This is a genomic window from Rhodovibrio salinarum DSM 9154 (genome assembly GCF_000515255.1).
GTDB classification, from domain to species: domain Bacteria; phylum Pseudomonadota; class Alphaproteobacteria; order Kiloniellales; family Rhodovibrionaceae; genus Rhodovibrio; species Rhodovibrio salinarum.
Genome location: NZ_KI911559.1, coordinates 2,980,284 through 3,036,329 on the forward strand (window position 1 = coordinate 2,980,284; position 56,046 = coordinate 3,036,329).

Annotated in this window: 51 protein-coding genes and 1 tRNA gene (2 of these 52 running past the window's edge); 20 read left to right on the forward strand and 32 right to left on the reverse strand. The window is 67.6% G+C overall.

Translation table 11 applies throughout. The annotated features are described in order from the left end of the window. The 3 genes from RHOSA_RS0113805 to purU all read left to right on the forward strand — a co-directional run. Positions 1-955: the 3' portion of an alcohol dehydrogenase family protein gene (locus RHOSA_RS0113805; protein WP_037256364.1), read on the forward strand. It extends 191 nt beyond the left edge of the window; the window shows 955 of its 1,146 coding nt (coding positions 192-1,146); its start codon lies beyond the left edge, outside the window; its stop codon occupies positions 953-955. Further along, a complete protein-coding gene (locus RHOSA_RS0113810) occupies positions 945-2,078 on the forward strand; it encodes a proline racemase family protein (protein ID WP_027289129.1) in 1,134 nt (377 codons plus the stop codon). The genes RHOSA_RS0113805 and RHOSA_RS0113810 overlap by 11 nt, the downstream gene beginning before the upstream one ends. 213 nt (positions 2,079-2,291) lie before the next feature. Then, positions 2,292-3,146 carry a formyltetrahydrofolate deformylase gene (gene purU, locus RHOSA_RS0113815; RefSeq protein WP_027289130.1) on the forward strand — a complete coding sequence of 285 codons (855 nt, stop codon included), beginning with the start codon at positions 2,292-2,294 and terminating at the stop codon, positions 3,144-3,146. A 77-nt stretch (positions 3,147-3,223) separates the two neighbouring features. On the opposite strand, the gene fghA is transcribed toward purU, so the two are convergent. The 7 genes from fghA to RHOSA_RS0113850 form a co-directional block, all read right to left on the reverse strand. After that, positions 3,224-4,072, reverse strand: a complete 849-nt coding sequence (fghA, locus tag RHOSA_RS0113820; protein ID WP_027289131.1) for an S-formylglutathione hydrolase — start codon at positions 4,070-4,072, stop codon at positions 3,224-3,226. A 95-nt stretch (positions 4,073-4,167) separates the two neighbouring features. Beyond that, on the reverse strand, positions 4,168-5,277 hold the full coding sequence (locus RHOSA_RS0113825) for an S-(hydroxymethyl)glutathione dehydrogenase/class III alcohol dehydrogenase (RefSeq protein ID WP_027289132.1): 1,110 nt from the start codon (positions 5,275-5,277) through the stop codon (positions 4,168-4,170). A 196-nt stretch (positions 5,278-5,473) separates the two neighbouring features. Then, complete coding sequence (locus RHOSA_RS0113830; protein WP_027289133.1) at positions 5,474-6,277, reverse strand: UDP-2,3-diacylglucosamine diphosphatase; 804 nt, start codon at positions 6,275-6,277, stop codon at positions 5,474-5,476. 125 nt (positions 6,278-6,402) lie between these two features. Continuing rightward, a complete protein-coding gene (locus tag RHOSA_RS0113835; RefSeq protein ID WP_027289134.1) occupies positions 6,403-7,818 on the reverse strand; it encodes a phospholipase D-like domain-containing protein in 1,416 nt (471 codons plus the stop codon). Positions 7,819-8,018: 200 nt separating this feature from the next. Beyond that, positions 8,019-8,303 carry a hypothetical protein gene (locus RHOSA_RS0113840; protein WP_027289135.1) on the reverse strand — a complete coding sequence of 95 codons (285 nt, stop codon included), beginning with the start codon at positions 8,301-8,303 and terminating at the stop codon, positions 8,019-8,021. Between the two features lie 156 nt (positions 8,304-8,459). Continuing rightward, positions 8,460-8,804 carry a hypothetical protein gene (locus RHOSA_RS0113845; protein WP_027289136.1) on the reverse strand — a complete coding sequence of 115 codons (345 nt, stop codon included), beginning with the start codon at positions 8,802-8,804 and terminating at the stop codon, positions 8,460-8,462. A gap of 96 nt (positions 8,805-8,900) precedes the next feature. Then, on the reverse strand, positions 8,901-10,310 hold the full coding sequence (locus tag RHOSA_RS0113850; RefSeq protein WP_156092740.1) for an aq_1923 C-terminal domain: 1,410 nt from the start codon (positions 10,308-10,310) through the stop codon (positions 8,901-8,903). A 387-nt stretch (positions 10,311-10,697) separates the two neighbouring features. Between RHOSA_RS0113850 and RHOSA_RS0113855 the strand changes: the two genes are divergently transcribed. Then, the gene (locus RHOSA_RS0113855) at positions 10,698-11,066 is read left to right on the forward strand and encodes a hypothetical protein (protein WP_207140266.1); all 369 of its coding nucleotides are present in this window, start codon (positions 10,698-10,700) and stop codon (positions 11,064-11,066) included. Between the two features lie 181 nt (positions 11,067-11,247). On the opposite strand, the gene RHOSA_RS0113860 is transcribed toward RHOSA_RS0113855, so the two are convergent. The 9 genes from RHOSA_RS0113860 to epsC form a co-directional block, all read right to left on the reverse strand. Beyond that, positions 11,248-11,324: transfer RNA gene (locus RHOSA_RS0113860), tRNA-Met, on the reverse strand. Positions 11,325-11,472: 148 nt separating this feature from the next. Continuing rightward, positions 11,473-12,636 carry a tRNA 2-thiouridine(34) synthase MnmA gene (gene mnmA, locus RHOSA_RS0113865; protein ID WP_027289139.1) on the reverse strand — a complete coding sequence of 388 codons (1,164 nt, stop codon included), beginning with the start codon at positions 12,634-12,636 and terminating at the stop codon, positions 11,473-11,475. Positions 12,637-12,722: 86 nt separating this feature from the next. Continuing rightward, entirely contained in the window at positions 12,723-14,153 is a 1,431-nt protein-coding gene (locus tag RHOSA_RS0113870) for a hypothetical protein (RefSeq protein ID WP_027289140.1), read from the reverse strand. A 160-nt stretch (positions 14,154-14,313) separates the two neighbouring features. Further along, positions 14,314-15,036, reverse strand: a complete 723-nt coding sequence (locus RHOSA_RS0113875; protein ID WP_037256368.1) for a TenA family protein — start codon at positions 15,034-15,036, stop codon at positions 14,314-14,316. A 28-nt stretch (positions 15,037-15,064) separates the two neighbouring features. Next, on the reverse strand, positions 15,065-15,394 hold the full coding sequence (locus RHOSA_RS0113880; protein WP_027289142.1) for a ferredoxin family 2Fe-2S iron-sulfur cluster binding protein: 330 nt from the start codon (positions 15,392-15,394) through the stop codon (positions 15,065-15,067). A gap of 191 nt (positions 15,395-15,585) precedes the next feature. Beyond that, positions 15,586-16,785 (reverse strand): aminotransferase class V-fold PLP-dependent enzyme, encoded by a 1,200-nt coding sequence (locus tag RHOSA_RS22595; RefSeq protein WP_051432149.1) that lies wholly within the window; start codon positions 16,783-16,785, stop codon positions 15,586-15,588. A gap of 95 nt (positions 16,786-16,880) precedes the next feature. Then, on the reverse strand, positions 16,881-17,993 hold the full coding sequence (locus RHOSA_RS0113890; protein WP_027289143.1) for a cysteine desulfurase family protein: 1,113 nt from the start codon (positions 17,991-17,993) through the stop codon (positions 16,881-16,883). A gap of 20 nt (positions 17,994-18,013) precedes the next feature. Beyond that, the gene (locus RHOSA_RS22600; RefSeq protein WP_051432150.1) at positions 18,014-18,487 is read right to left on the reverse strand and encodes an Rrf2 family transcriptional regulator; all 474 of its coding nucleotides are present in this window, start codon (positions 18,485-18,487) and stop codon (positions 18,014-18,016) included. Between the two features lie 116 nt (positions 18,488-18,603). After that, positions 18,604-19,368, reverse strand: a complete 765-nt coding sequence (epsC, locus tag RHOSA_RS22605; protein WP_051432151.1) for a serine O-acetyltransferase EpsC — start codon at positions 19,366-19,368, stop codon at positions 18,604-18,606. 224 nt (positions 19,369-19,592) lie between these two features. Between epsC and RHOSA_RS0113905 the strand changes: the two genes are divergently transcribed. Continuing rightward, positions 19,593-20,264, forward strand: a complete 672-nt coding sequence (locus tag RHOSA_RS0113905; RefSeq protein WP_027289144.1) for an alpha/beta hydrolase — start codon at positions 19,593-19,595, stop codon at positions 20,262-20,264. Here RHOSA_RS0113905 and RHOSA_RS0113910 read toward each other — a convergent pair. After that, on the reverse strand, positions 20,261-21,355 hold the full coding sequence (locus RHOSA_RS0113910) for an anhydro-N-acetylmuramic acid kinase (RefSeq protein ID WP_027289145.1): 1,095 nt from the start codon (positions 21,353-21,355) through the stop codon (positions 20,261-20,263). The genes RHOSA_RS0113905 and RHOSA_RS0113910 overlap by 4 nt on opposite strands. Before the next feature lie 157 nt (positions 21,356-21,512). Here RHOSA_RS0113910 and tyrS point away from each other — a divergent pair, with 157 nt between their 5' ends. Continuing rightward, positions 21,513-22,772, forward strand: a complete 1,260-nt coding sequence (tyrS, locus tag RHOSA_RS0113915; protein WP_027289146.1) for a tyrosine--tRNA ligase — start codon at positions 21,513-21,515, stop codon at positions 22,770-22,772. A 183-nt stretch (positions 22,773-22,955) separates the two neighbouring features. Here tyrS and RHOSA_RS0113920 read toward each other — a convergent pair whose 3' ends face one another. Then, on the reverse strand, positions 22,956-24,641 hold the full coding sequence (locus RHOSA_RS0113920; RefSeq protein ID WP_027289147.1) for a methyl-accepting chemotaxis protein: 1,686 nt from the start codon (positions 24,639-24,641) through the stop codon (positions 22,956-22,958). A gap of 68 nt (positions 24,642-24,709) precedes the next feature. Beyond that, on the reverse strand, positions 24,710-25,318 hold the full coding sequence (locus RHOSA_RS0113925; protein ID WP_051432152.1) for a hypothetical protein: 609 nt from the start codon (positions 25,316-25,318) through the stop codon (positions 24,710-24,712). A 188-nt stretch (positions 25,319-25,506) separates the two neighbouring features. Between RHOSA_RS0113925 and RHOSA_RS22610 the strand changes: the two genes are divergently transcribed. After that, positions 25,507-26,697 carry an MFS transporter gene (locus RHOSA_RS22610; protein WP_200372015.1) on the forward strand — a complete coding sequence of 397 codons (1,191 nt, stop codon included), beginning with the start codon at positions 25,507-25,509 and terminating at the stop codon, positions 26,695-26,697. Between the two features lie 4 nt (positions 26,698-26,701). On the opposite strand, the gene upp is transcribed toward RHOSA_RS22610, so the two are convergent. Next, positions 26,702-27,349 carry a uracil phosphoribosyltransferase gene (gene upp / locus RHOSA_RS0113935; protein ID WP_027289149.1) on the reverse strand — a complete coding sequence of 216 codons (648 nt, stop codon included), beginning with the start codon at positions 27,347-27,349 and terminating at the stop codon, positions 26,702-26,704. Positions 27,350-27,654: 305 nt separating this feature from the next. Here upp and RHOSA_RS22615 point away from each other — a divergent pair, with 305 nt between their 5' ends. The 10 genes from RHOSA_RS22615 to RHOSA_RS22625 all read left to right on the forward strand — a co-directional run bounded on the left by RHOSA_RS22615 (position 27,655) and on the right by RHOSA_RS22625 (position 37,293). Then, positions 27,655-28,983 carry a uracil-xanthine permease family protein gene (locus RHOSA_RS22615; RefSeq protein ID WP_051432153.1) on the forward strand — a complete coding sequence of 443 codons (1,329 nt, stop codon included), beginning with the start codon at positions 27,655-27,657 and terminating at the stop codon, positions 28,981-28,983. Positions 28,984-29,137: 154 nt separating this feature from the next. Continuing rightward, entirely contained in the window at positions 29,138-29,596 is a 459-nt protein-coding gene (locus RHOSA_RS0113945; protein ID WP_027289150.1) for an SUF system Fe-S cluster assembly regulator, read from the forward strand. A gap of 175 nt (positions 29,597-29,771) precedes the next feature. Next, positions 29,772-31,229: a Fe-S cluster assembly protein SufB gene (gene sufB / locus RHOSA_RS0113950; protein WP_027289151.1), complete on the forward strand. Its 1,458-nt coding sequence runs from the start codon at positions 29,772-29,774 to the stop codon at positions 31,227-31,229. Between the two features lie 127 nt (positions 31,230-31,356). Beyond that, on the forward strand, positions 31,357-32,109 hold the full coding sequence (sufC, locus tag RHOSA_RS0113955; RefSeq protein ID WP_027289152.1) for a Fe-S cluster assembly ATPase SufC: 753 nt from the start codon (positions 31,357-31,359) through the stop codon (positions 32,107-32,109). Between the two features lie 65 nt (positions 32,110-32,174). After that, on the forward strand, positions 32,175-33,503 hold the full coding sequence (sufD, locus tag RHOSA_RS22620; protein WP_051432154.1) for a Fe-S cluster assembly protein SufD: 1,329 nt from the start codon (positions 32,175-32,177) through the stop codon (positions 33,501-33,503). Between the two features lie 117 nt (positions 33,504-33,620). After that, the gene (locus RHOSA_RS0113965; RefSeq protein ID WP_437123670.1) at positions 33,621-34,931 is read left to right on the forward strand and encodes an aminotransferase class V-fold PLP-dependent enzyme; all 1,311 of its coding nucleotides are present in this window, start codon (positions 33,621-33,623) and stop codon (positions 34,929-34,931) included. Continuing rightward, complete coding sequence (sufU, locus tag RHOSA_RS0113970) at positions 34,931-35,395, forward strand: Fe-S cluster assembly sulfur transfer protein SufU (protein WP_027289154.1); 465 nt, start codon at positions 34,931-34,933, stop codon at positions 35,393-35,395. The genes RHOSA_RS0113965 and sufU overlap by 1 nt, the downstream gene beginning before the upstream one ends. A 104-nt stretch (positions 35,396-35,499) precedes the next feature. Further along, positions 35,500-35,901 carry an iron-sulfur cluster assembly protein gene (locus RHOSA_RS0113975; RefSeq protein ID WP_215905009.1) on the forward strand — a complete coding sequence of 134 codons (402 nt, stop codon included), beginning with the start codon at positions 35,500-35,502 and terminating at the stop codon, positions 35,899-35,901. A gap of 88 nt (positions 35,902-35,989) precedes the next feature. Then, the gene (locus tag RHOSA_RS0113980) at positions 35,990-36,328 is read left to right on the forward strand and encodes a HesB/IscA family protein (RefSeq protein WP_027289156.1); all 339 of its coding nucleotides are present in this window, start codon (positions 35,990-35,992) and stop codon (positions 36,326-36,328) included. A gap of 173 nt (positions 36,329-36,501) precedes the next feature. Next, positions 36,502-37,293 carry an FAD-binding oxidoreductase gene (locus RHOSA_RS22625; RefSeq protein WP_051432155.1) on the forward strand — a complete coding sequence of 264 codons (792 nt, stop codon included), beginning with the start codon at positions 36,502-36,504 and terminating at the stop codon, positions 37,291-37,293. Between the two features lie 58 nt (positions 37,294-37,351). On the opposite strand, the gene RHOSA_RS22630 is transcribed toward RHOSA_RS22625, so the two are convergent. Both RHOSA_RS22630 and cobA read right to left on the reverse strand, forming a co-directional pair. Continuing rightward, complete coding sequence (locus RHOSA_RS22630) at positions 37,352-38,779, reverse strand: cobyrinic acid a,c-diamide synthase CobB (RefSeq protein WP_244880645.1); 1,428 nt, start codon at positions 38,777-38,779, stop codon at positions 37,352-37,354. An 8-nt stretch (positions 38,780-38,787) separates the two neighbouring features. After that, on the reverse strand, positions 38,788-39,627 hold the full coding sequence (gene cobA / locus RHOSA_RS0113995; protein ID WP_027289157.1) for a uroporphyrinogen-III C-methyltransferase: 840 nt from the start codon (positions 39,625-39,627) through the stop codon (positions 38,788-38,790). Between the two features lie 101 nt (positions 39,628-39,728). Here cobA and RHOSA_RS0114000 point away from each other — a divergent pair, with 101 nt between their 5' ends. Beyond that, positions 39,729-40,829, forward strand: a complete 1,101-nt coding sequence (locus RHOSA_RS0114000; RefSeq protein WP_027289158.1) for a cobalt-precorrin-5B (C(1))-methyltransferase — start codon at positions 39,729-39,731, stop codon at positions 40,827-40,829. Then, on the forward strand, positions 40,819-41,586 hold the full coding sequence (locus RHOSA_RS0114005; protein ID WP_027289159.1) for a cobalt-precorrin-6A reductase: 768 nt from the start codon (positions 40,819-40,821) through the stop codon (positions 41,584-41,586). Before RHOSA_RS0114000 ends, RHOSA_RS0114005 begins: the two co-directional genes overlap by 11 nt. A 52-nt stretch (positions 41,587-41,638) precedes the next feature. On the opposite strand, the gene cobM is transcribed toward RHOSA_RS0114005, so the two are convergent. The 6 genes from cobM to RHOSA_RS22635 form a co-directional block, all read right to left on the reverse strand. Next, a complete protein-coding gene (cobM, locus tag RHOSA_RS0114010; RefSeq protein ID WP_027289160.1) occupies positions 41,639-42,406 on the reverse strand; it encodes a precorrin-4 C(11)-methyltransferase in 768 nt (255 codons plus the stop codon). Continuing rightward, the gene (cobJ, locus tag RHOSA_RS0114015) at positions 42,403-44,232 is read right to left on the reverse strand and encodes a precorrin-3B C(17)-methyltransferase (protein ID WP_244880647.1); all 1,830 of its coding nucleotides are present in this window, start codon (positions 44,230-44,232) and stop codon (positions 42,403-42,405) included. Before cobJ ends, cobM begins: the two co-directional genes overlap by 4 nt. Further along, on the reverse strand, positions 44,225-44,932 hold the full coding sequence (locus RHOSA_RS0114020) for a precorrin-2 C(20)-methyltransferase (RefSeq protein ID WP_027289162.1): 708 nt from the start codon (positions 44,930-44,932) through the stop codon (positions 44,225-44,227). Before RHOSA_RS0114020 ends, cobJ begins: the two co-directional genes overlap by 8 nt. Before the next feature lie 64 nt (positions 44,933-44,996). Continuing rightward, positions 44,997-46,214, reverse strand: coding sequence for a bifunctional cobalt-precorrin-7 (C(5))-methyltransferase/cobalt-precorrin-6B (C(15))-methyltransferase (locus RHOSA_RS0114025; protein WP_027289163.1), 1,218 nt, complete (start codon positions 46,212-46,214; stop codon positions 44,997-44,999). Then, positions 46,211-46,837, reverse strand: coding sequence for a precorrin-8X methylmutase (locus RHOSA_RS0114030; RefSeq protein ID WP_027289164.1), 627 nt, complete (start codon positions 46,835-46,837; stop codon positions 46,211-46,213). The genes RHOSA_RS0114025 and RHOSA_RS0114030 overlap by 4 nt, the downstream gene beginning before the upstream one ends. Before the next feature lie 43 nt (positions 46,838-46,880). Further along, on the reverse strand, positions 46,881-48,131 hold the full coding sequence (locus RHOSA_RS22635) for a sirohydrochlorin chelatase (RefSeq protein ID WP_081728733.1): 1,251 nt from the start codon (positions 48,129-48,131) through the stop codon (positions 46,881-46,883). A 101-nt stretch (positions 48,132-48,232) separates the two neighbouring features. Between RHOSA_RS22635 and cbiB the strand changes: the two genes are divergently transcribed. Further along, the gene (gene cbiB / locus RHOSA_RS0114040; protein WP_027289165.1) at positions 48,233-49,222 is read left to right on the forward strand and encodes an adenosylcobinamide-phosphate synthase CbiB; all 990 of its coding nucleotides are present in this window, start codon (positions 48,233-48,235) and stop codon (positions 49,220-49,222) included. Between the two features lie 58 nt (positions 49,223-49,280). Here cbiB and RHOSA_RS0114045 read toward each other — a convergent pair whose 3' ends face one another. The 4 genes in view from RHOSA_RS0114045 to cobW are tightly spaced (at most 37 nt apart) and all read right to left on the reverse strand, a layout consistent with a single transcriptional unit that may run on beyond the window. After that, on the reverse strand, positions 49,281-50,756 hold the full coding sequence (locus tag RHOSA_RS0114045; RefSeq protein ID WP_027289166.1) for a cobyric acid synthase: 1,476 nt from the start codon (positions 50,754-50,756) through the stop codon (positions 49,281-49,283). Positions 50,757-50,789: 33 nt separating this feature from the next. Further along, positions 50,790-51,425 carry a cob(I)yrinic acid a,c-diamide adenosyltransferase gene (gene cobO, locus RHOSA_RS0114050; RefSeq protein WP_037256384.1) on the reverse strand — a complete coding sequence of 212 codons (636 nt, stop codon included), beginning with the start codon at positions 51,423-51,425 and terminating at the stop codon, positions 50,790-50,792. Beyond that, positions 51,422-55,186, reverse strand: coding sequence for a cobaltochelatase subunit CobN (gene cobN / locus RHOSA_RS0114055; RefSeq protein ID WP_027289168.1), 3,765 nt, complete (start codon positions 55,184-55,186; stop codon positions 51,422-51,424). Before cobN ends, cobO begins: the two co-directional genes overlap by 4 nt. Positions 55,187-55,223: 37 nt before the next feature. Continuing rightward, a protein-coding gene (cobW, locus tag RHOSA_RS0114060; RefSeq protein WP_051432156.1) for a cobalamin biosynthesis protein CobW crosses the window boundary here: on the reverse strand, positions 55,224-56,046 show its 3' portion. 260 nt of this gene lie beyond the right edge of the window; the window shows 823 of its 1,083 coding nt (coding positions 261-1,083); the start codon falls outside the window, past its right edge; it ends in the stop codon at positions 55,224-55,226.

Consider the following 56,046-nt stretch of genomic DNA (forward strand, 5'->3'; position numbering starts at 1 on the left):
CAACGCCGTGTCAACCTGGCGAGCGCGTGCAGGCGAAGAGTCGACGCTGCAGTTCCCGCGCATCCAGGGCGCAGACACGGTCGGCACCATCGTCGCGGTCGGCGACGGCGTGCCGGAAAGCCGGATCGGCGAACGGATCATGGTCGACTTCTGCATCTACAACCGCCCGGAAGGCGACGACTCCCTACGCGACATCGACTACTATGGTCATGGCCGCGACGGTGGTTTCGCCGAATACATGACGGTGGAAAGCGGCAACGCGATTAAGGTCGAGTCCGAAATGGACGACGCCGAACTCGCCACCTTTTCCTGCGCGTACCAGACCGGCGAGCATATGCTGGAGCGTGCCGGCCTTGCCGCCGGCGAGACGGTGCTGGTCACCGGCGCGGCCGGCGGCGTCGGCTCCGGCATCATCCAACTCGCCCGCGCACGCGGGGCGATCCCCTACGCCATCACCTCCAAGGGCAAGGAGGACGTGCTCAAGGACCTGGGCGCGGAGGCAACGATCCCGCGCCAGGACTTCCAGGGCCCCAATGGCACCGACGAGCAGGCGTTTATCGACCGGGTCGAACAGGCGATGGACGGCCGCGAGATCGACGTCGTAGCGGACCTGGTCGGTGGCGATATGTTCAACGGCCTGTTGCGCCTGCTGCGCCCGGAAGGCCGCTACACCACCGCCGGCACGATCGGCGGTGCGGTGGTCCCGCTCGACACCCGTACGCTCTACCTTAAGCACCTGCAGCTGCACGGCTCCTCCCAGGGGCGCCGACAGGACTTCCGCCGGGTCGTGCGCTACATCGAGGCGGGCAAGATCAAGTCAATCCTGCACAAGACCTGGAAGCTCTCCGAGCTACGCGAGGCGCAGCACGACTTCGTCTCCAAGAACTACGTCGGCAAGATGGCCGTGGTGCCGGATTCCAAGTGGGAGCAGGTGGGCGCCAAGCATGGTGGATAAGCCAGCCCCCACAAATCCGGCTGGCGCCAACCCGGCAGGCACCAGCCGTCTGCGTGAGATCGAGGTGATCGATGTCTCGGTCGGCGGCGACGTGCACCGTGTGGTCCTGGACGGCGTGCTGCCCGTGCCAGGGGCCAGCGTCCACGACCAGATGCGCCATCTGGAGAAGAAGGCCGACGGCCTGCGCCGGCTGCTGATCTCCGAACCCTACGGCGCCGCGCACATGTGCGTCGATCTGCTTGTGCCGGCCAAGCGGTCGGACTGTTCGCTCGGCTTCGTGATCATGGAGGTCATGGGCTACCCGGTCTATTCCGGGTCCAACTCGCTCGCCACCGGCGCAGCGGTGGTCGAAGCCGGCCTGATCCCCCCGCCCGAGGGGGAGCGCCCCGACGCGGACGGCGTGATCCGCCGACCGGTACGCCTGGAGGCGCCCGGCGGCCCGGTCGACCTGACGGCGGAGATCGTCGACGGGCGCGTAAGGCGGATGCGCACCGGCGGCGACGACGCCTTCGCCGTCGCACTCGACCGCCACGTTCAGGTCCCCGGTCTGGGCGAGATCAGCTACGACCTGATGTACACCGGCGGCTTCTACGTGCTGGTGGACGCGCAGGACCTCGGCCTGGAGCTAACCTGGGCCAACGAACCGACGCTCAGCGACACCGCATTTCGGATCATGGAGGCGGTGCGCGACGGCTTCACCGACGTCCACCCCACCCTAGGCGACCTGGGGCCGCCGCCCTTCCTGCATTTCATGGGTCCGTCGGAGACGCGCGACGATGGCGTGATCGCGGCGCGCTGCGCGGCCTACGGCCACCCACGGGTGATCTGGCGCTGCCCGACCGGCACCGGCACGTCCGCGCGCCTAGCCCGGCTGTACGCTCGGAGAGAGGCGGAGGTAGGCACCCGCCTCGCCTCGATCGCGCCGACCGGCAACGTCTTCGACGGGACCATCACCGGTACCTCCAAGGTCGGCAACACCCCAGCGATCCGAACCGAGATCGCCGCAAGACCGAGCATCCTCGCCCGGCTGCGGGTTCAGGTCGACCTGGACGACCCGCTGGTCGCCGATTACCGGCTGGACGACATCCTGGGCGCGGGCCCACAGCTCACACGCAGGTCGTGAACGCCCACCACTTGACCAACGGGCATCCGGCCATGAACGCGGCAGCGAAAGTGAGTTAAGGCGCCTGTGCGCCAGAAGACGTCGCGGTTACAATGTCGCACCCAGACAGGACACTGCACGTTTGACACACGATCCGGGGGCGTCTTTTCGCGCCGGCGTGCCCCGGGCCTCGCCCTAAGCTGTCCCGACCCGCGCGACTGGGAATAAGATCCGATGCCGTCCGATTACATCCTCACCCTGTCCTGCGAAGATCGTCCCGGTATCGTCTCGGCGGTGACGACCGAACTGGCCGGGATCGGCGCCAACATCGCCGAAAGCAACCAGTTCTGGGACCACGCGACCAACCGCTTCTTCATGCGCATCGCGATGCAGACCCAGAAGGGGACTCAGCGCGACGACGTCGAACGGGCGCTGAAGCCGGCGATCGAGCGCTTCGACATGCGCACCAGCATCACGACGACCGCGCAGAAACCGCGTGTGATCGTCATGGTCTCCAAGTTCGACCACGCGATGCGCTACCTGCTCTACCAGATCCAGGTCGGCTGGCTGGAAGCCGAGGTTGTGGCGATCGTCTCCAACCACGAGGACAGCCGCCGCTTCGCCGAGCAGGAGGGGATTCCCTACTACTACTGGCCGGTGAACAAGGAAAATAAGGCCGAGCAGGAAGAGAAGCTGCTGGGTCTGGTGCAGGAAAGCGGCGCCGATCTGGTGGTGCTCGCGCGCTACATGCAGGTGCTGTCGGACAAACTGTCCCGCCGGCTGTACGGCAAGGTGATCAACATCCACCACTCCTTCCTGCCCGCCTTCAAGGGCGCGAAGCCCTATCACCAGGCGCACGAGCGCGGGGTCAAGCTGATCGGCGCAACCGCCCATTACGTCACCCCCGACCTGGATGAAGGGCCGATCATCGATCAGGAGACCGAGCGCGTCAGCCACGCCATGAGCGTCGACGACTTCGTCGCCACCGGCCGGGACATCGAAAGCCGCGTTCTGGGGCGCGCGGTACGCCTGCACCTGGAACGCCGGGTCATGCTGAACGCCCACAAAACGGTGGTGTTCCAGCAATAGCGGTCTTGTTTTCGCGATAGATCGAAGGGCCCGGAGCTTCGGCTCCGGGCCCTTTTCTTGTGCAGCTCCGCCGCCGTCTATGCGCCCAACGCAGCCGCGTGGTGACGCAAGTGGTCTTCGACGAAGGTCTGGATGAAGTAGTAGCTGTGGTCGTAGCCGGGCTGCCGGCGCAGGCGGTAGGGCTGGCCGGCGGCGTCGGCCGCCTGCTCGAAGCGCTCGGGCTGCAGTTCGCGGGTCAGGAACTGGTCCGCCTCGCCCTGGTCGATCAGGATCTCGGCGCCACTCGCCCCCTGCTTCAGGAGCTCGCAGGCGTCGTGTCGCGCCCAGGCGTCCCGGTCGTCGCCCAGATAGCCCGCGAACGCCTTCTCGCCCCAGGGCACTTGCATCGGCGCCACGATCGGCGCGAACGCGCTGCAGGAGCGGTACAGGCGGGGGTGCTTCAGATGCAGCGTGAGCGCGCCATGCCCGCCCATCGAATGGCCCATCACGCCCCGGCGGTTCTCGTCGACCGGGAAATGCGCGGCCACGAGATTGGGAAGCTCTCGCGTGACGTAGCTTTCCATCTGGTAGTGGTGGGCCCACGGCTCCTGCGTGGCGTCCAGATAGAAGCCGGCCCCGCTGCCGAAGTCGTAAGCCTCGTCCTCGCCCGGCAGGTCAACGCCGCGCGGGCTGGTGTCCGGCATCACCAGGATCAGACCAAGCTCCGCCGCGACACGCTGCGCGCCCGCCTTAATGGTGAAGGTCTCCGGGGTACAGGTCAGGCCGGCCAGGTAGGTCACCGCCGGCAGCCGTGCGCCCGCCTTGGCCTGCGGCGGGCTGTAGACCGCGAAGGTCATGTCGCAGCCGCACACGTCCGAGCGGTGGCGGTAAAAGCCCTGCACGCCGCCGAAACACGCCTGCTCGCTCACCGTCTCGATGGCGGTCATCCGCTTTTTCCCTTTCGGGTGTTGTTAGGAGAACGGGGCGCAGGCGGGCGATCGTTCGCGGCCGTCCGCCTGCGCCCTGAGGTCACGTCACGTCGCTAGTAGACCACGACCGAGCGGATCGACTTGCCTTCGTGCATCAGCTCGAAGCCGTGGTTGATCTCGTCCAGCGACAGCGTATGGGTGATCATCGGGTCGATCTCGATCTTCCCGTCCATGTACCAGTCGACGATCTTGGGCACATCGGTACGTCCGCGCGCGCCGCCGAAAGCCGTGCCCTTCCAGGTGCGCCCGGTGACCAACTGGACCGGCCGGGTGGCGATCTCCTCGCCGGCCGCGGCGACGCCGACGATGATGCTCTCGCCCCAGCCCTTGTGGGCGCATTCCAGGGCCTGACGCATCAGCTTGACGTTGCCGACGCACTCGAAGCTGTAGTCCGCGCCGCCACCGGTCATTTCGATCAGGTGCTGCACCAGATCGCCGCCGACCTCCTTCGGGTTGACGAAGTGGGTCATCCCGAAGCGCTCGCCCCAGGCCTTCTTCTCGTCGTTCATGTCAACGCCGATGATCTTGTTGGCGCCGACCATGCGCGCGCCCTGGATCACATTGAGGCCGATGCCGCCCAGGCCGAACACCACGATGTTCGACCCCGGCTCGACCTGCGCGGTATTGACCACCGCGCCGATTCCGGTGGTGACGCCGCAGCCGATGTAGCAGACCTTGTCGAACGGCGCGTCCTTGCGGATCGGGGCTAACGCGATCTCCGGCAGCACGGTGTAGTTGGAGAAGGTCGAGCAGCCCATGAAGTGATGCAGCTTCTTGCCACCGATCGAGAAGCGCGAGGTCCCGTCCGGCATCACCCCCTGACCCTGCGTCGTGCGGATCGACTGGCACAGGTTGGTCTTGGGGTTCAGGCAGTATTCGCACTCCCGGCATTCGGGGGTGTAGAGCGGGATGACGTGATCGCCCTTCTGCAGATGCTTCACCTCGGGGCCGACATCGACCACCACGCCAGCACCTTCGTGGCCCAGAATCGACGGGAACTGCCCTTCCGGGTCGGCACCGGACAGGGTGTAGGCGTCGGTGTGGCACAGGCCGGTCGCCTTGATCTCGACCAGCACCTCGCTAGCTTTCGGGCCTTCCAGGTCGACCTCGGTGACCTCCAGCGGCTTGCCCGCCTCGTACGCGACTGCGGCGCGGGTTTTCATCGTGATCTCAAGCTCCCCTATCGAACGGAATCCGGGCTGCGAGCCTACAGACTCTCAGCCACGCGTACACCCCAGTCCTGCCAGAAGCGCCGGCCCCTCGACAGGGAACGTCAGAGCGTTCCCGGCCGACGCCTTCCCCACCTCAGCTGGGTCCACTATCCGCCTGAAAGCAGAGATCCGACAGGCGGCGAACGGATCACCAGGCCGGCAGCGGCTCCGGACGGAAGGTGCGCCGGGGCGCCGGCGCGGTGTCGGGTACCCCCGCCCAGCGAATCAGTGACAGCTCGCCAGACGGGTCTTCGACCACGGCCGTACAGCTATCCACCCAGTCGCCGCAATTGACATACAGCAGCCCGTCGACAACCTCCGCGCCGGCGTGGTGGATGTGGCCGCAGACCACCCCGTCGCAGCCATGCGCCCGGGCCGCCTGCAGCAGGTTCGCGCGGTAGCGTGCGATCAGGCCGACGTGGGGCAGCAACCGGTCCTTCAGCGCCGCCGACAGCGACCAGTAGCCGAGCCCGACGGTCTGCCGCCCGCGCCCGACCAGTTCGCTCGCGCCGACCCCCAGGATATAGGCGGTGCAGCCGGCGACGTACTTCGCGCTGGCCCGCGGCAGATGCGGCTCCTGCTGGTCGCCGTGGATCACCAGGAGCTTGCGGCCCTGCGCGGTCTCGTGAACCGTATGCGGGACAACCTCAATGCCCGGCAAATAGCGGCGCACGCCAAGGCGCGCGTGCAGTTCTGGATCGTGGTTGCCCGGCAGATAGACCAAGCGCGCGCCGTCCCGCGCCTTCTGCCGCAGCGCCCGGATCACCCGGGCATGACTGCGCGGCCAATAGTACCGACGGCGCAAGCGCTTTAGATCAAAGATATCGCCAACCAGGTACCAGGTGTCGGCGTCGTGGGCGGCAATGAAGCTCAGCAGTTCGTCTGCCTTCGCCAAACGGGAGCCGAGGTGGAAATCGGATAGAAAGATCGTGCGATAATACTGACGCTGCATCGGGCCTCCAAGCCACCGGGGCCACGGCGCTCCGCCTGGCCGACGGAGACACTATAGCGAAGAGGTTTTACGACTGCTAAATGGCCCGCATCGCCTCCAAGACAAATCGTACGACATGGCGTCCCCTAGAGATAGGGGAGGAACAGGCGGGCGCCGGCATCGCGCAGCTGCTGCCATTTCGGCCGGTTGGCCAGATCGGACATGTTGAGCCGACGGGCGCGCGCGATCTTGTCATCGATCAGCGCGTCGATCTCGGCCGTTAACTTGGTGTCATAGGTTTCAAGGTCCAGTTCGAAATTCAGACGGTGACTGCGCACATCCCAATTCGAGCTGCCGATCAAGCACAGCGCGCCATCCACCGTCATCAGCTTGCTGTGGTCGAACGGCTCGGGCGCCAGGAAGACGGTGTAGGAGGCGCCTGCAAGCATCCCGAGGTTGGCGCGCACCGCCCAGTCGACCAGACGCTTGTTGGTATGTTCCGGGATTACGATCTCGACATCGACCTGCCGCAGCACGGCCAGTGATAGCGCCATCTGCAGATGACGGTCAGGCAGGAAATAGGGGGTCACGATCCGGATACGCCGGCGGGCCTCCACGACCGCCGTACCAAGCAGCGTCTCCAGGCTGCCCATGTCCTCGTCCGGGCCGCTGGTGACTCCCCGAACCGCGGCGGTGCCGGCCGTCTCCGTATCCAGATCCGGCCACCACCGCGCGTCCGAGAGGCTTTCGCCGGTGGTAAAGCGCCAGTCGTCGGCGAATGACTCCATCAGGTGACGCACGGCTGGACCGGTCAACTCCGCGTGGACGTCGCGGATCGAGGGGGGCCTGCCCATCGTGTCGTCGGAGATGTTCATCCCTCCGGTGAACGCGCGCCGGCCATCTACGATCAGCACCTTCTTGTGGTTGCGCAGATTCAGGAAAGACATCTGCCAGGGCAGCCAGAAGTGCAGGAAACTGGCCACCGGCACGCCCATCTTCCGCAGGCGCTTGACCATCGGGTATTTCAGATAGCCGCCGCCGACCCCATCGATCAGCACGCGCACCTGCACGCCACGGTCCCGCGCCGCGGCAAGCGCGTTGGCGAAGGCCCGGCCCGTGCGGTCCTCCTCGAAGATATAGGAAGCAAGTGCGACGCTCTCGCGCGCTCCGTTGAGCGCCTCCAACATAGCCTGGGCCGCCTGATCGCCGGTGACGAGCGGGCGAATCCGGTTGCCGGCGGTCAATCGCCGGCCGGTCACCCGCCGGCCAACCTCCGCGATCCAGCCCACGTTGATCGGGACTTCCAGCTCCGGCCCCGCGCCCGGTTCAGGCGCAGGCCGGCCGGGGCGGTACAGGTAGGACAGCTGCCCCGCCTTGCGCGCGATCCGGTTGATTCCGAAAGCGCCATAGAGGGCCGAGCCGATCAGCGGCGACAGCCAGGCAATGCCGATCCAGGCGACCGCGCCGCGGCTGTCTTCCTTGGTCAGCAAGGCATGGCTGGTCACACGCGCGGCGGCGATGACATGCGTGATCCCCAGCAGGATCCAGAACAGATCGCTCATCCGGCCCGCCGCGGGCGTGTCTCAAAAGACGCGTTCATCGCTTTGTGAGGTGGGCATGCGCGTCTGCCAGTACAATCGGGCTGAACTCTGGGCGCGAGGTCTTCGGAGGACCGCCTTCCCCTCCACCGAACAGCGGGCTGCGCGGGGAGACAGGTCCAATCGCCGTAGGCTCGAAACAACCGTGGCCTCGCAGGCGCCCGCTACAGCTCCAGTTCCTGGTCCAGGTCCAGCTCGGTTTCGGTGTCGTCGATCACCTCGCCCTGCCCGCTCAGGCCCTGCGTGTGCGCTTGGCGGACATCGTCGCTCACCACCTTCAGCAGCTTGACCCGTTCCAGGCGCACCGGCTCCCCCTTGTAGCGCGCCGTGCGCTCGGCCAGACAAGCTCCTTCCAGACGGTAGTAATAGCTGTAGGCGTGATCCGGCTCGTCGAACACACGGGCATCCATGCGCCCATCATCCAGCTCGAAGCGCACCACGTACTTCACGACCCCATCCTCCCAGCGTTATTGACCTTGTCTGCCACCCGCGGCTGCTTTTACGGCCCAGCATCCATCGTCCCGCCAACACCGGCACACGTCAAACCTCTCCCATGCACCGGCGTTGGAAAAGAAGCCACCTAATCGGCCAAGCCCGTGGTCGGATCAACGCGAAGCACCGGCGATCTCGACCAGGCGGTCGTAGAGCGCCTGCTTGTCCGCCGCATACCCCAGATGCAGGCCGATCGCGTGCAACAGATCGCGCTTCCTGCCGCCGGCAGCGTCTGCCCCGGCCGTCGCCCTGAGCGCCGCCAGCCCACTGGCGTCGCCCCGGTAGAGATACTCGCCGCGCGCCAGATTCTGATCGGCTGTGAACGCCATGAAACCGGCGTCGCTGAGCTTCCAGTTCTTGGTGAACCAGAGCGTCACCAATAATTCGTCCTGCAGCCTGAAATCGACGGAGGTGCGCAGCATCCCCGCCTGCACGGCCACAACCTCGCCCGGGTGCATATCCCCTCCTTGCGCGATCCGTTCGCTGGCAGCGCTCAGGCCGCTCGCGTCACATGCGCGCTTATCACCCCTGTGCCCAGCCCGTCGAGGTAGCGGTCAGTCGCTCTGGACGGCCTGCAGATTGAGGCTCTGGCTGAGCAGCTTCGGGTCGTCCATCGCCATCTGTGTGATCTGCTCGAAGGTGACAGGCTCACTCGGCTCGGCCGTGAGCGTGAGCGTGCCGTCCTGCTCGACGAAACGGGCAATTGCCTCGCCCAGCGCGTCGGGGAGCTGCATCTCCTGTAAGCTTTGACGGATACTCTGCGCCTGCTGTTGACGCACCGCCTCCGGGGACTGGTCGGTCTGCTGCGCGCGCAGCTCGGCGAGCCGGCGCGCCAACCCCTTGTTCTCCAACCGGACGGTTAAGGCCTGCAACGCGGCCTCGCCCTGCAGCGCTTGCGGGTCCTGCTCCAGCCGCGCGCCCAGATCGCCGTCCAGCGGGATGCCGACGACCTGTGCGGTCACGTTCAACTGCGCCACATCGCGCAGGTCCATTTCCCACCGGTCGATCGCGAAGGTCCCCGCTTCGGGATGGTAGGACAGGGTGAAGCCGCCATCGCCCCGCACCTCCTGGTAGCCAAGCGCGGCCAGCGTCATCATCGACAGGCCGGCGTCGGGGTGCGTCACGTCGGAATAGCCATCGCGATAGTCCACCTTGAACGTGATCGGCCCCTCCGCCGGCGTCTCCACCGACAGGTCCATCGACTCCAGGGCGGCGATCCGCCGGCCCTGCTCGATCATCTCCAGCCCGTCGAACTGCAAGGCGCGCAGACCATCGCCGCGTACGGCCGTCACCAACGCCTCCAGACCCGGGTCGTCGGTCTTGGCATGCAGGCGCTGCAGGTCGTCGATGTCGGCATCGCGCACGCGGATGCGGTCGACCAGCACGCGGCGTACCGCCCCATCCCGATCCGCGCCCCGGGCGCGCTGCGCGACCCCCAGCGCCTGCACCTCCAGCCGCTCCAGTCGACCCTCGCCCAGCCCCCGCAGCGTCACCTTCTGGGCGCTGGAGGTGCCACGGGCATCCTCGACGTCGAGGTCGTTCAGGCGCGCCCGGCCGACGGATCGCACCCGATAGTCCTCGGCGAGCGTTACATCCCGGCCCCTGCCGGTCGCGATCGTCATGCGGCTGCCGCCGCTGACGACGGTCGCTTCTGTAAAGTCGAACCGCCCAACCGACTGCAGCATGTCCCCCTCGAACGCGGCGTCGTCGATCTCCAGCCGCTTGGCGCGCACGGTGACAGGCTCGGGCGTCTGATCGGTCTGGAAGCGCACGGCGTGCAATACCGCACCATCGCGTCCCTCGGCCTCGATCCGGCCATAGGACAGTTCCGTACCTTCGGGCAGTTGCGCCCGCCACGCGTCGAGCGCCTGCTCGAGCTGACGGTCGGCATAGGCCTGAACGCTGAACATCCCGACGGTAACCGCCAGCCCCAGCACTCCGGCAGCAGCGATCGCTTTACGCATTTCGGCGCTCTCCCTGACATCCGCTTCGATCGCCGCCAAGGTTACCGATCGCTGCCACACTGACCAGCGGCGACCTATGACCGTTGCAGGGCATTGGGCTTCGACAGACACGAAAAGGTTTGTCGAACATCCAAAACGACTCGACCGAACTGCACGCCCGGGTCGCTCAGGCCACGCGCGGCAGATTGACGCGAACCGGCGACCACCCGCCACGCGAGAGATCGGGGGCGCCACCAACGTTTTGGCAGAACACGGCCATTCATCGATGGATCAGACGTATGCTAACGAACGTTACTACCAAAAAGGTACCTCTCGGTTTTAGTAGCGCACGCCAGGATTGTGGCCAACTGTCCCCGCCGGACCAACGGAGAGGCGGGGATGGTACCGATGACAGACGGCATACGACGATCGACTCGCGGGGCGATTACACTGGCAATGCTTCTTTTTCTCTCACCACCAGCAAGCGCGGGGGAGGTGCATCGACACCTGGCCGCGTTTATCGACAACATGGCCGGCTACACCGCCGCATTGCAGGCTTGCGAGCACCGGATTGAAGCCAGGAGTGTCCAGAAGGCAATGCAGGGACGGCTGAGGTCCATTTTCGGACTCAGGGGCGAACCGCTCCACTACCAGCTGCAGCGCTACCAGATTCAAGTTTCCAAGTACCGCCACAGCTACGGCCGCTGCCCACTCGACCGAGGCGCCAGAAATCTCAACGCCGCAGCCAATGCCGCGGAAGCGTGGATGGCGCGCTGACTCCTAGGCGCGCATGCCCTGGCGCCGGATCGGCTGTGGTCGTGGGGTCGTCCCACACTTTAACGCCCACACCGCGCGTTGCCGTTTTCCGGGGTTTTGGGCCCTTTTTTCTAGCCCTCAGGGAAACAGTCATCTGGACAAACGAAACCCCCGTAAGCACCTAGCTTACGGGGGTTTTTGTTGGTAGCGGGGGAGGGACTTGAACCCCCGACACCGGGATTATGATTCCCGTGCTCTAACCAGCTGAGCTACCCCGCCCCAAGGGGCTGATTCGCCTTGCGGGATGGCCCCGCAAGCGCGTGCATGGGCGTATAGGGCGGCGGGCTTTGCCCTGTCAAGCATCGCCCGACACCGATCCGCCGCGCGCACGGATCGGCAAGGCGGAGAGCGCTGTCGCCGCCGCCGCTCAGGCGGGCGCGGCCACCCGGTCGGGGGTGACGTCGGCGGGCGCGTTCTCGGCGGTGAGTTCCGCCGAATCGATCCAGCCGCCACCCAACACCCGGGTCCCGTCGTAGCAAACCGCCGCTTGGCCCGGAGAAACGCCATGCTGCGGCTCGTCCAGGCGCAGGGTCAAACCGCCCTGCCCCACCTCGGCGACAGTGGCCGGTTGCGCCGGCATGGCGGAGCGCAGCTTGACCGTGACCGTGCGCCCGACTTCCGGCGCGTCGCCGTCCAGCCAGTTGAGCTCGCGCACGTGCACCAGATCGCGGGCAAGCGCGCGCTTCGGCCCGGCGACGACACGGTTCGTCTCCGGCTGGATCGCGAGGACGTACATCGCCTCGCCCATGTTGCCGAGCTTGAGGCCACGACGCTGTCCCACGGTGAAGTGGATGATGCCATCGTGGTGGCCCAGCACGTTACCGCTGCGATCGACGATCTCGCCCGGATCGCAGGCGCCGGGGCGCAGCTTCTCGACCACGCTGGCGTAGTCGCCGTTGGGGACGAAGCAGATGTCCTGGCTGTCCGGCTTGTCCGCGATTGCGAGACCCAGTTCCTCGGCCAGCCGGCGCGTCTCGTCCTTCGGCTGGCCGCCCAACGGGAAACGCAGGAAGTCGAGCTGCTCCTGGGTGGTGGCGAACAGGAAATAGCTCTGGTCCCGGCTGGCATCGACGGCGCTGTGCAGCTCCGCGCACTCGGCTCCCATGACGCGGCGGACGTAGTGGCCGGTTGCGAGCGCGTCGGCGTCCAGTTCCTTGGCTGTCGACAGCAGGTCGCGGAACTTGACCGTCTGGTTGCAGCGCACGCACGGAATCGGCGTCTCGCCGTTCAGGTAGCTGTCGGCGAACTCGTCGATCACGCTTTCGCGGAAGCGGTCCTCGTAGCCCAGCGTGTAGTGCGGCACGCCTAGCTTGTCGGCCACGCGCTTGGCGTCGTAGATGTCCTGGCCGGCGCAGCAGGCGCCCTTTTTGCCCACGGCCGAGCCGTGGTCGTAGAGCTGCAGGGTAACGCCCACGACCTCGTAGCCCGCGCGCGCCAGCAACGCGGCGGTCACCGAGCTGTCCACCCCACCGCTCATCGCCACGACCACGCGGGTCTGGCTCGCCGGCTTGTCGAAGCCGAGATCGGTCATGCCTCGATCACTCGTCTCAATCTGGTCGGTATCGCTTGGCCGGCGATATAACACCACTGAGCCGGTTCGGCCACGTCCCCCGCCGCCTACAGACGGTTCAGGATCATCGCGAGGCGGTCCAGCGGGCCGGGGTCGATGTGCAAGGCGAGCGGCGCGGTGAAATGGCCGCGCCAGGGCTCGAACAGGTTACGTTCCGGAACGCCCCAGCGCCGGGCGAGCGCACGGCCGCCATCGACCGGCATCACCGCGTCCAGCCGGCCCAGATGCATCACGATCCGCGAGGCCGGCATCACGGGCGCCTCCTGCGGCTCCAGCAGCGGGCGGAAGCGCGTCAGGGCGTCGTGATCCCACCCGGCCGCACGCACGGCCTGGAGCGCGCCCAGCCCCTTCGCCATCGCGCCCTCGAAGCCGATCTGCAGCATGTCGCCACTGGTCATGCAAAGAAACAGCGCGTCCGGCTGCATCTCCGCCGGCCAGGCGCGCGCCGCCGTCGCGGCGACCTGGGCGTTGAGGGCCCCCAGCGACAGCCCCCCGATCGCCACCGGTCCGTTGGAGGTGGCCCGGGCCCAGGCGATCAGTTGCGCCACCTCGCCCACCCAGGCCTGCACAAGATCGAGCCAGCCGAGCGGCGCATGCGCGAGCGCGGGCTCGCCACCCCAGAAGCCGGGGGCCATCCGGCTGCCATGCCACGGCCCCTCCGGCCGAACGACGCGGATGCCATGCCGACGTGCCAGTTCCAGCACCGGCTCACGCTGGGCGACCAGCATCTCCGGTTCCATGCCGATGCCGTGCAGGTGGATCAAGGTCGGCGCATCCGGCCGGTCTTCCGGCTCGACCACCCGGGCGCGCACCCGATCGTCCACGGGGAAGTCGCGCACGCCAGCCATCGGCGCCGGCCAGTCGACCCAACTCACCGCGCCGTCCGGGCCCGGCACGGCATGCGTCCGCCGCGCCTCGGGACGGGCCGGTGCCGGGAAAGCGGGGACGCGGCCTTCGGCCCGCCCCCCGTGCGCGGCCTCGACCGCCGCCGCGTCGCGGATGTCGAAGGCCGCCGCCGGCAACCGGGTGCGGCGGTGGACCGGCACGACCCGGGCCCGCTGCGCCATCAGCCGCTGCGCCGCGCGCTCGCGCTGGCGCTCGCTCGCAACCAGATGCGCGTCGGCCGGCCGGTGCTGGGCGTGGAAGTCTGCGTACCAGCCGCGCATCGCCGCCTGATAGGCGCGCTCCGCCTTGGGCAAGGCGCTGGCCAGACGCGCCAAACGGGCGCCCGAAACCTTGTGCACGCCGCAACGCGCCAGTTCCGCGCGCAAGGCATCGACGTCGCCGTCGGCCCAGCGCGCTGCGGCCCAACCGCGCGACAGCGGGAAGTAGGTCTTGCACACCCACCGCAGCAGCACGCGGTCGAACCAGGGACGCAGGGCATAGGGCGCGAGCGCCCCGTCCAGCCAAAGCTTGCGCTTCGGCTCGGGCAGACGCGCACGAAAGTCGGGCGGAGGCGTTGGCTCAGAACGGGGCATCGGTCGCGGCAGACTCGCTCACAGCGAAGGAGAGGAAGGTTTGGGAGATAATGAGATCGCGCCGCGCACGCCAGAACACGCTTGCCGTTCGCGCCGGATTCATCCCGGCCCGCCCCCACCGACAGACACCAGGAAGCCGCAGTCTCGGATAAGGTGCCGATCAGTCTTCGCGGTTCAGGCCCATATCCCAGAAGCCGATTTCCAGACGGGTCGCCTGACCGAAGATACGGCAGAGCTCGGACCAACGTGGGCTGCCGGTCACGTCGCTTCCGATCCGCGCCCGCGCGACCCGATCAATCTGGGCGCAGGCGCCGCGGCCGACCTCCTGAAACTCTTCGTCGGAATAGAGATCCAGCCATTCACGGAACGGGTTGCCGTCCCATACCGTCGCCGGGTCGGCGGCCAAGCGCGCGCCGATTTCCCCATATCCGACCACGCACGGCGCCAATGCGACCAGCAAATCGAGCAAGTCGCCCGAATGCCCGGTCTCCAGAACGAACCGCGTGTAGGCCAAGTTGGCGCGGGCCTCGGGCGTCGCAGCCATCTCCGCCTCGGAGATGCCCCAGCCCGCGCAGGTCTCGACATGCAGCTGAAGTTCCTGGTTGATCAGCGCATCGACCGTTTGCGAGGCGGCGCGCATCTCGTTCAGGTCGGGGGCTTTGTAAGCGACCAGCATCCAGGCGCGGGCGAAATGGCGCAGGAACAGATAATCCTGGATCAGGAAATGCTTGTAACTGGCCGTCTCCAGCGTTCCGGCCGCCAACTGCCGTACAAACGGGTGATTGACGTAGGCGTCCCAATTGCTTGCACAGGCCTTGCGCAGCTCGGCAGCCAGACTGCCAGCGGCGATCGGCCCCGGGGCGTCGGCATGCAGGTCGGTCATCGGCGCAGTCCCCCCATCGAACGGACGTTCAACCCATCCAGTTGGTCACCTGCTCTGGCAACTGGACGACCAAGCCGTCGAGTTCCTCGCTCATCACGATCTGGCAACCAAGACGCGAGGTCTTGGTCAAGCCAAAGGCGAGGTCGAGCATGTCTTCTTCGTCCTCGGTCGGTTCATCGAGCTTCTTGAACCACTTCTTATGCACGATGACGTGGCAGGTCGAACAGGCAAGCGCTCCCTCGCAGGCGCCTTCCATGTCGATGCCGTTGCGGTGCGCGATCTCCAGCACCGACAGGCCCACGGGCGCATCGACCTCCTTGTGGTTCCCGTCCTTCTCGATGAAGGTCATCTTCGGCATGGCTGTATTCGACCTCGTTCTCTCGTCGTCGGGGTGTGCGGTTGTAAGTGCCTGGCACACGCGAACTGCCCAGCGCCACGGTTACCGTCATCGCGCTGTCTAGCCGACCAGCCCATCCGTCTGCTAGGGGCGATTTCGCATGTGCGATACCCCCGTCTTAATCTCTCGGACAAGCCGCAGCCCCCGGGCGGTTACCCGGCGCCTGCCCCGGCCAGCCGCCCGGCACCTTCAGCACGCAGGCGGGCAGCCGTGCAGCCGATCGTCTCGACGGCCTGATCGATCTCGGCCTCGGTCGTCATACGGCCGAGGCCGAGGCGAATCGACGCGGCCGCATCCTGGTCACTGAGGCCTAGCGCGCTCAGCACATAGGACGGCTCGACCGACGTGCTGGAGCAGGCGGACGCCGTCGAGTACGCAACCTCCGGCGTCTCGGCGATCAGCGTTTCCGCATCCAACCCAGGCACGGTGACGTTCAGGTTGCCGGGCAGCCGCGCCGCCCAGCTTCCATTGACGTAGGCATCCGGCAGGTGGGCCTGCAACCCGTCCCAAAGACGCTGGCGCAGGGTCGTCAGATACGCCTCCTCCTCCGCCATCTCGGCCCGCGCGATCCGGCAGGCGGCGCCCAAGCCGACGGCCAGCGGCGCTGGCACCGTGCCGGAGCGCAACGTGCGTTCCTGTCCGCCACCGTCCATTAGCGCCGATATTCGCGCCCGCGGGCGCCGGCGCACGTAGAGGGCCCCAATGCCCTTCGGCCCGTACAGCTTGTGCCCCGACAGGCTGAGCAGATCGATGTTCATATCGTTGACGTCGACCGGGACCTTGCCGGCCGCCTGGGCCGCGTCGGTGTGGAACAGGACCCGCTTAGCGCGGCAAAGCTTCCCGATCTCGGAGATCGGCTGCAGCACGCCGATCTCGTTGTTCGCCGCCATGACGGAAACCACGGCGGTGTCTTCCCGGATCGCCGCGGCCAGCCGGTCCAGGTCCACCCGGCCATCGGGCGCAACCGGCAGAATCTCCACCTCGAACCCGTCGCGTCCCAAGGCCTTAGCACTTTCCAGCACGCATTTGTGCTCGGTCGCGACGGTGACGACGTGGCGCTTGCCCATCGGACCGTGGAAGCGCGCCGCCCCCTTGACCGCCGTGTTGTTGCTCTCGGTCGCGCCGGAGGTGAAGATGATTTCGCGTGCCTCCGCGCCGATCAGCGCCGCAACCTCGCCGCGGGCCCGCTCGACGGCGGCTTCCGCTTCGGTCCCGTAGCTGTGATGGACGCTATGTGGGTTGCCGAACGCCTGCGTGAAAAAGGGCCACATCGCCTCCGCCACACGCGGATCGACGGGCGTGGTCGCCTGATAGTCCAGGTAGATCGGCCGGGCCTGCTCCGCCTCCGCCATGCTGCTGCACGCTCCTTCCCTCGGCCAAGCGCTTGTGTGCGCCCTCTGCCTTACAGCTAAGACCTTTGATGGGAATTCCAACCGAACCGATAAGGCTAAGCCGCGTCCGCCGCCAACCCGTGCCTGCGTACAAGCTTACCCCAGGCGTCGAGGAACACGTCGATGTCATCCGCCGTACTGGTCCAACCAAGCGATACGCGGACCGCGCTGTCAGCGTCGTCTTCCGAGACGCCCATCGCCCGCAATACGTGACTGGCGTGCACCTTCCCCGACGAGCAGGCCGAGCCCGACGACACCGCCACGCCGGCGAGGTCGAGGGCCATCACCTGCGTCTCCGCGCGCACCCCGGGCAGTCCCAGGCAACTGGTGTTGGGCAGGCGCGCCGCCCCGGCGCCGTGGACCTGCAGCCGTGGACACAGCGCGCGCGCCTCCGCCTCCAGCCGGTCGCGCCAAGCAGCACACTCCGTCATCCGGACCAGATCCGCTAAGGCGGCTTCCGCCGCCGCGCCGAAGCCCGCAATCGCCGGAACGTTTTCGGTGCCGGCGCGCTGCTTGCGCTCCTGACCACCGCCTGCCAGCAAGGGCGCGACCGACTGACCGTCCAGCACCGCGAGTGCGCCCGCGCCCTGCGGGCCGCCCAACTTGTGCGACGACACGGTGATCAGGTCGACGCCAAGGGCCCGGGCATCGACGGCGATCTTACCGGGCGCCTGCACGGCGTCGCAGTGGACCCGGGCCCCGTGGCGCCGGGCGATCTCGACCACCTGTTGCACCGGATTGATCGCGCCGGTCTCGTTGTTGGCGAGCATGACGGAAACGAGCGCCGGGCGGTCGTCCGCGGCAAGCGCGACATCCAGCGCATCCAGGTCGACCGTGCCATCTGATCTAAGCGGAACCGTCTCGGCGTCCGGGCGAGCCTGCAACACGGCCTCGTGCTCCCCGGCGGAGACCAGGGTGCGCGTCCGACCGTGGCCACGCAAAGCGGTGTTGTTGGCTTCCGTACCGCCGCTGGTGAATACCAGGTCGCCCGGTTGAACGCCGATCAGGGCGGCGACGGTTTCCCGCGCATCTTCAACCCGGCGGCGGGCGTCGCGGCCGAAGCGATGCACGGAGGACGCATTGCCGACGTGGTTCAAGGCATCGGTCATCGCCCGAACCGCCTCCGGCCGCACCGGCGCGGTGGCGTTATGGTCTAGATAGACCGGCATGGGACCAGCGCCTTAGCGCGCTATTGTTGCTGAGCCGCCACCAGGGGTTCGGCATCTTCCGGCTGGGCAAGCTGATTGGCGGCGATCCGTCCCTCGATGACGTCGCCCAGCGAAACGGAGGCCAGGAACAGATAAATCTGGTTGCCCAACGCCTCCCACAGCTGGTGGGTCACGCAGCGCTCGTTGTTCGAGCGGCACCCGAACGGCTGCCCTGGAGTGCAGCGGGTGGTCTGGATCGGCTCGTCGACCGCCATCACAATGTCGGCGATTTTGGTATCGTCGGCACCCTGGGCCAACATGTACCCCCCGCCGGGGCCGCGCACGCTGCGCACCAAGCCGGCCCGGCGCAGCTTGGCGAACAGCTGCTCCAGGTAAGACAGTGAGATTTCCTGACGTTCGGCGACGTCGGCCAAGGCGATCGGCTTGCCGTCGCTCTGCCCGGCGAGGTCGCACATCGCCATCACGGCATAACGACCCTTGGCACTCAGCTTCATCTTTCTTGCACTCCGTCTCGCGCGCCCGCGCTCCACCCATCGCGTAAGAGCTTCGCGGCCTGTCGCGTCATGACACCGCTTACAGCCCTAGATAACACCTACGTCGCCTGGGGTCTCTAGCACTTCCCGGTGACTTGGTCGTGCGGCCCGCTCGTCTCCTCGCCCTGATTCTCGACACTGGACAGGCGCTGCTGCTGCGCCTCTGTCTGGCTTTCCAGTTCGTTCACCCGGGCACGTAGACCATGCACCTCCTGCAGCAGCCCGTCGATCGCCCGGGCGACCGGATCCGGCAACTCGCCCGTGGGCGTGCCATAGGCGACGAACTTCTCTTCCGCCGCCGGGGCGCCGCGCACCTGCACCGCCTTGGCTGGAATGCCGACCATCGTCTGGCAGGCGCCAACGTCCTTGGCAACCACCGCATTAGCGCCGATCCGGGCGTTCGCGCCGATCCGGACGGGACCCAGCACCTGGGCACCGGAGCCAACGATCACGCCGTCACACAAGGTGGGGTGACGCTTTTGCTCGCGCTGAGAATCACTATCTTCGCTGGGCGAAACGCCGCCGAGGGTGACGCCATGGTACAGCGTCACATTGTCGCCGATCTCCGACGTCTCCCCGATCACCACGCCCATGCCGTGGTCGATGAAGAGGTTATGACCGATCTTGGCACCGGGATGAATCTCGATCCCGGTAAGCACCCGACCGACGTGCGAGACGAACCGTGCAGGCAGCCGAAAGCCGTGCCGCCACAACCAATTCGCCAAACGGTAGGTCACCAGGACCTGGAATCCGGGATAGCACAGCACCACTTCCAGCCGGGAACGCGCGGCTGGGTCGCGCGCCATCATCCCGTCGACTTCGTCGCGCAGAGACTTGAACATGACTTCGACCGTCGTGCTAGTTTTCCCGCCCTTGCGCCGGAGTCGCCGTCTGCACGCGGGCTCGGCGGCACGGTCCGCCGGAATCGACGGGTTTCGCGGGATATAATACGCCCTAGCAGGGCGATCAAGCGCGCCCCCTGCGCGGGCTTGCCGGCCACCCGGCCGCCTGCCGCGCGATGGTCCGCAACCGAACGGGCCTGTTTTGGCACAGGATTGGGAGCTCGATGCCTGACGTTATCTTTCCCGGCCCCGAAGGCCGCCTGGAGGGTCGCTACCAGCACGGCCGTGGAGAAAAGCCGCCGATCGCGCTGATGATGCATCCGCATCCCCAGCATGGCGGCACGATGAACAACAAGCTCATCTATCACGTCTATCAGACCTTCGCCCGCCAGGGTTTCTCCGTCCTGCGCTTCAACTTCCGAGGCGTCGGCCGGAGCCAGGGCGAGTTCGACCGCGGCGAGGGCGAGCTATCGGACGCGGCCAGCGCCCTCGACTGGCTACAGACCTACAACCCCGGCTCGTCGAGCTGCTGGATCGCGGGCTTCTCGTTCGGCGCCTGGATCGGCATGCAGCTCCTGATGCGCCGACCGGAGATCAGCGGCTTCATCTCCGTCGCACCGCCAGCCAACATGTTCGACTTCACCTTCCTGGCGCCCTGCCCGTCCTCCGGTCTCATCCTGCAAGGCGATTCCGATGACGTGGTGCCGGAGGCATCGGTACAGAAGCTGGTCAACAAGCTAAGCCAGCAGCGCGATATCACGGTCGACTACCGGATCATCGAGCAGGCGAACCACTTCTTCACCAACCGGCTCGATATCCTCAACGAGCATATCGCGGACTATCTGCAGAAGAACGTCCCCGAACTCGCCGGCACGGCCACCGACCCGGCGGATTAGCCGGTCGGCGGGGCCGTGTAGAGCTTGCCGCCGGGCATCTCCCGGGGCGCGCCGGTGGTGGTCGGCCCGGACAGTGGCAGACCTTGCAGCGCACGCAAGGCGAGATAGGCGAAAGCCTGCGCTTCCAAAGCGTCGCCATCCCAGCCGACGCGTTCCACCGGCGCGACCGGTGCGCCCAGACGTTCGGCAAGCATGCGCATCAGGGTCGGGTTATGCCGACCGCCGCCGGTGACCAACCACTGCACCGGCGCTTCCGGCAGATGATCCCGGGCCCGCACCACACTCTCCGCGGTGAAGGCCGCGAGCGTCGCCGCCGCATCCGCGTCAGCCAGACCAGCGACGGACTCGCCCGTGAAGTCATCGCGGTCGAGCGATTTCGGCGGCCGTTTATCGAAGAAGGGATGCGCCAGCATCGCCGCCAGCGCGGAGTCGTTAACCCGGCCGGCAGCGGACAGCGCCCCGTCATGATCGTAGCCACGGCCCGTGCGCTGAGCCACCAGATCGTCCAGCAGCGCGTTACCCGGGCCGGTATCGAACGCCAGGATGTCGGCAAACTGCCGGCCCAGCCAGGTAACGTTACCGACCCCGCCCAAATTCAGCACCGCCACGGGACGATCCAGTTCCATGGCACGGGCACGGTGATAGTACGGTGCGAACGGCGCGCCCTCACCGCCCGCAGCGACGTCGGCCTGGCGGAAGTCGCCGACCACGTCGATCCCGGTCAGCCGGGCCAGACGGCCGCAATCGCCGATCTGCCGGGTGTACCTGCGGGCCGGGTCGTGGCCGATCGTGTGGCCATGAAAACCGATCACGCGCACCGCACTGGCGGACACGCCAGCCTTGGCAAGCAACGTACTGACCGCCTGTGCATGCCGGTCGGTCAATTCGCGCGCCACATCCGCAACGTCCGCCGTGCCCGCGATGGCGTCGGCCAGGCGCTGGCGAAAGGTGTCGGGGTAGGCGATCGACTCCCACGGCCCGGCCTGGACAAACATCTGCCCGTCGGTTTCCAGAAGCGCGGCGTCGATGCCGTCGCGCGAAGTGCCGCTCATCAGGCCGAGCGCAAGGCGGCGCGGAGCTGTATCGGACATGAAACGCAGGCCGTTTTCCGTTCGGGAGCGCCCGACCGACTGAACCGTATCCAGCGCGCGGCGCGGGCGAATTGGCAAGGTCGGGCGAGTGTGCTAACTGCGCCCCGGCGCTGCAACCTCCCCCGCAACCCAGCAAGACATGACGGACACCAAAGCCATGAGCCAGCCGCCCAAATCCGATTTCCTCAGGGTCGCACAGGCGCGGGGCTACCTGTATCAGACGACCGATTGGGACGGGCTCGACCAGGTGATGGCGGAGAAGGCGCCGGTGCCGGCCTACATCGGCTTCGACTGCACCGCGCCCAGCCTGCACGTCGGCTCGCTGGTGTCGATCATGACGTTGCGCTGGCTGCAAACCTGCGGGCACAAGCCGATCGTGCTGATGGGTGGCGGCACCAGCAAGATCGGCGATCCCTCGGGCAAGGACGAGCAGCGCAAGCTGCTGTCCGACGCGCAGATCCAGGAAAACATGGCCGGGATCAAGTCGATCTTCCGGCAGTTCCTGACCTTCGGCGACGGGCCGACCGACGCCGTCATGGTCAACAACGACGACTGGCTGCGCGACATCAACTACATCGCCTTCCTGCGCGATTACGGCCGGCACTTCTCGGTCAACCGGATGCTGTCGTTCGACAACGTCCGCCTGCGCCTGGAGCGCGAACAGCCGCTCACCTTCCTGGAATTCAACTACATGGTGCTCCAGGCTTACGACTTCCTGGAACTGTACCGGAAGCAAGGCTGCCGGCTGCAAATGGGCGGCTCGGATCAATGGGGCAACATCGTCAACGGCGTCGAACTCGCCCGTCGGGTCGACGGGACGGAACTGTTCGGCATGACCACGCCGCTGCTGACCACCGCCTCAGGCGCCAAGATGGGCAAAACCGCCCAGGGCGCGATCTGGCTCAACGAAGCGGACTGCTCCCACTACGATTACTACCAGTACTGGCGCAACACCGAGGACGCGGACGTTGGCCGCTTCCTGCGCCTGTTCACCGAACTGGACGAGACGCGCATCCAGGAACTGGAGGCGCTCCCGGGGGCCGAGATCAACGAAGCCAAGAAGGTGCTGGCGTACGAGGCAACCAAGCTGTGCCGCGGCGCAGACGCCGCCCAGAGCGCGGCCGAAACCGCCCGTCAGGTGTTCGAGGAAAAGGCGCTCGGCCAGGACCTGCCGGTCATCGAGGTTGCGCGCGACCGCCTGAGCGACGGCGTGGCGCTGTTCGAGCTGCTGCGTGAGGCCGGCATGGCGTCGAGTGGCGGCGAGGCCCGGCGGCTGATCAAGGGCGGCGGCGCGCGGCTTAACGACGCCAAGGTCGCCGACCAGAACCAGACCGTCACACTGGCCGACGTGAGCGAGGAAGGCGTGGTCAAGGTCTCCGCCGGCAAGAAGCGTCACGCGCTGGTCAAGCCGGTCTAAGGGGCTGAACGCGCATCAGCCGTCTTCCACGCTGACGTGGAAGACGGCTAGGGAGAGAAGCAAGCGCTCCCGCGTCGGCCCGTGCCGATGAGCGTTGATGCCCCGTCCACCGACGCCAACCGGGTTGCAGGCTACCGTGGGCGCGCCATCCGCCGCCCCGGCAGCCAGGCAACGGCAGATGCGTTACGCTGCCCGGATGCCCGAGAGGAAGGTGTCGAGTTCCTTACGCAGGGTCTCGGTCTCACGCGACAGCTCGCTGCCGGCGTTGGAGACATCCTGGGCACTGGTGCCGTTGGTCGCGGCGGCATCGCTGACCTGGGAGATGGTGCGCGAGACCTCGCTGGCGCCGGTCGCCGCCTGCTCAACGTTGCGCGCAATCTCGGAGGTGGCGGCCTGCTGTTCCTCCACAGCGGAAGCGACAGCGGTCGTGATCTCGTTGATTTCGCCGACCCGGTCGATGATCCGGTTGAGCGCGTCCACCGCGGAGCCGGTCGCTGACTGCATCGACTGGATCTGGCTGCCGATCTCCCCAGTCGCCTTGGCGGTCTGATTGGCCAGCTGCTTGACCTCCTGCGCGACCACGGCGAAGCCCTTACCCGCCTCGCCCGCGCGGGCCGCTTCGATGGTGGCGTTCAGCGCCAGCAGATTGGTCTTCTCGGCGATGTCGTTGATCAGGCCGACCACGTCACTGATCTCCTGGGCACGGCTGTTGAGCGCCTGCACCACCTCGTTGGCCTCGGACGCCTCGGTGCTGGTTTTGCTGGCGATCTCGTTCGACTGCCCCATCTGGCGAGCGATCTCCTCGATCGAGGAGGTCAGCTGCTCGGCCGCGCTGGCCACCGCATCGACGTTGTTCGACGCCTGATCGGCGGCACTGGCCGCCTCGGTCGACTGCCGCTTGGTATCCTCGGCAAGGCTGGATAGGGAGCTTGCCGTCTGGGCCAGCTGCTCGGTGGAACTGGAAACACGCTGGACCAGACCGGTAACCGCCTGCTCGAAGTCGCTCGACAACTGCTCCAGCTGTTGCGCGCGTTGGGCGCGGGCCTCCTGCTCCTCGGCCGTCTTGCGCGCCAACTCTTCGCTGCGCTCCATCGAGTCTTTAAACACCTGGACCGCCTGGGCCATGCCGCCGAACTCGTCCTTCCGGTCGGTGTCCGGAATCGGCGTATCCTTGTCGCCGTGAGAAAGGTTGCTCATGGCCGCGGTCATGCGGCCCAACGGTCGCGCGATGAGGCGACTGAGCGAGACACCACAGACAATCGACGCCACCAGCAACGCCAGCGTGGCCCCTCCCGTCGCGGCATAGACCCACGTGAACGCCGTGTCCTGGGCGGCGCTGCGCTCGGCCATCCGGGCCGCGCCCCAGTCGCGCAACGCTTCTTCGATACGGGCGAAGGTAGCGAGGTCGGCCGCCCCAGCGCCGACCGCCTCCATGGCGCGCGCCCGCGGGACGGTGTCGGGATGCTGCATCCACCGGATCTGCGGCGATGCAACGTCTTTCACCCAGCTCTTCACCGCTCGGTCCATCTCCTCGACCTTGCCGACATACTCGGTCCCGACAAGGCTCTGACGCAGCTTATCGATCCACTGGCCATAGGCGACCATGCCGGTCCCATAGCTGCGCAGGGCCGCAGAATCGCCGCTGATCAGGAAACCGCGGATGCCGTTCTGCTGGTCACGCACCGCGCCCTCGACGTGATCGAGCGCGGTCATGATCTGGCTGGTCTGCGCGGCTTCATGCTGGGCATCACTGGCATCTTGAATCTTCAGCATGATGAAACCCATCACACCGATGCTGAGCACCAGCAAAAGCGCGAAGGAAATCTGGATCTTGCGGGAGACGCTGAGGTTCTGAAAACGGGCGAACATGAGTTGGGAGTCCGGTCACTCGACGATGAAGATGGAAGGCACGAAAAGCCGTTTGCGGTCCACGCCGTCTAGCTCTCGGGCGTCGAGGCGATCAGGTCGAGATCGAACTCCGCCGTGATCGCGCCGATCGGCTCGCCCGTCCGGGGGTCAACGATGGTCAGGCTGACCTGCTGGGCCCGGCGCCCGGTATCCTTGACCTCAACCTCACCGTAGTGAACCGCGCCCGGGCCGCGACCGAAACTCTCCTGAAACTTCGCCTCGTCGCCCTGCCAATAGTCACTGGTCACCGCGCTCTGCCCGACGTTGAGACCGTTCTTGTCCATCACGAAGGTCTCGATCAGACGCCCGTCACTATCCGCCTGGATACGCAAAAGCATCGCCGACAGCGGCGCGCCCAGCAGTTCGGCGATCAATGGCTTCTGATCCGATGCGGTCTGCTTGCGCCAGTCCTGGTCCATCCGGTCGATGTCGTCTTGATCCAGATCGGCGTGCTTCTCATTCCAGGCGCGCAAGGTGATCAGCACGGTCGGGTCCTGGCTCCAGGTTCGGACCTTCTCGACGTAGCGTTGCGGAATCTCCCCGGCCGCCAGGGCCGGCGCGGCCATGGCCCCAGCCACGGCGCAACCGGCGGCAAGGGCCAGCATGCCTGCCAGCGCACGTGACACGAACTTGAACATGAAAGTCTCCTCGCGACAGTCCGATGCCCTCTTCCGCCAAGGCCGGCGGCGGACGTGGCGAACACGCATAAAGTACAAGGGTTAAAGGTTAATCTTTTGCTTAAAAGACGCTCTAAATTGCCATGGACGAGGTGTCTGCAGACCGCTGCGTTGACCCGGCGACAGCCGCACTCGATGGTGCCCGTATCATGGCGCCCCACCCTCTAAGTCCTGACCCCGCGCGCTTGCACGCAGCCCTGCCTTTCGCCCTGTTCTATGGAGCGGTGTTCCTCACGTTGGGCGTCTACCTGCCGTTCTGGCCGGTGTTTCTGGAGAGTCGCGGCTTAAGCGGGGCAGAGATCGGTACGGTGCTGGCGCTTGGCACCTGGGCCAAGACGGTGATCAATCCGCTGGCCGGCCAGCTAGCCGACCGTACGGGCCGGCGGCGCACGGTCCTGGCGAGCCTCGGGCTCAGCGCCCTGCTGGCCTCCCTGCTGTTCACGCAGGTGCAGGGTTTCTGGGCCGTCCTGCTCGTCCACCTGCTGCTGTTCCCGACCTTTCATGCGACGATTCCAATCGGGGACAGCCAGACGATGGCCGCGGTCGCGCAGCGCGGTTTCGATTACGGCCGGCTACGCCTCTGGGGCTCGCTCGCCTTCATTCTGGGCGTGCTCGGCGTGGGCGACCTTTTAACGCGGCTCGACGGCGAGGCGGTGCTGTACGGCGTCATGGCGGGGCTGGTGTTGGTGACCATCGCCAGCCGCCTGCTGCCGCCGGGGTTGCAGTCGCGCGCGCGTGGCGCCCGCGCGCCGCTGTCGGCACTGCTCGGCCAGGGGCGGTTCCTGCTGTTCCTCGCCATCGGCGCGCTCTTACAGGCGAGCCACGCGGTCTACTACGGTTTTTCCGCCGTGCATTGGCAGGCGGCAGGGTTGTCGCCAACAGCTGTCGGCTGGCTTTGGTCGGAAGGCGTGATCGCGGAAGTGCTGCTGTTCGCCTGCGGCACCGCACTGGTCGCCCGGGTGGGGCCGATCGGCCTGCTGAGCCTGGCCGCATTGGCCGGAGTCGTGCGTTGGAGCGTGCTCGCGGGCACCACCGACCCCATATCCCTAAGCGCGGTCCAGGCGTTGCATGCCCTCACCTTCGCGGCGACGCACCTGGGCGCCATGCACTACATCACCCGGCGCGCGCCGCCGGGCCTGCAAGCGACCGCCCAGGGGATCTACGCCGGCACCACCGGCGGCATCGCCATGGGCGCGACCATGCTGGCCGCAGGCTGGCTGTACGACACGATCGGAGGCAACGCCTTCCTCGCCATGGCCGGCATGTGCGCCCTGGCCGGCCTGCTCGCCGTGCCGCTGCTCCACGCCGAACGCCGCCGGCCCTCAGACAGGGCGGCGTGACCGGCTAGGCCGTGCCGTAAATCCGGTCGCCGGCGTCGCCCAGGCCGGGAACGATGAAGCCGTCGTCGTTTAGCTGCTCGTCGAGCGCGGCGGCATAGATCGGCACATCGTCGTGGGCGGTTCTGAGCACCTCTACCCCTTCGGGCGCCGCAAGCAGGCACAGGAACTTGATGTTGGCCGCACCCCGCTCCTTCAACTTGGTGACCGCGGCAGCCGCGGTGTGACCGGTGGCCAGCATGGGATCGCAGACGATCGTCAGGCGGTCCTCCAGCAGTTCCGGCACCTTGAAGTAATACTCGACCGGGCGCAGCGTCTCCGGATCGCGATACAGGCCGACATGGCCAACCCGGGCGTGCGGGATCAGGTCCAGCATGCCCTCCAGGATGCCGTTGCCCGCACGCAGGATCGACACCAGGCACAGTTTGCGCCCCGCGACCTCGGGCGCGTTCATCGGGGAGACCGGCGTTTCGATCGCGACGTTCTCCAGCGGAATATCCCGCGTCACTTCGTAAGCGAGCAGCAGCGAGAGTTCGCGCGCCAGGCGGCGGAACTCCGGCGTGGGCGTCTCCTTACGACGCATCTGCGTCAGCTTGTGCTGGACCAGCGGATGCTCGACGACGGTGATGTCGCGGCCGGCTACGATGTCGGGCATGGCGCGAACCTTCCTTGCGATCTGGCCTTGGGATCTGGCGAGGCTTGTAACGGGCGGAAACGATGGCAGACCCGCGCAACCGGAAACGCGCTGGCGTCTGCCTGGGCTGTTGGCGCCCGGTGATAGTCGAAACGCGCAGGTGCTGTCGAGCGTGCTACGCGCGCGGAAAAGCCGCGCGTGCAGGAATGCGGTTGGCGCGTAGCGGCGAGTTCGCATAGGTTCCCGCGCGAACGTCATCCGGGCGGCCTGTCGCAGCGGCACACGGCAGCCTGCGCGCCCAGTTTCAAGACAGCGGAACTCCCTTCATGAGCGACCGGATCGAACCCCCGGCGAGCGGGGCCGTCACGCCCGCGGTCGGCCTGCATGAGCGCCCGGCGGCCGGCAAGTGGCTGGCCCTGTCCCTGCAACACCTGTTCGCCATGTTCGGTGCCACCATCCTGGTGCCGCTGCTCACCGGCCTGGATCCGGCGGTGGCGCTGGTCACCAGCGGGGCCGGCACGCTCGCCTATCTAGTAATCACCAAGGGGCAGATTCCGGCCTACCTCGGCTCTTCCTTCGCGTTCATCGCGCCGATCACCGCGGGCGCCGAGGCCGCCGGCGTGGCCGGCGCGATGGTCGGCGCGTTCGCCGCCGGACTCGTCTATCTCGCGGTCGCGGCCGCCGTCCGCGGCTTTGGGATCAACTGGCTGCTCAAGCTGCTGCCACCGGTGGTGGTCGGGCCGGTGATCATGGTGATCGGGTTGTCGCTGGCCTCCACCGCCGTCGACATGGCGACCAACCAAGCTGGCGGCGGCGACTATTCGTCGCTGCACTTCGGCGTCGCGATGGCGACACTCGCGATCACCATCCTGGCGGCCGTGTTCCTGTCAGGCTTCCTATCGATGCTGCCGGTGCTGATCGGCATCCTGGGCGGCTATACGATCGCGGCAGTGGTCGGGCTGGTCGACTTCGCCCCGGTCATGGACGCAAGCGTGGTGCGCCTGCCCGATTTCGTGATCCCGTTCGTCACGCAGGAGACCAGCGTCCCGCCGGAAGTGTTCTTCCTGCTCGTCCCGGTCGCGGTCGTGACGGTGGCCGAGCACATCGGCGATCAGTTCGTCCTATCCAAGGTGATCGGCCGCAACACGATCAAGCAGCCCGGGTTGCACCGCTCCCTGATGGGCGATGGCGTAGCGACCATGCTGGCCGCCTGCCTGGGCGGCCCGCCCAACACCACCTACGGCGAGAACATCGGCGTCCTGGCGATCACCCGCGTCTTTTCGATTTACGTGATCGCCGGCGCGGCGGTGCTCGCCATCGCGCTCGCCTTCCTGGGCAACTTCTCGGCCTTCCTGAACACCATCCCGACAGCGGTGATGGGCGGCGTGTCGATCCTGCTGTTCGGGATCATCGCCGCCAGCGGCCTGCGCACCATGATCGAGGGGCGCGTCGATTTGGGCGAGAAGCGCAACCTGGCGATCGTCTCGGTTGTGCTGGTGATTGGCATCGGCGGTGCCGTACTGCCGATCGGCGACCTGGTTGAACTCTCCGGCATGGCGCTGTCGGCGCTGGTCGGGATCGGACTCAACCAGCTGCTGCCCGGCAAGCACCTGACCGGTGACATCGAGCGCGTGCTGACCCACCATGAGCCCTGAGATGCGGCGTCGGGCGGCGAGCGCCTTGCGTGGCAGACGCCCGGATGCGAAATCATCGCCCGATGCCGTGTGCGAGGGTCATTGGGCTTGATTTTCCACCGACATCTTTTAGCTTACTGATACCGGACCAAATCGGTCGGGATTAGGAGGCAGAATGTTTCGGCTCAACCGCCTGACGGACTACGCGGTCGTCGTGATGTCGCAGATGAGCGCCAGTGGCGCCGGTCTGCGCAGCGCGCAGCAGATCGCCCGCGACACGTCCGTGCCCCTACCCACCGTGGCGAAGGTGCTGAACGTCCTGACCCGCGAGGGACTGGTCGAGTCCCACCGTGGTGCCAGCGGTGGCTACGCGCTCAGCCGCACCGCCGAAGAGATTTCGGTGGCCGAGATCATCCGCGCATTGGAAGGCCCGATCGCGCTCACCGCCTGTGTCGACAACGGCGGGTCTGGCTGCGAGGTCGAATCGCTGTGCCCAATGCGCGGCACCTGGGACCGGGTCAACGACGTGATCCATCAGGCGCTCTCGCAGGTCACGCTGGCCGACCTGATCGCGGACCAGCAGGCGCGCATGCCGGCATTCGCCCGCACTGCCGCACCGCAGGTCGCGAAATGACCCGCCCCGCCACTGATCCAGCCAAACGAACAGAGGCGTAACAACACACGCCAATCGCACCGATCGATACCGCACGCACACACGACGAACAACCAGGGCCGCGTCCCGGGCGCTTGCACACGCCACAGACAACGGGCGGCCAGAACGAGAGCTCTAGAGAGCAGGAGACCAAGCCATGGGTGCTACCGCCGAGACGGTCGAGCAGGTCCAGGAGGTCACGGGGCAGAAGTACAAGTACGGCTTCGTCACGGAGATCGACGAGGAGCGTCCCCCGAAGGGCCTGAACGAGGACATCATCCGGTTCATCTCGCAGAAGAAGGATGAGCCGGAGTGGATGCTCGAATGGCGGCTGAAGGCCTACCGCCATTGGCTGACGATGAAGCACCCCTCCTGGCAGAAGTGCAGCATCCCGCCGATCGACTTCCAGGACGCCTACTACTACGCGGCGCCGAAGCAGGATAAGGATCGGCCGCAGTCGCTCGACGAGGTCGACCCCAAGCTGCTCGAAACTTACGAGAAGCTGGGTATCCCGTTGCAAGAGCAGGAGATGCTGGCCGGCGTCGCGGTGGATGCCGTGTTCGACAGCGTCTCGGTCGCGACGACCTACAAGGCGAAACTGGAGGAGCAGGGCATCATCTTCTGCTCCATGTCGGAAGCCATCCACAACTACCCAGACCTGGTTAAGCAGTATCTGGGTTCGGTGGTGCCCTACTCCGACAACTTCTTCGCCACGCTGAACAGCGCGGTCTTCACCGACGGCTCGTTCGTCTACATCCCCAAGGGCGTGAAGTGCCCGATGGAGTTGTCGACCTACTTCCGCATCAACGCGGAGAACACGGGCCAGTTCGAGCGCACGCTGATCGTCGCGGAAGAGGGTTCGAGCGTCTCCTATCTGGAGGGCTGCACCGCCCCGCAACGTGATGAAAACCAGCTGCACGCCGCCGTGGTCGAGCTGGTCGCGCTGGACAACGCGGAGATCAAATACTCCACCGTCCAGAACTGGTTCCCGGGCGACGAGAACGGTGTCGGCGGCATCTACAACTTCGTCACCAAGCGCGGCGCCTGCCGGGGCGACAACTCCAAGATTTCCTGGACGCAGGTGGAGACCGGCTCGGCCGTCACCTGGAAGTATCCCTCCTGCATCCTGCAGGGCGACAATTCGGTGGGCGAGTTCTATTCGATCGCCATCACCAACAACTACCAGCAGGCCGACACCGGCACCAAGATGATCCACCTGGGCAAGAACACAAAGTCCCGGATCGTCTCCAAGGGCATCTCCGCCGGCAAGGCCGACCAGACCTACCGCGGCCTGGTGCGCGTGTCGCCGAAAGCCGACGGCGCGCACAACTTCACGCAGTGCGACAGCCTGCTGATCGGCGACAAGTGCGGCGCCCACACCGTCCCCTACATCGAGAGCCGGAATAACTCCGCCCGGGTCGAGCACGAGGCAACCACCTCCAAGATCAGCGAGGACCAGCTGTTCTATTGCCGTCAGCGCGGCATCAGCGAGGAGGACGCCGTCGCGCTCGTGGTCAACGGGTTCTGCCGCGAGGTGCTGCAGCAGCTCCCGATGGAGTTCGCGGTCGAGGCGCAGAAGCTGGTCGGCATCTCGCTGGAAGGCAGCGTCGGCTAGTCCAAAGGTCAGGTTTGCAGGCGCCGCGCGTTTACCGGGGCGCCGCCAACCCGCGACGAACAACAACACAACGCGGACGATTGTCTGCGGCACATGAGTTTTTGCGAAGGAGCACGCGACGATGGCGATGCTGGAGATCAAGGACCTGCGCGCCGAGATCGACGGGACCGAGATCCTCAAGGGCCTCAACCTGTCCATGGACGCCGGCGAGGTGCATGCGATCATGGGTCCGAACGGGTCGGGCAAGTCGACCCTCGCCCACGTTCTCACCGGGCGCGATGGCTACGAGGTCACGGGCGGCGACGTCCTGTTCAACGGCCAGTCGATCCTGGAGATGGAACCGGAGGAGCGCGCGGCTGTTGGGCTGTTCCTGGCGTTCCAATATCCGGTCGAGATCCCGGGCGTCACCATGACGACATTCTTGAAGGAAGCGGTTAACTCGATCCGCAAGTCGCGCGGCGAAGACGAGATGGACGCCATGAAGTTCACCAAGGAGCTGCGGGAGCGCTGCAAGCTGCTTGGCATCCCCGAGGACATGATGCGCCGCTCGGTCAACACCGGCTTCTCCGGCGGTGAGAAGAAGCGGGCCGAGGTGCTGCAGATGGCCGCGCTGGAGCCGAAGCTCGCGGTGCTGGACGAGACCGACAGCGGGCTCGACATCGACGCGCTGAAGACGGTGGCCGACGGCGTCAACCGTCTACGCAGCCCCGAACGGTCGATGCTGGTGATCACTCACTACCAGCGCCTGCTGAACTACATCGTCCCGGACCACGTGCACGTCATGGTCAAAGGCCAGATCGTGAAATCCGGCGACAAGACCCTGGCGGAGCAGCTGGAATCGGAAGGCTACGCGCAGTTCGGCGAGGACAAGGCGGCGTAACGCCGCCTCAGCCCGCCACGGCGCGTCTCCCCTTCCCTACAGCGTTCCAAGAAAGGTTTTGCGCGATGAGCGAAAGCGCGCTCCAACCGTTCCACCAGCAGTACACGGCGCTCACCAACGCCGGCAGCCTACCCGGTAATGCCCTGCCGTGGCTGACCAACCTGCGCGAACGCGGGATGGCCCGCTTCGATGAGTTGGGCTTCCCGACGCCACGGGTGGAGAGCTGGAAGTACACCAACCTGCGCGCCCTGGAGCGCCAGGTGTTCCACCCGGCGACCACGATGACCGCCACGCTCGGCCTCGACCGCGTGCCCAGCCTGATCGGCGAGCAGGCCGGTCACCGCGCGGTGTTCGTCAACGGCCGTTTCCGGGCGGAAATGTCCAACCTGGACCGCCTGCCCGACGGCGCCAAGGTGCTGTCCTTCGCCCAGGCACTCGAACATGAGCCGAACCTGCTGGCCGAAGACATCGACCAGATCGCCGAGGGCCAGGACGACCAGCCATTCTACCAGCTGAACAGCGCGTTCATGGAAGACGGGCTGGTCCTGCACATCGAGGAAGGTGCCAAGGTCGAGGAGCCGATCGAGGTCGTCTATCTGGCCGCCGCCGACGCGGAGCCACTGGCCTATCACCCACGCCACCTGATCGTCGCCGGCAAGAACAGCGAGGCGACCCTGGTCGAGCACCATGTCGGCATCGGCGAGGCGAATACGCTGGCCAACCACGTCACGGAGATCCGTGTCGAGCCGGGCGCCAAGCTGCATCACTACAAGCTGAACGCCGAAACCGATGCGGCCTTCCACATCTCGACGCTGCACGCGCGGGTGCAGGAAAACGCCTTCTACGACAGCTTCACGCTGACCACGGGCGGCCAGCTCACCCGCAACGAGCCGCACATCAAGCTGGAAGGCAGCTTCGCCGACGCACGGCTCAACGGCGCCTACCTGCAGCGCGCCAAGCAGCACTGCGACAACACCACGCTGATCGAGCACGCGGTGCCGGACACGCACTGCCGCGAGATCTTCAAGGGCGCGCTCGAGGGCAAGGGCCGTGCGGTGTTCGCCGGCAAGCTCCACGTCTACCCGGACGCTCAGCGCACCGACGGCAACCAGCTGTCGCGCTGCCTGTTGCTGTCCAACCAGGCGGAGATCGACACCAAGCCGGAGCTGGAGATCTACGCCGACGACGTGGTCTGCAGCCACGGTTGCACCGCTGGCGAGCTTGAGAAGGATCCGCTGTTCTATCTGCGTTCGCGTGGCATACCCCATGCCCTTGCGCGGCGCATGATGGTGGAGTCCTTCCTCGCCGAGGTGGTCCAGGAGATGACCAATGAGGACCTGCGCCAAGCATTCCTCGACCGGATCACCGATTGGCTGGCCCGCTCGGACCAGTAAAGCCGCGTGTAAGCCCGGAGGGCGAGACGTGAGTGTCCACAGCGCTCGCCCGCCGGGCCGCCCGGCCTCCACGCTGGGGCTTGGGAGCACGGCAGTATCGCTTGAAGGACGACGCACGTGAGCGACATAACCGACGCCGCCGTACCGCAGCAGGGAAATCCCAACGCAGCCGGCTCCACCGGCAGCGGACATACCGGGTCCGCGCGCAACACGCTCGACGTCGAGCGCGTGCGCGCGGACTTTCCGATTCTGCATCAGGAAATCTACGGCAAGCCACTCGCCTACCTGGACAACGCGGCTTCCAGCCAAAAGCCGCGTCCGGTCATCAACGCGATGACGGAGGCGATGGAGAGCTACTACGCCAACGTCCACCGCGGCGTGCACCGTCTCTCCCAAGTCTCGACCGACCATTACGAAGGCGCGCGCGAGACCATTGCCCGCTTCATCAACGCGCCGAAGAGCGACGAGGTGATCTTCACCCGCGGCGCGACGGAAGCGATCAATCTGGTCGCCTCGTCCTACGGCCGGGCGTTCCTGAAACCGGGCCAGGAAGTCCTGATCACCGAGCTGGAGCACCATGCCAATATCGTTCCCTGGCAGATGCTACGCGACCAGCTGGGCATCAAGCTGCGCGTGGCCCCGGTCGACGACGACGGCACCCTGCGCGCGGAAGCAGTCACCGAGCTGATCGGCGAGAACACCGGCCTGGTCGCGATCGCCCATATCTCGAACGCGCTGGGGACCATTGTCCCCCTTCAGGAAATCACGGCGGCCGCGCATGCCAAGGGCGTTCCGGTGCTGGTCGACGGCTGCCAGGCGCCGCCACATCAGAAGGTCGACGTGCAGGCACTGGGCGTGGATTTCTACGCCTTCTCAGGCCACAAGATGTACGGGCCGACCGGGATCGGTGTGCTGTGGGGGCGCTGGGATCTGCTGAAAAAGATGCCGCCCTACCAGGGCGGCGGGGAGATGATCTACTCGGTCACCTTCGAGAAGAGCACCTTCAAAGAGCCGCCGCATGGTTTCGAGGCGGGCACGCCCGCGATCGTCGAGGCGATCGGCCTCGGCGCGGCCGTCGATTGGCTGTCCGGTCATGACCTCGACGCGGTCGCGGCGCACGAACACAAGCTCTTGGCGTACGCCACAGAACGCCTATCTGCTATCGAGGGCCTTAACATCATCGGGCGCGCGGAGCCCAAGGCCGCGATCGTCTCGTTCACCATGGACCAAGCGCACCCGCATGACATTGGCACGATCGTCGACCGCGCCGGCGTGGCGGTCCGCGCCGGGCACCACTGCGCGCAGCCGCTGATGGAGCGCTACGGCCTGAGCGCGACGGTGCGCGCGTCGTTCGGCATCTACAATACCGAGCAGGAGGTCGACCAACTGGCCGACGCGCTGCAGGTCGTGAAGGAGTTGTTCGGCTGATGATGGACGAGCTGCGCGAGCTCTATCAGGACGTGATCCTGGACCACGGCAAGAAGCCGCGGAACTTCGGCGGGTTGGAAGGCTACAACCACCTCGCCCAGGGACATAACCCGATGTGTGGCGACACGCTGGTGGTTTACCTGAAAGTGGATGACGACAACGTAATCCAGGGAGTCTCGTTCAAGGGCAAGGGCTGCGCGATCTCGGTCGCCTCCGCCTCGATGATGACGGAGATTCTCAAGGGCAAACCAGTCGCGGAGGCGGAAAAGCTGTTCCACACCTTCCACGACATGTGCACCAAGGACGACCCTGAGATTCCCGAAGGCATCGACGAGGACGCGGTGGAGCGTCTGCAAGTGCTTGCAGGCGTCCGCGAGTTCCCGGTCCGGGTGAAGTGCGCAACGCTTGCATGGCACACGATGGAAGCCGCCGTGCACGGCAACGAGGAGATCTCGACCGAATAGCCGTGAGTGGCTGGACGTCGGGAGCGCGCGACTGACAGGCTGACGACGAGCACAAGGCAAGAGGCCGCTACGCCCGCGGGGTCAGGCGGCTGGGAGAAGGCGCCATGTACACCGTCGATATGAACAACATCGACGACACGATCGATCCCACGGAAACCGAGGGACTCAACTCGACCGCCGGCGAGCCCCTACCCGCCGGAGTCACGCCCGCGACCGAGGATGAGATCGTGGAGAAGCTGAAAGAATGCTTCGATCCGGAAATTCCGGTCAACATCTACGATCTCGGTCTGATCTACGACCTCAAGATTCACGAAACCGGCGACGTGGATGTCGTCATGACCCTGACGGCCCCGGCCTGTCCGGTGGCGGGATCGATGCCCCCGATGGTCTCCCAAGCGGTCAGCGACCTGCCGAATACCGGCAAGGTGTCGGTGACCCTGACCTGGGATCCGCCGTGGTCGATGGATCTGATGAGCGAGGATGCGCGTCTGGCTCTGGGATTCTAGCGCCGCACGCGTTAAACTCGGGCTATAATAGGATTTCGCGCGGGCGATCGGCGCCGCGCGCACCAGCTAGATGAAGGGAAGGCATGCCATGGCCGGTCCCGCGATGATCTCCCTCACCGACGCCGCCGCACAGCGGGTCAGGGACCTGATGGGCAAAAGCGATCAGCCGGTTAGCGGGCTGCGCATCGGCGTCAAGCCGCGCGGCTGCTCCGGGCTGGCCTACTACTTCGAGTACGCCAGTGAAAAGCGCCAGAACGAGGACGAGATCGACGACAAGGGCGTGAAGCTGTTCATTGACCCGGCGTCGGTCATGTTCCTGTTCGGCTCCGAGATCGACTATCAGGAAGGCAAAATCGAAAGCGGTTTCGTCTTCAACAACCCGAACGAAAAGGGTCGTTGCGGCTGCGGCGAAAGCTTCACCGTCTGACAGCCGCGCCAACCCGGCGACCAACGACACACATGCGCCGCCCTGCATACTGCTGCCGGGCGGCGTTTTCTCGTTCGGCCCCCGTTGTTCCTGTCAGCCCATGGTCGGCGAACGTCCCGTAACCTACCTTCGTCACATTCATTCAACAACTGGCGACCACTGCCCTGCCCAACATGACGCAACGCGACCCCGCCGTCCGCGACACCAAGCTCGATGCCAGCGCCCCGGATTTCCCGGTTCGCGAGGCGACCTGCCGCGTGCACGCAGTGGAAGCCGCAACCCACGACACCCGTATCGTCCGGCTGCGCGTGGAAGACGGCGGGCCATTCGACTATGCCGCAGGACAGTACGCGCGTGTTGCCTTTCCGGGCTTCGATCCGCGCGACTATTCGATCGCCAGCCGCCCCGGCGACCGCGATCTGGTTTTCCACATCCGCAACATCGGCGGCGGCCCCAGCCACTACGTTGCGACCCAGCTCAACAAGAACGAACGCGTCACGGTGCGCGGGCCGTTCGGCCATACCTACCTGCGCAGCCATCGCCCGGACCCGATCGTCGCAATCGGCGGCGGTTCCGGTTTGGGCCAGATGGCAGCGATTGTGGAAGAGGCGCTGGCCTACGGCCATGACGCGCCGGTGCATCTCTATTTCGGTGCCCGCGCGGAGCGCGACGTCTACCTGGAAGAACGGATGGGCTTGCTGGTCGACCAGTACCCGAATTTCCGCTTCGTCCCCGTCCTCTCCGAACCGGAGGCCGGGACCGAGCGGCGCATCGCTCTGGTCACCGACGCCCTCATCGCCGATGCGCCCGACCTCGCGGGCGCCGTCAGCTATCTTGCCGGCCCGCCACCGATGGTCGAAGCCGCCACCAAGGCCCTGACCGACCTCGGCGTTGCTCCCGAGGACATTCACGCCGACGCCTTCATCTCCGAAGCCCAACGCAAACTGCGCGACGGCGAGATTTAGAGCAGCCGGACCAGCGGCCCCAAACACAGAAATGTCGTGTGCGGCAGTCTCGGGCCGGTCATTCTACCTGCCGGTGACCGCCCCCTCCCTTTTCCGCAACCGGAGCGGTGCTGCCGACTTCGGCAGTCTGCGGCGCAGCAGTATCCTGTCCAGAGCTGTCATGCGCGCGGTCGATCAGGTGCAGGAACGACCCCATCACCTGGCCAGCGACCAAGCCGGTCGCCCCGCGGTCGCGGCCCGAGGCGTCGCCAACCCTGGCAAGCGGTCTGCCCGTCTCATGCCGCGTGCGGGCATAATGGAACTCGTGCCCGCGCACGCGCGTGCCAGCGGGACCGAACGGCGTCTCCACCATCAGCTTTACCGTGCGGTAGCCGAGGTGCAGGCGCGGCTCGGCGAAGCTGGTCTCGACGTCCAGCAGCCCGGCCATCGCGTGCGCCGTCCCGTCCGCGTCAATGAGATGGCGGCCCAGCGCCATGTATCCACCGCACTCCCCAAACACCCAGGCCCCGCGCCGAGCCGCTTCGCGCAGGCCATTCAGAAACCTTTGGGCGCCGGCCAATCGGTCCGCGTAGAGCTCCGGATACCCGCCCGGTAGGTAAACCGCATCCGCTTGTCGATCCGGCGCCGCGTCCGCCAGCGGGGAAAAGGGCACGACCTCGGCCCCGGCGTCCCGCCACCCCTGCAGCACCCCGTCGTAGGCGAACGCGAACGCCGCATCGCGTGCGACCGCGATTCGCTGGCCGAGTGGTGGCAGCGGCGGTCCTGCCTGACCGGGCGCGAGCTCGGTCGGCCGGGCCATCGCGATCAAAGCGTCCAAATCCACCGATGGCGCCAGCCAGTCGGCAGCCGACTCGATCCGGGCTTCCAGATCGCCGTGCTCGCCCGCCTGAACCAGGCCCAGGTGGCGGGACGGCATCTCCAACCGGTCATCCCGCGGCAAGCAGCCCAGGCACGCGACACCGGCCCGGGCGGCCGCCTCGCGCAACAGAGCGGCGTGTCCTTCCCCGCCGACACGGTTGAAGATCACGCCCGCCACGTCGACACCGGGATCGTGGCGCGCGAAGCCTTCGAGCAGTGCAGCGGCGGAGGCGGCCATGCCCTTGGCATCGACCACCAGAACCACCGGCCAACCAGTCAGACGCGCGGCTTCCGCGGTCGACCCGGCGCCGCCGGCCGCGCCGTCGAACAGGCCCATCACCCCCTCGCCCACCAGCACCTCGGCATCCCGCGACAGCCGGCGCAACACCTCTGCCCGCGTTGCCGCGCGCATCGCCCAACCATCGAAGTTCAGGCAGGGCCGGCCACTCGCCGCCGTATGAAACGCGGGGTCGATATAGTCAGGACCGACTTTGAGGGAAGCAACGCGCGTACCGCGACGCTTCAGGGCACGCAACAGGGCCAGAGTCGCCAGGGTCTTGCCGCTCCCGGACGCCGGTGCGGCGATCAGCAGGCCCGGCGGCGTTTCATCCACAGGCGGAGACGCCACGGCACGCGTCACCCGGTCTCCCACTTACTGCGGGTTCCCAGCGGGTCGCCTTCCAGCACCCGACCGGCCATCGCGCCCAGCCAGTCGAGTCCGGCGCGCAGGCGCACCACCTCGCCGAACACGACCACCGCAGGCGGTTGCAGGCCGCTTTCCTGCACGTCCGCGTGAGCGCGCGCGACCGTCGTCTCCAAGACCTGCTGGCTGCTGGTACTTGCCTGACAGATCACCGCGACCGGCTCGTCCGGCCGACGCCCGCCCTCTAGGAGACGCGTGGTGATCTGGTGTAGGTGTTTCATCGCCATGTAGGCCACGATCACCGGGGAGGACTTGGCCAGCGCGTGCCAATCGATGCCGTCCGGTACCTCACCGGTCGTGCCGTGGCCGGTCACGAAGGTGACAGCGGAATTGGTCTCCCGATGCGTGACCGGGATACCGGCATAGGCCAACCCGCCGATCCCGGCCGAGATGCCAGGGACGATCCGGAATTGGATGCCGGCCTGAACCAGGCTCAGCGCTTCTTCCCCGCCGCGGCCGAACACGAACGGGTCACCGCCCTTGAGCCGCAGCACGCGCTTGTTCTCGCGCGCCAGCTGAACCAGCCGGTAGGAGATGTCGACCTGCTTGGCCGACGGCCGCCCGCCGCGCTTGCCCGCATACTCAAGCACGGTGTGCGCGCCGGCCATGTCCAGGATTCTCTGATCGACCAGCGCATCGTAGATCACGTGGTCGGCCTGCTGCAGGGCGCCGTAACCCGCCAGCGTCATCAGTGCGGCATCGCCCGGCCCGGAGCCGACCAGCCACACCCACCCCGGCTGCATCTGCGGCAAATCGATCGGAAGTCCATGCATGGTCCGCACTGTAACCGCGGCTGTAGACCAGGGCTAGGGGCTACGTCACAAGCTCTGATCGTAGCTTGGTGACACGCCCTGAGACCGCTAAGTTCTGCGCCATGGCACGCAAACCGGACGGGGAGCTGAGACGGGGCTGGACCACGGGCGCCTGCGCGACCGCGGCGACAAAAGCTGCCTATAGCGCGCTCCTGACCGGCAACTTCCCCGACCCGGTCACGATCCACCTGCCCAAGGGCCAGGAACCGGCCTTCGCGCTCGCCATCCACAGCCTGGAGGCGGACAGCGCCACCGCCGGCGTGATCAAGGACGCGGGCGACGACCCGGACGTCACCCACGGCTGCCTAGTACGCGTCACCGTCACCCGCGGCGCCCCCGGCAGCGGCGTCGTCTTCGTCGCCGGCGAGGGCGTCGGCACCGTGACCCGCAGCGGCCTGCAGATTCCCCCCGGCGAGGCGGCGGTGAACCCGGTGCCCCGACAGCTGATGACCGATCACGTGGCTGAAGTTGCGCAGGCCCATGGCGACGCCGGCGACGTCCGGCTGGAAATCGCCATTCCCGGCGGCACGGAGATCGCCAAGGAGACGCTGAACGGGCGACTGGGGATTCTCGGCGGGCTGTCGGTGCTCGGCACGACGGGGGTGGTAATCCCCTACTCCTGCGCCTCCTGGATTCACTCGATCCACCGCGGCATCGACGTCGCGCGCGAGGCCGGCATGACCCACGTCGCGGGCGCCACCGGCTCGACCAGTGAGGCGGCGGTCAAGGCGCTCTACGGCCTGGACGAGATCGCGCTTTTGGACATGGGCGATTTCGCCGGCGGCTTGCTGAAATACCTGCGCGAGCATCCGGTGGCGAAGCTGTCGATCGCCGGCGGCTTCGGCAAGCTGGCCAAGCTGGCGCAGGGCCACCTCGATCTGCATTCGGGCAAGAGCCGGGTCGATACCGGCTTCCTGGCCGAAGTGCTGGGCGAGATGGGCGCCGGCGCGGAGGTAGTCGCACAGGCGCGCGGCTGCGAGACAGGCGCCCAGGTGCTCGCCGTGGCACGGGCCTACGACCTGCCGCTGGCGGACCTGATTGCGGCGCGCGCGGCCGCGGTGGCGCAGGAGACGGCGGGCGACCGGGTCAAGGTCGAGGTCCTGATCTTCGACCGAGAGGGCACCCAACTCGGCTCGAGCGAGGCGGTGTCGCTTGGCGCTTGAGACGGCCACCCCCACGCACCTATTGATCCTGGGCGGCACGGCGGAAGCCGCGGCGCTCGCCCGGCGGCTGGATGGCGTCCCGGGCCTGCAGGTAACCAGTTCCCTCGCCGGGCGCACCACGGGCGGGCGCGACCTGCCGGGAAGCCTGCGGGTTGGCGGCTTCGGCGGGGTTGACGGCCTGGCCGCCTACCTGGCGACCGCCGAGATCGATCTGCTGGTCGACGCCACCCACCCGTTCGCCGCCGAGATCACACGCAACGCCGCCGCGGCCTGCGCGGCCGCCGGGGTGGCGCGCCTGCGCCTGCAACGCCCGGCCTGGCAGCCGATGACGGGCGACCGCTGGGAGTACGTGGACGCCCCCGCCACAGCCGCGCCGGCGCTTGGACGTCATGGCGCCAACGTCTTCCTCGCCACGGGCCGCAGCGACCTCGCCGCCTTTTCGCACCTCGGCGACAAGCACTTCCTGGTCCGACTGGTGGAGTCCCCCCAAGCGCCGCTGGAACTTGCGCACGCCACCCTGGTGACCGGCCGTGGCCCGTTCCGGGAGGCCGAGGACCGCGCCCTGCTGCAAAAGCACGCCATCGACGTCGTCGTCACCAAGAACAGCGGCGGCGACGGCGCCTACGCCAAGCTCGCCGCCGCGCGGGCACTCGGGCTGCCGGTGGTGATGATCGACCGACCGCCGGAACCGGAAGGGGAAACGGTTGCGAGCGTGAACGACGCAAGAGACTGGGTACTGGCCCGGATCGGGCGGTGAGATCGGGACGCGGGGGCAAGGGCCATGCCGGAGCTCCCCTAAACGCGTCCCTCTACCCGCTTTTGCGCTTCGGCCGCAGCAGGTGGACGCTGTCGGGATCGTACAGATGGCTGTCGGCGAAGTCGTTGTCGCCCAGCACCCGGCCAACCATCACCAGTGCGGTCCGGGTGATCTTGGCGGCGCGCGCCTTCTCGCGAATATCGGACAGGGTGCCGCGAATGACCTGCTCGTCCGGCCAGGAAGCGCGGTAGATCACCGCCGCCGGGCAGTCGGCGCCGTAGTAAGGGGTCAACGCCTCCTCGACGTAGCGCAGGTTGCGCACCGACAGATGGATCGCCAGCGTGGCACCGCTCTGCCCCAGCGTTTCCAGCTCTTCGCCACTCGGCATCTGCGAGGATTTCATCGCCGTGCGGGTCAGGATCACCGTCTGCGAAACGTCGGGTAGCGTCAGCTCCTTGCCGAGCGACGCGGCGGCGGCGGTGTAGGCTGGCACGCCGGGGACGATCTCGTAAGGAATGCCGGCCGCCTCCAGCCGACGGATCTGCTCGGCGATCGCGCCGTAGAGCGAGGGATCGCCGGAGTGCACGCGCGCGACGTCCTTGCCGTCGGCGTGCGCGGCCTCGATCTCCGCCATGATCTCGTTCAGGTGCATGGACGCGGTGTCGAGCACGTGCGCGCCATCGGGCGCGCAGGCGATCACCTCTTCCGGGACCAGGGAGCCGGCGTAGAGGCACACCGGGCACTGCTCGATGCGGCGCTGGCCGCGCACGGTGATCAGGTCCGGGGCGCCCGGTCCGGCGCCGATGAAATACACGGTCACGCAGCGTCTCCCGACTCGCTCTTGATGTGCTTCGCGGCATAGCCGCGGGGTGTATAGACCCACTGCCCGCCCTCGCCGCGCGGGATCGCGCGACTGGTCGATGCGCCGATCAAGAGCACGGTCAGCATGTCGATCTTGGCCGGGTCCAACTCGGCCAGCGTGGTCACGCGCACCTGTTCTTCCGGCCGACCAAGCTGGCGAGCGATCACCACCGGGGTATCGCCTGGGCGGTGCGCCGACAGGATCGCCTGCGCCTCGCCCAACTGCCAGGTGCGTCGGCGCGAAACCGGGTTATAGAGCGCGACCACGAAATCGCCTTCCGCCGCCGCCTTGAGCCGGCGCTGGATCTGGTCCCACGGGGTCAGCAGGTCGGACAGGGAGACGGTGCAGAAGTCGTGGCCGATCGGCGCGCCGATCCGCGCGGCCGCCGCCTGCAGGGCCGAGATGCCCGGGACCACGCGCACCGCCACGCGGTTCCAGTCGGCGCGGTTTTCCCGCTCCAGCAGCTCGAACAGCGGGCTCGCCATCGCATAGACGCCGGGATCGCCGGAGCAGATCAGCGCCACGTCCCTGCCCTGCGCCGCCAGGTCGAGCGCGTGCGCCGCCCGCGCCTCCTCCTCGCCGAGCTGGAAGTCGTGGCGCGTCTTACCGCCCGCCCGATCACCCAGCAAGTCGAGGTAGAGACTGTAGCCGACCAAGTCGCTCGCCCGGTCGACCGCGTGCGCGGCCTCCGCCGTGCCCATCAGCGGGTCGCCGGGGCCGAGGCCGACCAGCGTCATCGAGCCGCGCGGACGCCCGATCCGGGCGGCGTCGAGCGGCGACGGCGCCCGGGCGATGGCGCAGGTGGCGCGCCGGCTCTTGCGCTTGGCGACCAACAACCGGCCGTCCGCGCCGGCGGCGGCCAGCGCCGCCCCTTCCGCCACGCCGTGGCAGCCGACCTCGCGATAGACCGCTTCCGACGGGGTCGCCAGCCGGGGCGTCTCGGCCTCCAGTGTCGCGGCGTCGAAGAAGCGCGCGGGGACGGCCAGCGCGGTCGCGGTGGCGTGCACCGCCGGCTCGTCCATCTTGAGGTCGACCGACACCACGGCCGCCACGGCGGTGTCCGCCAGACCGGCTTCGGTCAGGGTCGCGCGCACCAGCTCGGTCAGCTCATCGGGATCGCAGCCGCGCTCGCAGCCCACGCCGACCGTCAGCACGCGCGGGTGATAGACCAGCGTCTGTGGATCATCGCCGGGCGTCTCGATACTCGCCCGCAAATGCCAGGGCGCGTCGTCCGCCTGCGGCAGCGCCTGCAGCCAGTCCAGCTCGGGATCGATGCGGACGCGATCGCCCGCCAGCAGGCCGGCGGCGACGTCCTTGGCCCGCGCCGGGTTGGCGAGCGTCCAGTCCGCCGGTGGCTCGTCCAGCGCGATGCCGAATGCGAGGTCGCTTGCCGTCGTCACCGCCGGCAGACTCTCCAGCGAGTCCGCGATCTGCCGCGCGAGCGCATTGGCGCCGCGATGGCCGCCCAACAGCGGCACGACGCTGGCGCCGTCCTCCCCGACCGCCAGCACTGGCGGCTCGGTACGCTTGTCGCCCAGCACGGGACCCAGAGCACGCACCAGGATGCCGGCGGCACAGACGCCGACGACCGGCCGGCCAGCGGCGAACAGCGCGCGCAGGGTGGCGACCGTATCGGTGAAGGTCCGGTCCGCATCGTCCGCCCGGCCGGCGCGGCCCAGCACCTCCGCCGCTGGCAGGCCCTCCGCGATCCAACGGGCGGTGGCGAGGCCCCGGCGGGTCAGGGCCAGGATCGCGGGGCGGCTTTCACTCAACGGTTCAGACACGCCAAGCCTCCCCACGCGCGTGCAGCAGGATCATCGAGAAGTAGGGCACCGCGCTCTCGTCCACCTGGTCGAGCGGCAGGATGCGCTGCGCCTGCATCGTCGCGCGCTCGACGTAGCGGGCATGCGGGGTCAGGCCGAGTTCGTCCAGCACCTGGCGCACCTTGGCGAAATGCCGGCCCAGCTTGATCACCGCCGCGGCGTCGGTGCGGCCAAGCTGACGCTTCAACTCCTCGACCTCCAAGGGCGCGGGGATCACCGACAGCACGTCGTTGCGCGCGGCCAAGGGCGCGCCGAGCACCGCCGAACAGGCGGTCAGCGACGAGACACCCGGCACCACCTCCACCGGATGACGCTCCGCCATCCGGCCGAACAGGTACATGAACGAGCCGTAGAAGAAGGGGTCACCCTCGCACAGCACCGCGACCGTCCGACCCGCCTCCAGGTACTCCGACAGCTCGCCCGCCGCCTGATCGTAGATCTCCTGCGCGGGAAAGCGCGCGACCGTGATCGGCATGCGGATCGGAACTTCGGTCTGCCCGCCCGGCAGATGCGGGGCGACCAGCTTGCGCGCCAGGCTCTCGCCCTCCTCGGGCGCGGGATAGGCGACCACGTCCGCCGCGCGCAGCAGGCGGTAGGCCTTGAGGGTGATCAGGTCGGGGTCCCCGGGACCGATCCCGAGGCCGACCAGGCGGCCGGTCATGTGCGTGCGTTCTCCAGAGTTGCTCGTTCGTGTCGAAGGGGCCGAACCGGGATCGCGGCGTCCCTCACGCCCACGGCTTGACCGCCTTGAGTTGCGTCACCGCCATTAGCGGGCGCCAGCCGTGGTGGGGGCCGATCGGCTCGGCGCGGGAGATTTGCAGGCGGGTCAGCTCGCCGCCGTGCTCGCCGTGCCAGGCGACGAGCGCCGCCTCCCCCGCCAGCGTCACCGCGTTGGCGACCAGACGGCCGCCCGGCTTCAACGCCTGCCAGCAGGCCGGCAGGATGTCCCCGCTGTGCACCCCACCGCCGACGAACACCGCGTCCGGCGCGTCGAGACCGGCGAGTTCCTCGGGCGCGCGGCCGGCGACGATCTGCAAGCCCGGCACGCCCAGCGCCAGCGCGTTGTCCGCGATCATGCCGACGCGCTCGGTCTTCGGCTCGACCGCCACGGCCGTCGCCCCACGCGCCGCGCGCATCCATTCGATGCCGACCGAACCACAGCCCGCGCCGACGTCCCAGAGGTGCTGCTCCGGCCCCGGCTGCAGCGCGGCCAGCGTGGCCGCGCGGACCTCCCGCTTGGTCAGTTGACCGTCGTGGCTATAGGCGTCGTCAGGCAGGCCGGGCACGGTGCTCAGCACCTGCGCGTCCGCACCGGGCCGGCAGTGCACCGCGAGCACGTTGAGGTCGGCGAGATCGCCCGGGTCCCAGCTTTCGGCCGTGCCGGCGACGATCCGCTCACGCGGGCCGCCCAGATGTTCCATCACCGCCAGTTTGGACGGGCCGAAGCCGCGCCGGCTCAGGATCTCCGCCACCTGCCCCGGCGTCTCTTGCCCTGCGCTCAAAACCAGCAGACGCGCGCCTGGCTGAATGAAGGTCTGGATCAGCGCCGGCGGCCGACCGTGCAGGGTGAGCGTATCGACATCCGCTTCCGACCAGCCAAGCCGCGCGCAGGCCAGGTCGAAGGCGCTGGCGTTGGGGCGCACCCGCACCCGCTCGGCGCCGAAGCGCCGGACCAGCATGTTGGCGACCCCGTACCACAGCGGGTTGCCGGTGGCGAGCACGACCACCGTCCCTTCCGCGCTGCGCCGGTCGAGCGTCTCGAACGCCTCGGCGAGCGGCTTGGGCCAGGCCAGCCGCTCTGCGCCCGTGTCCGGGACCAGTTCCAAGTGCCGGTCGCCGCCGACCAGCAGGTCGGCCCCCTCGACGAGCTGGCGCGCGGCCGGGGACAGGCCGTCCCAGCCGTCTTCGCCGATCCCGACCACCTCGATCAGGTGTTCGTTCATGACAGGCTCTCCGAAGCGAGCGCGTTGACGGCCGCGGCGGCGAGCGCGGACCCGCCCTTGCGGCCCTGCAGCGCCAGGTAGGGCACGCCGTGAGCGCCGCTGGCGAGCGCCTCCTTGCTCTCCGCAGCGCCGACGAAGCCGACCGGAAAGCCCAGGATCGCCGCCGGCTTCGGCCCGCCGTCTTGCAGCAACTCCAAGAGGTGGAACAGCGCGGTCGGCGCATTGCCGACCGCCACCACCGCGCCCGCCAGCCGGTCCCGCCACAGCTCGACCGCGGCGGCCGAGCGGGTGGTCTCCAGCTCGCGTGCCAATGCGGGTACGCGCGCATCCTGCAAGGTGCAGATCACCGCGTTGTCGGCCGGCAGGCGGCTGCGGATCACGCCTTCCGCGACCATTCGGCAGTCCGCCAGCACCGGTGCGCCGTCCGCAAGCGCCTGCCGGGCGCTTGCCGCCAGGTCGTCCGACCAGACGAGGTCGTCCAGCACCTCCGGCATGCCGCAGGCGTGCACCAGCCGCAGGGCTACGGATTCCAGCCCTGCTGGCACGCGCGACAGATCGCTCGCCGCGCGCACCTGGCGGAAGGACTCGGCATAGATCGCCTTGGGATCGCGGAGGTAGTCCACGTGAGGTCTCGTCGGATTGCAGAGGAAGAGCGCGCTGCGAGCCTCAGCTCTGGCGGGTACCGGGCTCGTCCGGGGTGCCGCCGGCCCGCGGACCGGTGCGTTCGGAGAAGGTGGCGTGGGTGGAATCCACCTGTAGACCCTTCACCGCCTGCGGACCCAGCGGGTGGTCCTTCTGCGGGTAGGGATGATGGTGGTGATCGTGGCCGTGGCCATGACCGTGTCCATGGCTGTGCCCGTGGCCATGACTATGCGCATGACCATGGCCGGCGTGTGCCTCGGCATGCGCGTGGGCATGGCTGTGCGTCGCCTCGCCGTGGGCGTGTTCATGGTGATGATGATGGTCATGATCGTGGCCATGCCCGTGATCATGGCTGTGCCCGTGATCGTGACCATGGTCGTGTCCGTTGCTGGCCGCCTCGCCGGTGCCGATGCCCTCGACATGGTGGTGGTGGCTTTCCTGCGGCAGGCCGACCTCGTCCTCGAAGCCGAGGATGGTGTCGCGGTACTTGCACAGCTTGCAGTTCATGTCGTTGCCGCCGGTCAGCATCTCCTGCACCCGGTCGGCGAAAGCGTCGAGCACCAGCGGATGGTCGGCCAGATAGGGCGCCTTGATCACCTCGATCTCCGGGTGCTGCTCGGCGACCAAGTCGGCATGGGCGTAGATCCGGCGCACCAGCACGCCTGTGAACAGGAAGTAAGGGAAAACCACGATCCGCTTGAAGCCGAGCTTGGCGGCGTGCTCCATCCCGACCTTCACGCCCGGGAAGGTGACGCCGGAGTAGGACACCTCGCCCCAGCCGAAGCCCAGGCCTTCCCAGACCAGGCGCATGCACTTGGCGACGTTGGCGTTGGCGTCCGGGTCGCTGGCGCCCCGGCCGACGAACATCAGCAGGGTCTGCTGCCGTTCCTCGCGGGAGAGGTGGCCGATCACCTCCTCGATCCGTTCGCCGCTGGCGCGGATCAGCTTGGGATCGACGCCCAGATCGCGGGCGTAGGTGATCTTCATCTCCGGATGGCGCGCCTCGTAGGTCGAGAGCACGCTCGGGATATCGTTCTTGGCGTGGCCGGCGGCGAACAGCATGCCCGGCACCGCCAGCACGTGCTTGGCGCCGCGCTGGCGCAGCTTGTCGAGTCCGTCGTTGATCACGGGGTTGGCGAATTCCAGGAATCCGCTTTCGATGTCGTACTCCGGCATGCGGGCGTGAATACCCTGCCAGACCGACTGGAACTCCCGAATCGCGGCCTCGTCCCGGCTGCCGTGGCCGCAGACCATGATCGCCGTCTGCTCGTTCATCGCTTTATTTCCTCCTCCAAATTTGCGCGGGACCCTAGCCTGCGGGCCATGGATCGCGCAAAGCGGTTGATCGTCGGCGTGGGCCTGCTAAGCCTCCCGCCATGTTGATTCCCTGGCTCTCCGGCCATCCCGGCCCATTCGCCCTGTTCACCGTGCTGCTGCTCGCCTTCGCGCTGGACGCCGCGGTCGGCGACCCCGCCTGGCTGTACAAGCGCGTCTGGCACCCGGTCGTGGTGGTCGGCAAGGCAATCGGCTGGGCGGAAGCGCGGCTGAACCGCGCAGCCGACCCGCCGCGCAGCCGCCGGCTGAAGGGTGGCCTGCTGTCGCTGTTCGTGATCCTGGTCTGCGCACTCGTCGGTTTCGCACTGACGCGTCTGCTGACCTTCCCGTTCGGCTGGGTCGCGGAAGCCGCGATCGCGTCCAGCCTGCTCGCCTTCCGCGGGCTTTACGAGGCGGTCAAAACCGTCACGGTCGAACTGGACAAGGGTCTGGCCCAGGGCCGGGGCGCGGTCGCCGATATCGTCGGCCGCAACCCGAACACGCTCGACGAACATGGCGTCGCCCGCGCCGCCGCGGAGAGTGCCGCCGAAAACTTCTCCGACGGCGTCGTGGCGCCGATTGGCTGGTTCGCCCTGTTCGGCCTGCCGGGCCTGTTCGCCTACAAGGCGATCAACACGCTGGACTCGATGATCGGCCATAAAAACGAACGCTACACCGACTTCGGCCGCTGGGCCGCGCGGATCGACGACGCGGCGAACTGGCCGTTCGCCCGCCTGTCGGTGCTGGTGATCGCGCTCGCCTCGGTGTTCATCGGTGGCTCCAAGCCGTGGCGCGCGCTCACGGTCGCCTGGCGCGACGCGCCAAAGCACCGCTCGCCCAACGCCGGCTGGCCGGAAGCCGCGCTCGCCGGCACCCTCGGCCTGGCGCTGGCGGGCCCGCGGATGTACGGCCGCGAAAAGGTCGACGACGCCTGGATGGGCGACGGCCGCGCCGAGCTTACGGTGCGCGATCTGAAGCAGGTGCTGGACCTCTATGTCGCCAGCGGCGTGGTGATCGCCGGTCTGATCGGCGCAGGGGCGTTCTTCTTGTAGGCGGCAACCGTGGGGCGTGTCGACGCACGCCCGACGGGGGCCAACGCCCCTAATTCCCCTACCCTGCATGGCGTGCGGCCTCCAGCAGGGCGTCGAGGTCCAGGCAGTCCTCCAGATGGGCGGCGAGCTTGTCCAGCGTCGCCTCGACCTCCGCCTCGTAGGCGAGGCCGCTTGCATGCCGATCCTTCAGACGGGCGAGGAAGGCGTGGCGGAAAGCGTCGCTTGCGAACAGGCCGTGCAAGTAGCTGCCAAGCACCCGGCCGTCCTCGGACACCGCGCCGTCAGACCGCCCGTTTAGGTCCAGCAACGGCCGCTCCAACCCAGGGCCACTCGTCCGACCGATGTGCATCTCATAGCCCTGCACCGCCGCGTTCGTCAGCCGGCAGCGCCCCTCGGCCGCGACCAGCCGCTTGTCGCCGGCGAGTTCAGTATCGACCTCAAGCCAGCCCAGCCCCTCGGCCGCGTCGGCCGGCCCTTCGGTGCCGTGCGGGTCGGCCAGCGTGCGCCCCAGCATCTGGTAGCCGCCGCACAGCCCCAGGATCCAGCCGCCGCGTCGGCGATGCGCGGTCAAGTCGACGTCCCAGCCCTGCTCCCGCATCACCTTCAGATCGGCCAGCGTCGCCTTGGAACCCGGCAGCACCACGAGGTCGGCGTCACCCGGCAGCGCCCGGCCGCGCGGGACGAACGTGACCTCGACGTCCGGCTCCGCCGACAGCGGATCGAGATCGTCGAAGTTGGCGATGCGCGAGAGCATCGGCACCGCGACCTTGATCGCGGCACTGCCGCGCGTCTCCGCCCGCCGGTTCTCCAGGCTGAGCGCATCCTCCGCCGGCAGCTTCGCCGCCTCGGGGAAGAAGGTGACGATGCCGAAGGAGCGTAGGCCAGTGTGATCGCCGATCACCCGGATACCGCCATCGAACAGCGAGGTATCGCCACGGAACTTATTGATCAGGTAGCCCGCGATCAGCGGCCGCTCGGCCTCCGGCAGCAGCGCCCAGGTCCCGACCAGGCTGGCGATCACACCGCCGCGGTCGATGTCGCCGATCAGCACCACCGGGCAGCGCGCCGCCTCGGCGAAGCCCATGTTGGCGATGTCGCCGGCGCGCAGGTTGACCTCGCTGGCGCTGCCCGCGCCCTCGACCAGCACGAGGTCGGCCGTCCCGCGCAGCCGAGTGTAGCTCTTGAGCACGTCCGGCAGCAGGTCGCCCTTGCTGCGCTGGTATTCGCGCGCGCCGGCGTTGCCGCGCACCTGGCCGTGCACGACGATCTGCGCGCCGACGTCCGTCTGCGGCTTCAAAAGCACCGGATTCAGGTCGGTCGAGAGGTCGCAGCGCGCCGCGCGCGCCTGCAGCGCCTGCGCCCGCCCGATCTCGCCACCGCCCGGGGTGACGGCGGCGTTGTTCGACATGTTCTGCGGCTTGAAGGGGCGCACGCGCAGGCCCCGGTTGGCGAAAGCGCGCGCCAGCCCCGCCACCAGCACCGACTTGCCGACGTCCGAGCCCGTGCCCTGGAACATGAGAGCGGGCGCGGTCATGGGACACACGCCGTGATTTGGCCCCCCGTCACCTTAAAACTCGATCCCCTTCTGCGCCTTCACGCCCGCGCGGAAGGGGTGCTTGACCATGGTCATGTCGGTGACGAGGTCGGCCACCTCGACCAGCTCGTCCTTGGCGTTGCGGCCGGTGATGATGACGTGCAGGTCGTGCGGCTTGTTCTTGAGCGTCTCGACCACCTCGTCGATCGGTAGGTTGTCGTAGCGCAGCGGGATGTTGAGCTCGTCCAGGAGCAGCATGTCGAACGGCGGCAGCTCGGTGCGGCAGGCCTCGATCATCTCCTTGGCCTTGTCCCAGGCGGCGCGGGCGGCCTGGATGTCGCGGCCACGGTCCTGCGTTTCCCAGGAGAAGCCCTCGCCCATGCGGTAGATCTCCACCTGGTCGGGGAACTTCTCCAACGCGAAGCGCTCGCCGGTCTCCCACTTGCCCTTGACGAACTGGATGACGCCCACGCGCATGCCGTTGCCGATGGCGCGGAACACCAGCCCAAAGGCGGCGGTTGACTTGCCCTTGCCCTTGCCGGTGTGGACGATCGTCAGGCCCTTCTCGATCGTCTTCTCGGCCAGCATCTTGTCGCGGGCCTCTTTACGCTTGCGCGCCTTCTCGTTGTCGCGGGCGTAGGGATCGTCACTCATCCCGTCCTGGCTCATGCCACGTCCTCCGGGCTTTGGCCGGCCTTGATCGCTTGCAGCGACGGCCGGGTGGTGTTGCCCCTGGGCTGCCACAGGTTGCGGTCCTGGGCTTCCAGCAGGCGGTCGGCGATGTCGGTCAGGGCCTCGGGATTGTTCTCGTGCAGGAACGCCCGGACCGCGTCGTCGGCGAGATAGGCCTCGTAGACCGCGTCGAAGTGGTGGTCCTTGACCGCATGCGCGGTCGCGGCGAAGGCGAACAGATAGTCCACCGTCGCCGACATCTCGAACGCGCCCTTGTAGCCGTGGCGCATCACGCCGGCGATCCACTTCGGGTTCACGACCCGGGCCCGCACAACCCGGGCGACCTCTTCCTCCAGGGAGCGGATCTGCGGGCTTTCGGGGCGGGAATGGTCGTTGTGCCAGACCTTCGGCTGGCTACCCGACAGGTGCCGGACGGTTGCGGTCAGGCCGCCTTCGAACTGGTAGTAGTCGTCGCTGTCGAGCAGGTCGTGCTCGCGGTTGTCCTGGTTGTGCACCACGCCCTCGACCGACCCCAGGCGCTCGGCGAACAGCGCATGCTCCGCCGTGCCCTGGCTCCCGCCGCCATAGGCGTAGCCGCCCCAGGCGAGGTAGGCGCGCGCCAGATCGCCGGTCTCTTCCCAGCCCTTCTCGTCGATCAGCGCTTGCAGACCGGCGCCGTACGCCCCCGGCTTGGACCCAAACACCCGATGGCCGGCGCGGGTCCGGGCCGTATCGGCGTCTATACCTTCATTCTCAAGGGCTTGTGTATCGGCCTTTACCTTAGCAGCGAGCGGGTTCTGGTCCGCCGGCTCGTCCAAATCGGCAACCGCGCGGGCGGCGCTGTCGATCAGATCGATCTGATGCGGGAAGGCGTCACGGAAGAAACCGGAGACGCGCAGGGTGACGTCGACCCGCGGCCGACCGAGCACGGAAAGCGGTAGGATCTCATAGCCGGTGACCCGGCGGCTGGCGGTGTCCCAAGTCGGCTGCACGCCCATCAGCGCCAACACCTGCGCCAGGTCGTCGCCGCCGGTGCGCATGTTGGCGGTGCCCCAGGCGCTGACCGCCAGCGACTTCGGCCACATGCCCTCCTCCTGGCGGTGGCGCTCCAACAGGCGCGTGGCGGATTTCCAGCCGAGCTGCCAGGCGGCCGGCGTCGGCACCACGCGGGTGTCGACCGAATAGAAGTTCCGCCCGGTGGGCAGCACGTCCAAGCGCCCGCGCGTCGGTGCACCCGACGGCCCCGGCTCGACGAACCGTCCGTTGAGGCCGGTCAGCACGCCAGCGAGCTCGCGCGGGCCGCAGTCGGCGACCGCCGGGCGCACGGTCTTCGCGAGCGTGTCCAGCACGGCCTGCGTGCGCGTCCAGGCAGCGTCGGCCGGGCGCGCGCCGGCGACCAGCGCCTGCGCCAGATTTTCCAGCCGCTCCACCGTGTCGCCGGTCGTGCGCCAACTGCCCTCGCCCAGATCGGCGAGTACATTCGGGCGCGGGCCGTCCCAGGGATCGCCGAAGGTGCAATCCAACGGGTCGAACGCTTCATCCAAGTCGAGGTCGGCGGCGAGCGCGCGGATCAGGCTGGCATCGCCGCCGTCGCCCTGGCCGCGCGGCAGGCGGGTGAGCGCGACCAGCAGATCGGTCTGCAGCCGGCCCTCGGGCGCCTGACCGAACACATGCAGCCCGTCGCGGATCTGCATTTCCTTGAGCGCACAGAGGTAGTTGTCGAGCTTACCTAAAGCCGTTTCGGTATCATCGCCGCGCTCGATCCCGCAGTCCTGGTCCAGCCCGATCCGCGCGGACAGGTCCAGGATCTCCCGACCCAGCAATTCCAGCCGGCGCGGGTCGACGCCGGCGGCCTCGTAGTACTCGTCGGCCAGGCGCTCCAGCTCGGCCAACGGGCCATAGCTTTCGGCGCGGGTCAGCGGCGGGGTCAGGTGGTCGACGATCGCGGCCTGCGCGCGGCGCTTGGCCTGCGTGCCCTCGCCCGGATCGTTGACGATGAAGGGGTAGAGGTGCGGCAGCGGGCCGAGCGTGGCCTCGGGATAGCAGCTCTCGTCCAGCGCCAGCGCCTTGCCCGGCAGCCATTCCAGGTTGCCGTGCTTACCCATGTGGATCGCCGCGTCCGCGCCGAAGGCCTCGCGCAGCCAGGCGTAGAAGGCGAAGTAGCCGTGCGGCGGCACCAGGTCCGGGTCGTGATAGGTCTGTTCGGGATCGACGTTGTAGCCGCGCGCCGGTTGCAGGCAGATCGCCGTGTTGCCTTGAACGTAAGCCGGCAGCGCAAAGGCGTCCTGGTCGCCCAAGAAGAAGGGGTCGCTCTCGGGGGCGCCCCAGCGCTCCGTCACCTCCTCGCGTACCTTCTGCGGCAACCGGTCGAAGAAGGCACGGTAGGTGCTAAGGTCCAGCGTCTCCCGGATCTCCCGGCCGTCGTGTGCGGCGTTGGTCGGCCCGGCGGCGATCGTCTCGATCAGCGCGTTGCCGCTTTCGGGGATATCTCCGGTCTGATAGCCCGTCTCCGCCATCGCCCGCAGCAGATTCACTGTGCCCGCCGGCGTATCCAGGCCGACGCCGTTGCCCATCCGCGCGTCACGGTTCGGGTAGTTCGCCAGGATCACTGCCACACGCCGGTCTTGCGGCGATTTATGCCGCAGCTTCAGCCAGTTGGCGGCCAATCTTGCGGCAAAGCGTACACGGCTGTCGACCGGCTGATAGGCCACAACGCTGGTCTGGGTCTTGGGATCGAAGCGCGCCTCCGCCTTGAATGAGACGGCCCGCGACAGGATGCGGCCATCGACTTCCGGCAGGGCCACGTTCATCGCGATGTCGCGCGCGCCCAGACCGTTGGTCCCCGCGCGCCAGGCCTGCTCGGTGCCGCCGGAGAAGACGACCTGCAGCACCGGCGCGTCGATCGCGTCGAACGGCGTCTCGCTGCGTTCGGCCCCCGGCTTGGAGACGGCAAAGCCGGTGGCGTTGAGCACCACGCCGGCGCCGGCCTGCGTCAGCAGGTGGCGGACGGTGTCGGCGCTGACCTGCTCCTTCAGGCTGGCGCAGAAGAGCGGCAGCGCGTTGACGCCGGCGGCTTGCAGTTCCCGGATCAACGCATCCACCGGGGCCAAGTTCGCCGCCTGCACATGGGCACGGTAGAACACGATCGCCGCCACCGGCGCGTCCGCCAGCCAGTCGGCGCGCAGGTCGTCCAGGCTCGGCGCCTCGCACCCTGGCCAGTACAGACCGGCGCGCAGCAGCGGTGCCGGCTCCGCCCAGTCGAAGCCGGCGTGCCCGGCGAGTTCCGCGGCGTAGCCGAGGAAGGCGCGCGCGTTCGCCGGTCCGCCGTGCACGCAGTACTGCCACAGGCGGTGGTAGGCGTCCTCATCCACTGTGGAGCGCTGCGCCAGATCTGCGTCCGGCTGATCGTCGCCCGGCAGCAGGGCGAGCTGGATGCCGCGCGTCTCCGCCAGCATCTGCAGCTGCTCGACGCCGTAGGGCCAGTAGTTGGCCCCGCCCAGCAGGCGCACGACGATCAGCTTCGCGCTGGAACACGTCTGCTCCAGGTAGAGATCGACGGACATGTTGTGGCCGAGCTGCATCAGGTTCGCCAGCCGCAGCTCGGGATAGGCGTCGCCCAGATCCTGGCGCGCCTGCGCCAGATTGGCGAGCTCGGTATCAGCGGCGGACAGCACGACGATCTCGCCCGGGTCCTGACCCAGGTCGACCGCTTCCTGCCCGTCCTGCACGCCACCCGGCGTGGCCTTCAGAAGATGCATCTCGGTACCCGTCGTCCTCGTTTGGCGGCCCGGGCCGTTAGCCCTTCACCGCCGTCTCGATCGCCTGGCGGTCGAGGCCGGTTTCGCCGATCACGACCAGGCGGCCGCCGCGCGGCTCGTCGGCCCGCAGTTCGCGGTCGTAGTAGTGCTGCAGCCGGCCACCCACGCCCTGGATCACCAGGCGCATCGGCTTGCCGGCGACGCTGGCAAAACCCTTCACGCGCAGAACGCCATGGCGCTCGACCGCGGGTTGGATGCGACCGATGATCTCCTGCGGGCTCTTGGGCTCGTCGAAGTCGATGGCGAAGGTCTCGAAATCGTCGTGGTCGTGCTCTTCCTCGTCGTCGTGGTGCGAGGGACGACCGGCCAGGTCGTCCTCGACGCCCGAGCCGAGGCCCAGCATGACTTCCGGATCGACCGCCCCATGGGCGGCGCGCAGCAGCTTGGTGCCCGGACGCAGCTTCGCCTTGAGGTCGGTGACCACCCTGTCCAGCGCATCGGCGGAGAGCAGATCGGTCTTGTTCAGGACCACGATGTCCGCGCAGTTGATCTGATCCTCGAACACCTCCTCCAGTGGACTTTCGTGGTCGAGGGCGGGATCGCTCTCGCGCAACGCCTGTACTTGGTCGGGGCGGGAGGTGAACAGCCCATCGGCCACCGCCGGCGCGTCGATCACCGCGATCACGCCGTCGACGGTCGCGCGGGTGCGCACTTCCGGCCAGCCGAACGCCTGCACCAGCGGCTTGGGCAGCGCGAGGCCGCTGGTCTCGATCACGATGTGATCCGGCTTCTCCGCCCGGTTCACCAGCTTTTCCATGGTCGGCAGGAAGTCGTCGGCGACCGTGCAGCAGATGCAGCCA

What these genes read in the sequence shown, in the direction of transcription:
- RHOSA_RS0113980 (WP_027289156.1), top strand. Translation starts at nt 35,990, where the DNA reads ATGGCCGGTCCCGCGATGATCTCCCTCACCGACGCCGCCGCACAGCGG.
- mnmA (WP_027289139.1), bottom strand. Translation starts at nt 12,636, where the DNA reads ATGACCGATCTCGGCTTCGACAAGCCGGCGAGCCAGACCCGCGTGGTC.
- purU (WP_027289130.1), top strand. Translation starts at nt 2,292, where the DNA reads ATGCCGTCCGATTACATCCTCACCCTGTCCTGCGAAGATCGTCCCGGT.
- fghA (WP_027289131.1), bottom strand. Translation starts at nt 4,072, where the DNA reads ATGACCGCCATCGAGACGGTGAGCGAGCAGGCGTGTTTCGGCGGCGTG.
- sufC (WP_027289152.1), top strand. Translation starts at nt 31,357, where the DNA reads ATGCTGGAGATCAAGGACCTGCGCGCCGAGATCGACGGGACCGAGATC.
- RHOSA_RS0113855 (WP_207140266.1), top strand. Translation starts at nt 10,698, where the DNA reads ATGACAGACGGCATACGACGATCGACTCGCGGGGCGATTACACTGGCA.
- RHOSA_RS0114045 (WP_027289166.1), bottom strand. Translation starts at nt 50,756, where the DNA reads ATGACCGCGCCCGCTCTCATGTTCCAGGGCACGGGCTCGGACGTCGGC.
- RHOSA_RS22610 (WP_200372015.1), top strand. Translation starts at nt 25,507, where the DNA reads ATGGCGCCCCACCCTCTAAGTCCTGACCCCGCGCGCTTGCACGCAGCC.
- RHOSA_RS0113975 (WP_215905009.1), top strand. Translation starts at nt 35,500, where the DNA reads ATGTACACCGTCGATATGAACAACATCGACGACACGATCGATCCCACG.
- RHOSA_RS0113850 (WP_156092740.1), bottom strand. Translation starts at nt 10,310, where the DNA reads ATGCGTAAAGCGATCGCTGCTGCCGGAGTGCTGGGGCTGGCGGTTACC.
- RHOSA_RS0113920 (WP_027289147.1), bottom strand. Translation starts at nt 24,641, where the DNA reads ATGTTCGCCCGTTTTCAGAACCTCAGCGTCTCCCGCAAGATCCAGATT.
- upp (WP_027289149.1), bottom strand. Translation starts at nt 27,349, where the DNA reads ATGCCCGACATCGTAGCCGGCCGCGACATCACCGTCGTCGAGCATCCG.
- RHOSA_RS22625 (WP_051432155.1), top strand. Translation starts at nt 36,502, where the DNA reads ATGACGCAACGCGACCCCGCCGTCCGCGACACCAAGCTCGATGCCAGC.
- cbiB (WP_027289165.1), top strand. Translation starts at nt 48,233, where the DNA reads ATGTTGATTCCCTGGCTCTCCGGCCATCCCGGCCCATTCGCCCTGTTC.
- RHOSA_RS0113890 (WP_027289143.1), bottom strand. Translation starts at nt 17,993, where the DNA reads ATGCCGGTCTATCTAGACCATAACGCCACCGCGCCGGTGCGGCCGGAG.
- RHOSA_RS22600 (WP_051432150.1), bottom strand. Translation starts at nt 18,487, where the DNA reads ATGAAGCTGAGTGCCAAGGGTCGTTATGCCGTGATGGCGATGTGCGAC.
- tyrS (WP_027289146.1), top strand. Translation starts at nt 21,513, where the DNA reads ATGAGCCAGCCGCCCAAATCCGATTTCCTCAGGGTCGCACAGGCGCGG.
- RHOSA_RS0114020 (WP_027289162.1), bottom strand. Translation starts at nt 44,932, where the DNA reads ATGACCGGCCGCCTGGTCGGCCTCGGGATCGGTCCCGGGGACCCCGAC.
- RHOSA_RS0113945 (WP_027289150.1), top strand. Translation starts at nt 29,138, where the DNA reads ATGTTTCGGCTCAACCGCCTGACGGACTACGCGGTCGTCGTGATGTCG.
- cobN (WP_027289168.1), bottom strand. Translation starts at nt 55,186, where the DNA reads ATGCATCTTCTGAAGGCCACGCCGGGTGGCGTGCAGGACGGGCAGGAA.
- RHOSA_RS0114000 (WP_027289158.1), top strand. Translation starts at nt 39,729, where the DNA reads ATGGCACGCAAACCGGACGGGGAGCTGAGACGGGGCTGGACCACGGGC.
- epsC (WP_051432151.1), bottom strand. Translation starts at nt 19,368, where the DNA reads ATGTTCAAGTCTCTGCGCGACGAAGTCGACGGGATGATGGCGCGCGAC.
- RHOSA_RS0113880 (WP_027289142.1), bottom strand. Translation starts at nt 15,394, where the DNA reads ATGCCGAAGATGACCTTCATCGAGAAGGACGGGAACCACAAGGAGGTC.
- sufD (WP_051432154.1), top strand. Translation starts at nt 32,175, where the DNA reads ATGAGCGAAAGCGCGCTCCAACCGTTCCACCAGCAGTACACGGCGCTC.
- RHOSA_RS0113870 (WP_027289140.1), bottom strand. Translation starts at nt 14,153, where the DNA reads ATGCCCCGTTCTGAGCCAACGCCTCCGCCCGACTTTCGTGCGCGTCTG.
- RHOSA_RS0113905 (WP_027289144.1), top strand. Translation starts at nt 19,593, where the DNA reads ATGCCTGACGTTATCTTTCCCGGCCCCGAAGGCCGCCTGGAGGGTCGC.
- RHOSA_RS22635 (WP_081728733.1), bottom strand. Translation starts at nt 48,131, where the DNA reads ATGAACGAGCAGACGGCGATCATGGTCTGCGGCCACGGCAGCCGGGAC.
- RHOSA_RS0113845 (WP_027289136.1), bottom strand. Translation starts at nt 8,804, where the DNA reads ATGCACCCGGGCGAGGTTGTGGCCGTGCAGGCGGGGATGCTGCGCACC.
- RHOSA_RS0113810 (WP_027289129.1), top strand. Translation starts at nt 945, where the DNA reads ATGGTGGATAAGCCAGCCCCCACAAATCCGGCTGGCGCCAACCCGGCA.
- RHOSA_RS0113910 (WP_027289145.1), bottom strand. Translation starts at nt 21,355, where the DNA reads ATGTCCGATACAGCTCCGCGCCGCCTTGCGCTCGGCCTGATGAGCGGC.
- RHOSA_RS0113830 (WP_027289133.1), bottom strand. Translation starts at nt 6,277, where the DNA reads ATGCAGCGTCAGTATTATCGCACGATCTTTCTATCCGATTTCCACCTC.
- cobO (WP_037256384.1), bottom strand. Translation starts at nt 51,425, where the DNA reads ATGAGCCAGGACGGGATGAGTGACGATCCCTACGCCCGCGACAACGAG.
- sufB (WP_027289151.1), top strand. Translation starts at nt 29,772, where the DNA reads ATGGGTGCTACCGCCGAGACGGTCGAGCAGGTCCAGGAGGTCACGGGG.
- RHOSA_RS0113875 (WP_037256368.1), bottom strand. Translation starts at nt 15,036, where the DNA reads ATGACCGACCTGCATGCCGACGCCCCGGGGCCGATCGCCGCTGGCAGT.
- RHOSA_RS22615 (WP_051432153.1), top strand. Translation starts at nt 27,655, where the DNA reads ATGAGCGACCGGATCGAACCCCCGGCGAGCGGGGCCGTCACGCCCGCG.
- RHOSA_RS0113825 (WP_027289132.1), bottom strand. Translation starts at nt 5,277, where the DNA reads ATGAAAACCCGCGCCGCAGTCGCGTACGAGGCGGGCAAGCCGCTGGAG.
- RHOSA_RS0113925 (WP_051432152.1), bottom strand. Translation starts at nt 25,318, where the DNA reads ATGTTCAAGTTCGTGTCACGTGCGCTGGCAGGCATGCTGGCCCTTGCC.
- cobA (WP_027289157.1), bottom strand. Translation starts at nt 39,627, where the DNA reads ATGCATGGACTTCCGATCGATTTGCCGCAGATGCAGCCGGGGTGGGTG.
- RHOSA_RS0113835 (WP_027289134.1), bottom strand. Translation starts at nt 7,818, where the DNA reads ATGAGCGATCTGTTCTGGATCCTGCTGGGGATCACGCATGTCATCGCC.
- sufU (WP_027289154.1), top strand. Translation starts at nt 34,931, where the DNA reads ATGATGGACGAGCTGCGCGAGCTCTATCAGGACGTGATCCTGGACCAC.
- RHOSA_RS0114025 (WP_027289163.1), bottom strand. Translation starts at nt 46,214, where the DNA reads ATGAACGAACACCTGATCGAGGTGGTCGGGATCGGCGAAGACGGCTGG.
- RHOSA_RS22595 (WP_051432149.1), bottom strand. Translation starts at nt 16,785, where the DNA reads ATGGCGGAGGCGGAGCAGGCCCGGCCGATCTACCTGGACTATCAGGCG.